We start from the raw sequence: 56875 nt of genomic DNA on the forward strand, positions 1-56875 counted from the left end.
CGACGTCCTGCGCTGTAGGGTTGGTCGGCAGTGGCGGATGGTTAGAAGTTCAATAACAATAAGAGTAAAAGCAATGAAACCTGCGATGACCCCGACCGTGCTGGTCTCCAGCGCGCTGTGTCTTGGTGCACCCCTGTCCCTGCTGGCTGACGAAGGCGGCTTTATCAAAGACGCCAGCGCCACCCTGCAAGCCCGCAACTACTTTTTCAGCCGCGACTATTCGGACATTCGCGGCCCGGAAAAATCCATGGCCCAGGAATGGGCGCAAGGCTTCATCCTCAATTTCAAATCCGGCTATACGCCGGGGCTGGTCGGCGTCGGGGTCGACGCCATCGGCACCCTCGGGCTGAAGCTGGACAGCGGCAAGGGCCGGGTCAACACCGGGTTGCTGCCGGTGCAGGAGGACGGCGAAGCGGCCGACAGTTACAGCCGCCTGGGCGCAGCGCTGAAACTGCGGCTGGCAAAAACCGAACTGCGGGTCGGCGAATTGCAACCCAACCTGCCGGTACTGAGCTTCAGTGATATCCGCCTGCTGCCGCCGTCCTACCAGGGCGCCAGCCTGACCTCCAACGACATCGATGGCCTGACCCTGCAAGGCGGGCGCCTGCGCTCCACCAGCCTGCGCAACGAATCCGGACACGGCGACCTGCAAGCCATGCTGGGCCATGTACCGCAACGCCAGGTCAGCAGCGACGGCTTCAACTACGCCGGTGCCGACTATGCCTTCAACAGCAAACGCACCACAGTCAGTGCCTGGTACGGCCAGCTGCAAGACATTTATCAGCAGCGCTTTCTCGGCCTCAAGCACAGTCAGCCCGTGGGCTCCTGGGTCCTGGGCGCCAACCTCGGTTACTACGACTCCCGCGAAGAGGGCCGGCAACTGCTGGGCCGGATCGACAACCGCGCGTTCTTTTCCCTGCTCTCGGCCAAGCGCGGCGTGCATACCGTTTACCTGGGGTATCAGGGGATGTACGGCGACAGCTCGTTCCCCCGGGTGTTTGCCAATATCTCGCCGCTGGGCAACGAGGTGCCGACCTACGAGTTCGCCTACGCCGACGAGCGCTCATGGCAAGCACGCTACGACTATGACTTCGCCGCCATGGGCTGGCCGGGCCTGACCAGCACCGTGCGCTACATTCGCGGTGACAACGTCGACACTGGCAAGGGCTACGAGGGCAAGGATTGGGAGCGGGACCTGGACATCGGCTATGTGATCCAGTCCGGCCTGCTGGGCGGGCTGGGGATCAAGCTGCGCAACGTGGCAGCACGTTCCAACTACCGAACCGATATCGATGAAAACCGCCTGCTGCTCAGTTACACCTGGAAACTGCTGTAGCCAGGCAGCCGACACTGGCGGCATTGCGCACGCCAGTGCCGGTGGCCCTGACCGGGGACGGCAGGCCTAGAAGGCGATACCGACCTTCACCCCGTACTCGTCACGCTTGAGCTTGGTGTTGTCGGCCACGTCCGAATCCTGGTCCAGCTTGTATTCGGTGCGGGTGTAATACACACCGGCCATCACCGGCAGCGAGCCTTTCTGGTTCATCAGCAGGCTGACTTCGGCGTAAGGGTTGGTGCGGTCCTTGAGGTCCACGGTGTCGCTGCCGACATCGTCGACCTTGAGCTTGACCTTGCCGTCGATGGTGCGCCGCGCACCCAGTTCGACGCGCATGGTCATGTCATCGAACTGATGGTTGTAACCGATGGCCGCCTTGGCGAACGGCGACTTGGTGGTGAGCTTGGTGTCGTAGTCGTCGATCTCTGGCTCGTAACGGGTCCAGCTGTAGCCGCCGCCCACCAGCACGTCGACGAAGTTGCGCGCATCCAGCGCGGCACGCCAGCCAAGGTCGAGGTCGGCCTGGCCTTCCTTGAGCTTGTTGTCGTCCTTCTTGCCGAATTTGGCGTCGACCCCGGCCTGGTAGATAAAACCCGATTCGGCGGTCATTTTGTTGCCGAAGTTATAGAACAGGCCACCCTCCGGCAGGTGATCCTTCTGGCTGTCGCTGCCGCCTTCGAGCTTGAAATCGTTGTAGCTGCCGAGGATCCCGAACGTCGAGATCGGGCCCGTATCAGGCGCGGCGATCGCGGCGGCAGGCAGGGCCAGGAAGGCCAGGATAGAGCCCTTGAGTGCGGTTCCGAATACGTTTGACATCGCTTTTCAAATCTCCCTGTTAGAAGGCAAATGATTCAGGAAACGCTTCGAGTCCGGGGAGATGCAAAAGGTTCGCACTATTTTGAGGCACAGGTATTTTCACCGAAAGCCGTCCCCCGCCAAAACCACTGCGACACCCCGCCCTGCGGGGATTACACTGCGCCCGATGTGATGGAAAAAACTTTGGAATCGACCATGGAAGTCTCAAGAACCCAACTGATCCTGCGCCGCGCCGCCGCCTTCATGCTCGACCAGGTGCTGGCGCTGGCGGCGTATTTGCTCCTGTCGCTGAGCCTGCACGGGGTGCTGGCATTGCAGCCGGTCAGACGCTTGCTTGACCTCGAGCAACAGACGGGGCTGGAGCCCTACCTCCATTCGATGTTGTTCATGCTGGTCTGGCCCTTGTACTTCGTGGCCTGGGAGTATTTCTTCAAGGGCCGGACGCCCGGCAAAAGCGCCCTGGGCCTGGTGGTGATCAACGCCGCCGGGGCGCCGCCGACCCTGATCCAGGTACTGATCAGAGGCGCCACCCGCTATCTGGAGGCCGCTTTCGCCTTTGTCCCGCTGATGGCCTGCGCGGAATCAAGCCGCTGCCAGCGAATAGGCGATATGCTCGCCCGCACCTACGTGATCCCGCACAAGGATCTGCAACAGATACGCAGTGAAATGCCAGAACATCCCCTGCCCCAGGCTTGATGCCTGAAGGCTGCCCGTTCCCCTCAAGGAGCCCCGATGCCCGCCAATGCCCCGCACCACGAAATAGCTCTGGAAAGATTTCTCGCCGCGCGCCCCGAACTGCGCGAAGCACTGGACAAGCTCAATCCGCTTGAAGCCCAGGTCAAGGGCGAGACGCCCGAGCAGTACCGCGACGAACGCCTGCATGAAGCCTTTGAAGCCGAAGCCGAGCGCCTGGGTTTGTTTGCCTGGGAACTGAGTTTGCAACTGACTGCCTCCAGCGCCGAAGATTTCCAGGCCCAGCGCCTGGAAGTGCACAAGGAGGTGGCCGAGATGGCCGGCATGGACTGGGCCGAATACTGCCAGTTGCATGGCCTGGATAGCCCGAACTGACAACCTGTTGATGATCTGGCGAGCGACGCTCAGCTCTTTTTAACGCCGCATGAGCCAAGCGCAGTCGATCGTGAACCGGTTCTGACACCTTCACCGCCCATGAGAGCCTACTGATGCTGCCATCGCCGCCCACACCGCGTACTCACCCAGGCTTGCTCAATACCCGCAAATGGCGCGGGCGGATCGGCCTCGGCCTGGTGGCCAGCCTGTCGGTGCTGGCGGGCATGACCGACGCCATCGGTTTTATGGCGACCGGCGACTTCGTGTCCTTCATGAGCGGCAACACCACACGCCTGGCCGTGGCCATCAGCGATGGCGACATGGGCCTGACCCTGCGCCTGACGTTGTGCATCGCCACCTTTATTGCCGCTAACGCCCTGGGCATCGTCGTCAGTCGCCTGGGCGGACGCCGCGCCCTGCCCCTGCTGCTGTGCATCGCCACCCTGCTCTGCGCGGCCGCGGCCTGGCCGTTCGCCAATCACCTGCCGGCCTTGCTGGCCGCCATCGTGGCCATGGGCATGCTCAACGCGGCAGTGGAAGAAGTGAACGGCCTGCCCGTGGGCCTGACCTATGTCACCGGAGCCCTGTCGCGCTTCGGCCGGGGCCTGGGACGCTGGATGCTCGGCGAGCGACGCAATGGCTGGCGGGTGCAACTGGTGCCCTGGACCGGGATGCTGGTCGGTGCGGTGATCGGCGCGTTGCTGGAGCACCAACTGGGCATCAAGGCGCTGCTGGTCAGTGGCGGCGTGTCGGCGTTGCTGGGGATCGCCTCGTTGAAGATCCCTCATCGCTGGCAACTGGGCTATATGCCGCGCTGAAACACGCGGCCTATAGCCCGAGGGCTTAGCTGAACACGCCGCCGTTGTCGGTATCGATGACGATCGACGACAGGCTGATGTGCCGTGGCCGGGTCAGAGCGAAAACCACCGCCTCGACCACATCCCGATTAGTGCCCTGCTGGCCCTTGGTCCGCTCAGGCACCTGGGCCCATTGCGGGTCCAGCGGCGAAATATCCTCAAGATACGGCGGGTGCACGCACAGCGAGCGCAGTGGCGTGCCGACCAGCATCTGCCGCAGGCCATCGGCCAGCGCCAGTTGCCCGTGCTTGGCGGCATAGAACGGCAACGACACGCTGTGCAGCGGCGCGTTGGGCAGGCCGCTGATGGAGCCGATGGTGACCACATCCGGGCGGCTGGACGCCTTGAGTGCCGGCAGCAGGCCCTGGGTCAGGAGGAAGGTTCCGGTCAGGGCGGCATTGATCACCCCGCTGACTTCGGCGGCGCTGTGGGGTTGCTCGCTGGCCTCCAGCCACATGGCGCCATTGTTGATCAGGATGTCGATCTGCGGCTGGCGCTGCTCGATGCTGGCCAGGGCCGCGCTGACGCTGGCGGTGTCGGCGAGGTCGAGCACCACTTGCTCGGTCGCCAGGCCGCCACGGGCCTCGATTATGGCCCCGACTTCAGCCAGGGCATGGGCGCTGCGTCCGCATAGCACCAGCTTGCACCCCAGGTCCGCCAGGCTGATCGCCAGGGCCGCCCCCAGGCCGCGACCGGCACCGGTGACCACGACCACTGCACCTTTGAGTTCCTGCATCTCACACTCCTTGTCATCGATTGGTTTTTTCAGCGGGCGAGTTTATCGAGCGCGGACCGGTTTGGGCGGCCGATGCGTTACCCGGTATGTCGAGGACTGCCCCGGCCCAGCGCCGCGCGAGAAAACGGGTTTAGCCCATACCTCGATAAAGCATTATCATTGCGCCAGATTTGCCGACCGAGTCCGTCATGAAGTTCGCCATAGCCCTGTTCTGCGCCGCCCACGAGCCCTCTTCGCGTCGCGCCCTGCTGTTCGCCCAAGCGGCGCTGGCCGGCGGGCACGAGATTGTCCGGCTGTTTTTTTATCAGGACGGCGTGTACAGCGCCTCGAACAACATCGTCACCCCCCAGGATGAACAGGACCTGCCCCGCCAATGGCGCGAGCTGGTGACCACCCATCAGCTGGATGCCGTGGTGTGCATTGCCGCAGCCCTGCGGCGCGGGGTGCTGAACGCTGAGGAAGCCCAGCGTTATCAGCGCTCGGCGGTCAACCTCGAAGCGCCGTGGGAGTTGTCCGGCCTTGGCCAGTTGCACGATGCGGCGCAAGCTGCCGATCGCCTGATCTGCTTTGGAGGGCCTTGAAATGCCCAAGTCCCTGCTGATTATCAGCCGCCAGGCGCCCTGGTCCGGCCCCGGCGCCCGCGAGGCGCTGGATATCGTCCTGGCCGGCGGCGCCTTTGATCTGCCCATCGGCCTGCTGTTCCTGGATGACGGCGTATGGCAACTGGCGCCCCGGCAACACGCCGCGACCCTGCAACAGAAGGACCTGAGCGCCAACCTGCAGGCCCTGTCGCTGTTTGGCGTGGACCAAGTGTTTGCCTGTGGTTTCAGCATCGCCGAGCGCGGCCTGGATCCGCAGGACCTGGGCCTGGATGAGGTCCAGTTGCTGGAAACCGCGCAACTGAGTGCGCTTATCGATCGTTACGACCAAGTGATTACCCTCTGATGTCGACCTTGCATGTGTTGTCCCACTCGCCCTTCACCGACACTCGCCTCGACAGCTGCCTGCGCCTGCTGGGTGCGCGGGACGCGCTGCTGCTGTGCGGCGACGCGGTGTACGCGCTACAACCTGGCAGCGCTCCCTTTGCCCACTTGCAGGGCCGTGCCGAGGCGTTGCAGGTGTTCGTCCTGGCTGAAGACCTGCAAGCCCGTGGCCTTGCCGCACCGGCCTGGGCCACGGCCATCGATTACCCGGCCTTTGTCGACCTGTCGATCCAGCACGCCAAGGTCAACAGCTGGCTATGAATGCGCTCACCGTAGGCACCCGCAGCATCGCCCTGGACAAGGACGGCTACCTGCTCGACCTGGCCGACTGGTCGCCGCAAGTGGCCAGCGCCCTGGCGGCGGTCGAAGGCATTGAGCTGAGCCCCGAGCACTGGGAGATCCTCCAGCTGCTGCGCGATTTCCATGGCCAATTCCAGCTGTCGCCGGCCACCCGCCCGCTGATTAAATACACCGCCCTGAAGCTGGGCCCGGACAAGGGCAACAGCCTGCACCTGAACCGCCTGTTCAACGGCACTCCCGCCAAACTTGCCGCCAAGCTGGCGGGCCTGCCGAAGCCGACCAATTGCTTATGAACCAATCCCCTGCGCTGATCACCGAAACCCCGGCCGAGCATCCATTTGCCCCGTTCGTACGGATCCTGGGCAAAGGCAAGCGCGGCGCCCGCAGCCTGACCGGTGAAGAAGCCCGGGAAGCCATGGGCATGCTGCTCGACGGCAAGGTCGAAGACACCCAGCTCGGTGCTTTCCTGATGCTGCTGCGGCACAAAGAGGAAAGCCCGGAAGAACTGGCCGGCTTCACCCTGGCCCTGCGTGAGCGCCTGAATGCCCCGGCGATCCGCCTCGATCTGGATTGGCCGACCTACGCCGGTAAAAAACGCCATCTGCCCTGGTACCTGCTGGCGGCCAAATGCCTGGCGCAGAATGGCGTGCGCATCCTGTTGCATGGCGGCGGCGCGCACACCGCCGGGCGCTTGTATACCGAACAACTGCTGGAGCCCCTGGGCATTCCCCTATGCCATGACTGGCAGGCGGTGAACCAGGCCCTGGACCACGGCAACCTGGCCTTTATCCCGCTGGGTGCCTGGGCACCGCAGCTACAGCGGATGATCGACCTGCGCAACATCCTCGGCCTGCGCTCGCCGATCCATTCCCTGGCACGCATCCTCAACCCGCTGGGCGCACGTTGCGGCCTGCAAAGCATCTTCCACCCCGGCTACCAGGGCGTGCACCGCGATGCCAGCGGCTTGCTGGGGGATAACGTGATCGTGATCAAGGGCGATGGCGGCGAAATCGAAGTCAACCCCGACAGCCCCTGCCACCTTTACGGCACCACCGGCGGCGTCAGCTGGGATGAAGAATGGCCGGCACTCTCGGCCCAGCGCCATGTAAAGCCCGCCAGCCTCGATCCGCAGCAGTTGCTCGCGGTGTGGCGTGGCGAGGTGGTCGACAGCTACCCGCAACTGGCCCTAATCGCCACCATGGCCCTGGCCCTGCGCGGCCTGGGTACACCGCGCGAGCAAGCCTTCGAGCAGGCGCAGCGGTTCTGGGATGCGCGAAACAAATCGATTTAATCGATCATATACCCGCAAGCTTTGCGCTTTTTGTACGAACTCATCGGAATAGACTGCACTCCAACGCAAAACAGCCGAGGAGAATTCGATGGGCCTGCTGATTGAAGGGCGCTGGCACGACCAGTGGTACGAGAGCAGCAAAGACGGCGCCTTCCAGCGCGAACAGGCGCAACGCCGCAACTGGGTCACGGCCGACGGCGCGCCTGGCCCCAGCGGTGAAGGCGGCTTTGCGGCCGAGGCCGGGCGCTATCACCTCTATGTATCCCTGGCCTGCCCCTGGGCCCACCGCACCCTGATCCTGCGCAAGCTCAAAGGCCTGGAAAGCCTGATCGACGTCTCCGTCGTCAGTTGGCTGATGCTGGAAAACGGTTGGACCTTCGACCAGAGCCACGGCTCCAGTGGCGACTCGCTGGATCACCTGACCTACATGCACCAGCGCTATACCGCTGAGGATCCCCACTACACCGGCCGGGTCACGGTGCCGGTGCTGTGGGACAAACAGCAGCAGCGCATTGTCAGCAACGAGTCGGCGGAGATCATCCGCATGTTCAACAGCGCCTTCGACGGCCTGACCGGCAACCGCCTCGACCTGTATCCAGAAGCCTTGCGCGCAGACATCGAACAACTGAACGCGCGGATTTACCCGGCGGTGAACAACGGCGTGTACCGCGCCGGCTTCGCCACCTCACAACAGGCCTATGAACAGGCTTTTGATGATGTATTTGCCGAACTCGACTGGCTGGAGCAGCGCCTGGGAGAGCGGCGTTACCTCGCAGGCGAGTACCTGACCGAGGCCGATGTGCGCTTGTTCACTACGCTGATTCGCTTCGACGCGGTGTATTACAGCCACTTCAAATGCAACCTGCGGCGTATTGCCGACTACCCGAACCTGTCGAACTGGCTCAGGGAAATGTACCAATGGCCGGGGATTGGCGAGACCGTGGACTTCACCCATATCAAGGGTCATTACTACGCCAGCCACCGCACCATCAACCCGACCGGCATCGTGCCCAAAGGGCCGGCGCAGGACTTCACCCGCAGCCATGATCGGCAGCGCCTGAGTGGGCTGGGAATCTTTCAGGGGAATTGATGCGGCAGTGCGTGCTCATCGCCCCCCACTCCAGGTCATGCCCCGGAGTGGGTGGGTGATGGGATCAGACTTGAGACTGGGCGCCTTCGAACCAGGCCAGCTTTTCGCGAAGCTGGACCACTTCGCCGACGATGACCAGGGTCGGTGCATGCACTTCGTGCTCTGCCACTAGCCGTGGCAGGTCGGCCAGGGTGCCGGTAAACACCCGCTGGTTGGACGTGGTGCCCTGCTGGATCAAGGCCGCCGGGGTATCGGCTGAGCGACCGTGCTTGATCAACTGCTCGCAGATGATCGGCAAACCCACCAGGCCCATGTAGAACACCAGAGTCTGGGCCGGGCCAACCAGGTCGCTCCAGGGCAGGTCCGAAGAACCATCCTTGAGGTGCCCGGTGACAAACCGCACCGACTGCGCGTAATCGCGGTGGGTCAGCGGAATCCCGGCGTACGCCGCGCAACCGCTGGCCGCCGTGATTCCCGGCACCACCTGGAACGGGATGCCATGGGCTGCCAGTTCCTCGATCTCCTCACCGCCACGCCCGAAAATAAACGGGTCGCCGCCCTTGAGCCGCAACACGCGCTTGCCTTGCTTGGCCAGGGTCACCAGTTGCTGGTTGATCTGTTCCTGGGGCACCGCGTGGTCGGCGCGACGTTTGCCGACATACACCCGCTCGGCGTCACGCCGGCACAATTCGAGAATCGCCGGCGCCACCAGGCGGTCGTACAGCACCACATCGGCTTGCTGCATCAGGCGCAAGGCGCGAAAGGTCAGCAGGTCCGGATCACCCGGGCCGGCACCGACCAGATACACCTCACCCGGCGCATGGGGTGCTTCACCTTCGATCTTGGCGATCAGCAGGCGCTCCGCTTCTGCCCCCTGCCCGGCCAACTGGCGATCGGCAATCGGCCCCTGGAAAACATCTTCCCAGAACGCCCGACGCTGCTGCACATCTGGAAACAGACCTTTGACCTGGCTGCGAAAGCGCGCCGCCAAACCGGCCAGCTGGCCGTAGGTCGAAGGAATCCAGGTTTCCAGCTTGGCCCGGATCAGCCGTGCCAGCACCGGCGCATCGCCACCGCTGGACACCGCAATCACCAGGGGCGAACGGTCGACGATCGCCGGGAAGATCACGCTGCACAGGGCCGGCGCGTCCACCACATTGACCGGCACGCAGCGCTTGTGCGCGTCGGCGGACACCTGGGCGTTGAGCGGTTCATCGTCGGTGGCGGCAATGATCAGCACACAGCCGTCCAGGTCCGCCTCGATGTAACCGCGCACTACGCATTCGCCGCCGCTGGCAGTCACCAGTTCACGCAACTGCACTTCTATTTCAGGTGCAACAACCCGCAACAGCGCACCGGCATCGGCCAGCAGACGGGATTTGCGCAAGGCAATCTCCCCCCCACCGACGACCAACACACGACTGCCGCGCAGGTTATGGAACAGCGGCAGAAACTCCATTTAGCCGATGACCTCAAGGCCGCCCATGTAGGGTTTCAGCACGTCTGGCACACGGATCGAACCGTCGGCCTGCTGGTAGTTTTCCAGCACCGCCACCAGGGTCCGGCCCACGGCCAGGCCCGAGCCATTGAGGGTGTGCACCAGTTCCGGCTTGCCGGTTTCCGGGTTGCGGAAACGCGCCTGCATGCGACGCGCCTGGAAATCGCCGCAGTTGGAGCACGACGAGATTTCGCGGTACTTGTCCTGGCTGGGGATCCACACTTCCAGGTCATAGGTCTTGACCGCGCTGAAGCCCATGTCGCCGGTGCACAGGGCCAGGGTGCGGTAAGGCAGACCCAGCAATTGCAGGACTTTTTCGGCGTTGGCGGTCAGGCCTTCCAGCGCTTCCATCGAGGTCGAGGGCTCGACCACTTGCACCATCTCGACCTTGTCGAACTGGTGCTGACGGATCATGCCGCGGGTATCGCGACCCGAGGCCCCGGCTTCGCTGCGGAAGCATGGCGTGTGGGCCACAAACTTGATCGGCAGCAGCTTCGGATCGAGGATCTCGCCAGCCACGATGTTGGTCAGCGACACTTCGGCGGTCGGGATCAGGTACAGGTCGGCTTCGCCTTCGCGGCTGATCTTGAACAGGTCTTCCTCGAACTTCGGCAACTGGCCAGTGCCCTGCAGGGCCGGCGCTTGTACCAGATAAGGCGTGTAGGCCTCTTCGTAGCCGTGTTCGTTGATGTGCAGGTTGATCATGAACTGCGCCAGGGCGCGATGCAGGCGGGCGATCGGCCCACGCAGCAGGGCAAAACGCGCGCCGGACAGCTTGGCGGCGGTTTCGAAATCCAGCCAGCCGAACTTCTCGCCCAGGGCGACGTGGTCCTTGACCTCGAAATCGAAGACAGTCGGCGTGCCCCAACGGCGCACTTCGACGTTGCCCTCTTCATCGGCGCCCACCGGCACCGACTCGTGAGGCAGGTTGGGAATATTGAGCAGGATCGCGTCCAGCTCGGTCTGAATCCCGTCCAGCTCGACCTTGCCGCTGGCCAACTCGCCGGCCATGCGCTCGACGTCCGCCATCAACGGCGCGATGTCTTCACCGCGCTGCTTGGCCTGGCCGATGGATTTGGAGCGTGCATTGCGTTCAGCCTGCAATTGTTCGGTGCGGGTCTGGACGGTCTTGCGCTGTTCTTCCAGCGCTTCGATGCGCGCTACATCCAAGGTAAAGCCACGGGATGCCAGGCGGTCCGCTACGTCCTGAAGGTTGCTACGTAACAGTTTGGAATCGAGCATGTCGGTCTCTCGTTTATCAAAGTTTGGTCAAGGACAGGCCAGCCCAGGTCGCGAGCAGCCCGCCGAATACGCTGATGGCCAGATAACCGAAGGCTATCGGTGCTTGCCCGCTTTCCAGCAAGCGCAGCGTATCCAGGGAAAAGGATGAAAAGGTCGTCAGACCGCCTACAAAGCCGACGATCAGGCCGGCACGGATTTCGATCGGCACTTCCGGGCGCACCAGAAACAGCCCGTACAGCACGCCGATGATCAGGCAACCCAGCAGATTGACCGCCAAGGTGGCCGTATAAAAATGCCGGGGCCAGTTGGCGCTGACCCAGGTGCTGGCCGCGAAACGCAGTAATGTACCAGCGATACCGGCGACGGACACCGCAAGAATCGTTCGAATCACTATTTTCTCCGCTGTTTCGGGCTGACGCGGTCAAGGGCTGCCAGGTGATTGAGCTTCTCGCCGATCTTCAGCTCCAGGCCACGGGGCACCGGCTGGTAGAACGGTTGCGGTTCGAGCTCGTCGGGAAAATAGTCTTCGCCGGCGGCGTAGGCATCCGGCTCATCGTGGGCGTAACGGTATTCGTCGCCGTACCCCAGTTGTTTCATCAACTTGGTCGGCGCATTGCGCAAATGCAGCGGTACTTCCAGCGAACCATGCTCGGCTGCGCTGCGCATGGCGGCCTTGAAGCCCATGTACACCGCGTTGCTTTTCGGTGCGCAGGCCAGATAGGTAATGGCCTGGGCCACCGCCAACTCGCCTTCGGGGCTGCCCAGGCGCTCCTGCACGTCCCAGGCGGCCAGGCACAGGCTGAGGGCGCGCGGATCGGCGTTACCGATGTCTTCGCTGGCCATGCGCACCACGCGCCGAGCCAGGTACAGCGGGTCGCAACCGCCGTCGAGCATGCGCGCGAACCAGTACAGGGCACCGTCGGGGTTGGAGCCACGCACCGACTTGTGCAGGGCGGAAATCTGGTCGTAAAACGCCTCACCGCCCTTGTCGAAACGCCGACGGGTGTCGCCCAGCAGGCTTTGCAGCAGGTCGACGCCGATCTCGCTGTTGTCTTCCGCCAGGTCCGAGGCGTTCTCCAACAGGTTGAGCAGGCGCCGGCCATCGCCGTCGGCCGCCGAAAGCAGCATCTGGAAACCTTCGTCGCTCAGGCTCAGCTGACGCTTGCCCAGGCCACGCTCTTCGCTCAGGGCGCGCTGCACCAGCTTGTTCAGGGCGGCCTCGTCCAGGCTTTTGAGCACATAGACCCGAGCCCGGGAAAGCAAGGCGTTGTTCAATTCAAAAGAAGGGTTTTCGGTGGTGGCACCGATGAAAATCAGCGTGCCATCTTCGACATAAGGCAGGAAGGCGTCTTGTTGCGACTTGTTGAAACGGTGCACTTCGTCAACAAAGAGGATGGTCCGGCGACCGTATTGACCAGCCTGTTGCTTGGCGATTTCCACCGCCTGGCGGATCTCCTTGACCCCGGCCAGCACTGCCGAGACCGTTTCGAAGTGCGCATCCGAGACTTCCGCCAGCAGCCGCGCCAGGGTGGTCTTACCCACCCCTGGCGGGCCCCAGAAAATCATCGAATGCAGGGCGCCCTGCTCCAGGGCTTCGCGCAGAGGCTTGCCCCGGGCCAACAGGTGTTCCTGACCGACGTACTCATCCAGGTTGGCCGCGCGCAAGCGGGCGGCCAGGGGCTGAGCGATCGGGGCACTACGAAACAGGTCCATGGCGTACCTTTGCAACCTCTTGTATGACTAGCCGCTTATTCCTGGATCACGTCGGCACCCTTGGGGATGTCGAACTTGAACTTGGAAGCCGGGATCGGCTCGTTGGCCTTGACGCCGGTGAACAGGATATTGGTGCGCTGGCCGACGCTGTCGATCAGTTGCATGTCGTTGACCATGCCGTTGCGGAATGACAGGCGCAGGCTGTCGAACAGGGTGTCCTTGGTTTTCGGTTTGAGGGTGAAGTCGATCACCCCGCCGGCTTCCTTGGCGCTGATATCGAAGCTTTCGCTGATCTTCGACACATCACCGGACAGCAGCAGGGCCGGGGTCTGGGTCAGGCGCTGATCGAGCTTCTTGATGGTCACCTGCTCCAGGTCCGGGTCCCACAGCGAAACCTTCTTGCCGTCGGACACCATCAGTTGTTCCTGTGGCGCGTCGGTGTGCCAGTAAAACAGCCCCGGGCGTTGCAGCGACATTTCGCCAGCCGTTTCCTGCAACTGGGTGCCGCCGCCATCCAGGGTCAGCTGGGAGAAGCGTGCAGTCAGCGTCTGGGATTTTTCCAACAGCTGGGTCAGACGTGCTACATCCTTGTCGTCAGCGTGAGCCGAGAGCGTGGTCAAAGCCAAAACCGGCAGCAACATCATGCGGATAAGACGCATGGGAGTCCTCTTAAAATTGCGTGGGATTATCGGCGGCGTGCCATCACGCCGCGTCGATTCAATTCGATGCTCAGTCGCGCATCGGGCCCGGCGCCAATACTTCGCGCGAGCCATTGGTGTTCATCGCGGTGACCACACCGGCCATTTCCATGGACTCGATCATCCGCGCGGCGCGGTTGTAGCCGATCTTGAGCTTGCGCTGCACCGCCGAGATCGAAGCCCGGCGGCTTTCTAGGACGAACTGCACCGCCTCGTCGTACAGCGCGTCGGTTTCAGCATCATCGCTGTCACCGCCACTGCCACCGTCAAAGCCGCTGCCCGCCTCTTCGACACCGTTGAGGATGTCGTCGTTGTATTCAGGCGCGCCACGCAGTTTCCAGGCTTCCACCACGCGGTGCACTTCATCATCGGAGACGAATGCGCCGTGGACCCGGATCGGCAGGCTGGTCCCCGGCGGCATGTAGAGCATGTCGCCGTGACCCAGCAGTTGTTCGGCACCGCCCTGGTCGATGATGGTCCGCGAGTCGATCTTGCTCGACACCTGGAACGCCATGCGGGTCGGAATGTTGGCCTTGATCAGACCGGTGATCACGTCCACCGAAGGCCGCTGAGTGGCGAGGATCAGGTGGATACCGGCAGCACGGGCCTTCTGTGCGATGCGCGCGATCAGCTCTTCGACCTTCTTGCCGACAATCATCATCATGTCGGCGAATTCGTCGACCACCACCACGATGGTCGGCAGCTTGACCAGCAGCGGCGCCTCGTCGTGGATGCTCTCGCGGTTATACAGCGGGTCGGTCAGCGGTGTACCGGCATCCTGGGCTTCCTTGACCTTGGCATTGAAGCCCGAAAGGTTGCGTACGCCCATCTTCGCCATCAATTTGTAGCGCCGCTCCATCTCGGCCACGCTCCAGCGCAGGGCGTTGGCGGCGTCCTTCATGTCGGTCACCACCGGGCACAGCAGGTGCGGAATGCCTTCGTAGATCGACAGCTCGAGCATTTTCGGGTCGATCATGATCAGCTTGGCGTCTTCCGGGCCGGACTTGAACAGGATCGACAGGATCATCGCGTTCACCCCCACCGACTTACCGGAACCGGTGGTACCGGCCACCAGCAGGTGAGGCATTTTCGCCAGGTCGGTGATGACCGGACGGCCGCCGATGTCATGGCCCAGGGCCAATGTCACCGGGGATTTGAAGTTGTCGTATTCCGGGGTCGACAGCACTTCGGAGAAACGCACGATCTGCCGATCCTCGTTGGGAATCTCGATGCCCACGGTGGTTTTGCCGGGGATCACTTCGACCACCCGCACACTGGTCACCGCCAGGGAACGCGCCAGGTCCTTGGCCAGGTTGGCGATGCGGCTGACCTTGACCCCGGCCGCCGGCTGGATTTCGTAACGGGTAATGACCGGGCCCGGGTGAATCGAATCCACCGACACCTCGACCCCGAACTCCTTGAGTTTGATTTCCAGCAGGTGGCCGACCGCCGCCAGGGATTCGGGGGAATAGTTGAGCTGTTTCTTTTCTGCCGGGTCGAGGATGGAAATAGGTGGCAGCGTGCCTTCAACGGCGCTGTCGACGAACAGCGGCACTTGCTTCTCTTTCTGCACGCGCTTGCTCGGTTCCGCTGCTTTCGGCGGAGCGGGGGCGATGACCGGCGGCACCTGTTTCTCGCGCTCGGACATGTGCTTGCTCAGGGCCTGCTCGCGCTCGATCAGGCGCTCCTTGACCTTGGCCTGCTCGCGCTTGTCGGTCACGGTTGGGGCCACGACTTCGTCGACCCGGGCATCCACTTCGCGCAACTGGGCCACCAGTTGCTTGCGCTCGGTACGGGCCGCCCACCAGCGATTGGCTGCGCCCTGGAACAGTTCGAACAGGTCGAGGGTGATCTTGCCCGTGACGTCCATGACCTTGAACCACGACAGATCGGTGAACACAGTGAGGCCAAACAGAAACAGCGCGATAAACATCAGGGTGCTGCCCTGGATGTTCAGTGCGTTTTTGGCCAGGTCGCCCAGGCTTTCGCCCAGTGCCCCACCCGCCCCGGCCGGCAAGCCGGTGGCAGCGTGGAAATGGATATGGGCCAAGGCGGCGCCGGACAACACCAGGAACACCAGGCCGATCAGGCGCCAGGAAAACAGCCAGCCGCTCCACTGCCAGGGTTCATGCCGTTGACGGAAGATCTGATAAGTCTTGATCGCCAATAACAGCGGGAAGATATAGGCGAAATAACCCAACACCATAAACAGGATATCAGCGCTGTATGAACCGGCAGGGCCACCGAAGTTCTGCACATCTTCGATCTTGCTGTTATGGCTCCAGCCCGGATCGTCCTTGCCATAGGTCAACAATGCCATCATCAAAAACAGGCATAAGGCACCAATGGCGATCAATGCACCTTCCTTGAGCCGGTAGTGCAATTGCTGACGCCAGAGCGGGACTACTGTTTTAGGTGTTGCGGTGGATTTCTTCAAAACGCGTCTTTTCCTGCGCCTACGGCGCGTCCAACTGATGATTGACTACAAAATACTGCTCGAACGAGCAGGTAAATAAAGTTGATTGGCCTGACTGGGGCTACTTTTAACACTCTGCCCCGGGATCCTGAAACAGGGCAATTCTGAATATCTTGATACATACCGGCATTGTACGGGTTTGCTCGCTTCATGCCACGCTGGTACATCCTCGGTTTAGCATAACCAACGGCACTTTACGCACTATTCAATTTGAGCATGCATTGCCTTTTGTGACAAAGGCTTATGAGGTGTTTTTATGAACCAAGTGAAGCATTCACGCCTGATTATTCTGGGCTCCGGCCCTGCCGGTTACAGTGCTGCCGTGTATGCCGCCCGGGCCAACCTCAAGCCGACTGTCATTACCGGCCTGCAGGCCGGAGGACAATTGACCACCACCACCGAAGTCGACAACTGGCCCGGTGACGTCGAAGGCCTGACCGGCCCGGTGCTGATGGAGCGCATGCAAAAACATGCCGAGCGCTTCGATACCGAGATCGTCTACGACCACATCCACACGGCCAAGTTGCAGCAGCGACCGTTTATCCTGATCGGCGACAGCGGCACCTACAGCTGCGACGCACTGATCATTGCCACCGGTGCATCGGCCCAATACCTGGGGCTGCCGTCGGAAGAAGCCTTCGCCGGCAAGGGGGTATCGGCCTGCGCCACCTGCGACGGGTTCTTCTACCGCAACCAAGTGGTCGCTGTGGTCGGGGGCGGCAATACCGCCGTGGAAGAAGCACTGTATCTGTCGAACATCGCCAAGGAAGTGCACCTGGTGCATCGGCGCGACAAGCTGCGCTCGGAGAAAATCCTGCAGGACAAATTGTTCGAGAAAGCCGCCAACGGCAATATCCGCCTGCACTGGAATCAGAACCTGGATGAAGTGCTGGGGGATGCTAGCGGCGTGACCGGTGCCCGGCTGCGGGACAGCCTGAGCGGCGCCACCCACGAGCTGGAGCTGGCTGGAGTCTTTATCGCCATTGGCCACAAGCCCAACACAGACCTCTTCCAGGGCCAACTGGAGATGCGTGACGGCTACCTGCTGGTCAGGGGCGGCAGTGAGGGCAATGCCACCGCTACCGGCATCGAGGGGGTGTTCGCGGCCGGCGACGTGGCCGACCATGTCTACCGCCAGGCCATTACCTCAGCCGGGGCCGGCTGCATGGCGGCGCTGGACGCCGAGAAATTTCTCGACGACAACTAAGCGCTCGTCCTACGCTTGGGGCGGGCCTTCGCGGCCCGCCACCGCCCTCCCCTTCCGCAAGTTTGAATACCATGCTGACCTGGCTCCAACGCAACACCCTTGATTTCCCTCCTCTGGAAAAGGCCATGCGCGACCCCAACGGCCTGCTGGCAGCTGGCGGCGACTTGTCCGCTGATCGGTTGATCCAGGCCTATCGCCATGGCTGTTTTCCTTGGTTTTCCGAAGGCCAGCCCATTCTCTGGTGGTCGCCGGACCCGCGCACCGTGCTGTTTCCGCAGGAACTGCATGTGTCCCGCAGCCTCAACAAACTGCTGCGCCAGCAACGCTACCGCGTCACCTTCGATCAGGACTTCGCCGCGGTCATCAGCGCCTGCGCCGCGCCGCGCGACTATGCCGATGGCACCTGGATCACCGACGCCATGCAGCAGGCCTACCTGCAGTTGCATGCACGGGGCTACGCCCATTCGGTGGAAGTCTGGGACCAGGACGAACTGGTCGGCGGGTTGTACGGCTTGGCGATGGGCCAGCTTTTTTTTGGCGAGTCGATGTTCAGCCGAGCCGACAATGCATCGAAATTCGGCTTTGCCACCCTGGTCAAACACCTCCATGAATGGGGATTTGTGCTGATCGACTGCCAGATGCACACCAGCCACCTGCAAAGCCTGGGCGCCCGAGCCATCACCCGCAGTGACTTTGCCGGCTATCTGCGCCAGCACCTGGATCAACCCAGCCGCGCCACGTGGGTTTGCTGAGCGATTTTTGCACCTGTGGCTTACACTTAATTCAAAGCTTATTCCGAGGGTTGACTCATGACCGAGTTGGCGCGTTTGAAGTTCTATGCCACTCAACCCCACTCTTGCAGCTACCTGCCCGATGAACAGGCCACCACCCTGTTTCTCGATCCTAGCCAGCCAATGGATGTGCATGTCTACGCAGACCTGTCGGAAATGGGCTTTCGCCGCAGTGGCGACCACCTGTATCGCCCGCATTGCCAGAACTGCAACGCCTGCGTTCCCGCGCGCATCCCCGTCGCGCAGTTTTTGCCCAATCGCCAGCAAAAACGCATTCTCAAGCGCAACAGCGAACTGAGCGTGAAAGCGGTCAAACCTGCATTCAGCGAAGAATATTTCGAGCTGTACCGCCGCTACATCGAACAGCGCCATGCCGATGGCGATATGTTCCCGCCCAGCCGCGACCAGTTCTCCACGTTCCTGGTGCGCGACCTGCCGTTCTCCCGCTTCTACGAATTCCGCCTCGAAGGTCGCCTGCTGGCCGTGGCGGTGACCGATTTGCTGCCTAATGGCTTGTCGGCGGTCTACACCTTTTACGAACCGGACGAAGAGCGTCGCAGCCTGGGACGCTACGCGATCCTCTGGCAGATCGGCGAAGCCCTGCGCCTGGGGCTGGAGGCTGTCTACCTCGGCTACTGGATCAAAAACTGCAAAAAGATGAACTATAAGACCCAATATCGCCCTATTGAGCTGCTGATTAACCAGAGATGGGCGACCCTGAGCTAGAAGGTCTTGGCTTAAACCCCATTTTTCGGGCACAATGCACGCCGCTTTTGCCTGGCGCAGTTGCACCGGGCCATTCATTGGATACCGAGGGCTTTACTGCATGTCGAAAGAAGACAGCTTCGAAATGGAAGGCACTGTCGTCGACACCCTGCCCAACACCATGTTTCGTGTGGAGTTGGAAAATGGGCACGTCGTAACCGCGCATATCTCCGGCAAGATGCGCAAGAACTACATTCGTATTCTTACCGGTGACAAAGTGCGCGTCGAGCTGACGCCCTATGACTTGAGCAAAGGGCGCATCACTTACCGCGCTCGCTAAGCAAGTCAATACAAGACGCCCGGTTATGCCGGGCGTTTTTGTTCGCGTCGAGAAAACCTGGCAGGCGCCGGAGCGGCTTACCCCGCGCAGATCGATGCGCCGCGCGCAAACAAACCCCAGATAGCACAAAGGCACCTTACGATGCCTTTGGCTGTTTTGCATCGATTGCGATCACGCCATTTCTGCGGTGGTCTCGAAGTCGAAGGTCAGCTCGCCGTCCTTGATGTCGATGTGAACCACACCGCCATGATCGGCCAACTCGCCAAACAGGATCTCCTCCGCCAGCGGACGCTTGATCTTGTCCTGGATCAAACGCGCCATTGGCCGCGCGCCCATGGTCACATCGTAACCACCCGCCGCCAGCCAGCTGCGAGCAGCATCGGTCACTTCCAGCTGCACGCGCTTGTCTTCCAACTGCGCCTGAAGCTCGGTAAGGAACTTGTCCACCACACTTTTGATGACCTCATGACTGAGGCGACCAAATTGGATAATGGTGTCCAGGCGGTTGCGGAACTCCGGCGTGAAGCTCTTCTTGATCACTTCCATGGCATCGGAAGAGTGATCCTGGTGGGTGAACCCGATCGAAGCCCGCGCGGCCGTTTCAGCACCGGCGTTGGTGGTCATGATCACGATCACGTTACGGAAGTCAGCCTTGCGCCCGTTGTTATCGGTCAGGGTGCCGTGGTCCATCACCTGCAACAGCAGGTTGAAGACTTCCGGATGCGCCTTCTCGATCTCATCGAGCAGCAATACGCAATGCGGCTGCTTGGTAATCGCTTCGGTCAGCAAGCCGCCCTGGTCGAAACCGACATAGCCGGGAGGTGCACCGATCAAACGCGATACGGTGTGGCGCTCCATGTACTCGGACATGTCGAAACGAACCAGCTCGATCCCCAGCGCCTTGGCCAACTGCCGCGCCGCCTCGGTCTTGCCCACCCCGGTAGGACCGGCGAACAGGAAGGACCCCACAGGCTTGTCCGGAGACTTGAGGCCCGCACGGGACAGCTTGATGGCGGTAGACAGCGAGTCGATCGCCGCATCCTGACCGAAGACCGTCAGTTTCAGGTCGCGCTCAAGATTACGTAACAGCTCCTTGTCGGAACTGGTGACGTGCTTCGGAGGAATACGCGCAATTTTCGCGACGATATCTTCCACCTGCGGCACTTCAATACGTTTGACGCGCTTTTCGACCGGTTGCAGGCGCTGATAGGCACCCGCCTCGTCGATCACATCAATGGCTTTGTCCGGCATGTGCCGATCATTGATGTAGCGTGACGCCAACTCTGCGGCAGCGCGCAGCGCTTCATCGCTGTACTCGATGCCGTGGTGCTGCTCGAAGCGCCCTTTAAGGCCACGCAGGATACCAATGGTGTCTTCAACCGAAGGTTCGGACACATCGACTTTCTGGAAGCGCCGCGCCAAGGCACGGTCCTTCTCGAAGATCCCACGGAACTCCTGGAAGGTGGTCGAGCCAATGCAACGAATATCACCCGAGGACAGCAGCGGTTTCAGCAAGTTGGAGGCATCCATCACGCCGCCAGACGCTGCACCCGCACCAATAATGGTGTGGATTTCGTCGATAAACAGGATCGCTTGTGGGCGTTTTTTCAACTCGCCAAGCAACGCCTTGAAGCGCTTCTCGAAGTCGCCACGGTATTTGGTCCCGGCCAGCAAAGCGCCCAGGTCCAGGGAATAAACCACGCTATTGGCCAACAGATCAGGCACCTGATTGTCGACGATACGCTTGGCCAGGCCCTCGGCGATGGCAGTCTTGCCGACACCCGCCTCACCCACCAGCAACGGGTTGTTCTTGCGACGACGCGCAAGGATCTGAGCCACCCGTTCAACCTCAAGCTCACGCCCCACCAACGGATCTATTCGACCCTGGCGTGCGAGTTCATTGAGATTACTGGCATAGGCATCCAGAGGATTGCCCGAAGAAGAAGACTCACCACCCTCTTCGTCCTGCATATCTTGCTCACCTTCAGAGTGATCGCCATGCCCCGGCACCTTGGAGATGCCATGGGCGATGTAGTTGACGACGTCGATGCGGGCAACGCTCTGCTGTTTCAGCAGGAACACGGCCTGACTCTCTTGCTCACTGAAGATTGCGACCAGCACATTGGCGCCGGTCACTTCCCGCTTGCCCGAGCTCTGTACGTGGAAGACAGCACGCTGCAATACCCGCTGAAAGCCCAGGGTTGGCTGGGTTTCACGATCCTCGTCATGCACGGGGATCAATGGCGTGGTGGAGTCGATGAACTCCTGCAGATCATGCTTGAGTTTGTCGAGGTTAGCTCCGCAGGCACGTAAAACAGTGGCGGCGGCCTCATTATCTAAAAGAGCCAACAAAAGGTGCTCAACCGTCATGAACTCATGACGCTTCGAGCGGGCCTCCTTGAAGGCGAGATTGAGGGTGACTTCGAGCTCGCGGTTTAACATAGCTTCACCTCATACCCAAGTGGTCGGCGTTAACCGTCCTTCTCGATTTCACAGAGTAGCGGATGCTGGCTTTCCCTGGCGTACTGGTTGACCTGCATGGCCTTGGTCTCGGCGATGTCGCGGGTAAACACTCCACATACTGCCCGTCCTTCTGTGTGAACGGCCAGCATTACCTTGGTCGCCAGCTCGCGATTCAGGTTAAAAAACACCTCGAGCACTTCGACGACGAAATCCATCGGTGTGTAGTCATCATTGAACAAAACCACCTTGTACATCGGCGGCGCCTGCAATGCAGGCTTAGCTTCCTGTACAGCCAAGCCAGCGGAATCGTCGTCGTGTAGATCCGGGCGATCCTGATTGAATGTTAGTCGAATCTGGCTGAATGCATGCATGGAAAGAAAGGTTCGTTAGTTGTGCAAATACAGTGGTGGGGGCACCTCGGGACGATTTCAACTCCGACCGCCGGGTCACCTTGACTATCGGCAAAACGGTGTTACAACCAATAGAGCCCACATTGGGTAAAAAAGGTCCGCGCAGTCAACCTTATTTATCAGGTCCCAGTGCGGATGAACGGATGATACTCCAGTGATGGAGTCTGTTGCAGAGGGATATGAGTATGGCAAGCGGCAAGGTCAAGTGGTTCAACAATGCCAAGGGCTACGGTTTTATCAACGAGGAAGGCAAGAGCGACGACCTTTTTGCCCATTACTCGGCCATCGACATGGATGGCTATAAAACCCTGAAAGCCGGGCAGCCCGTGAGCTTCGAGATCATTCAAGGCCCCAAGGGCTTGCATGCCGTGAAGATTACCGAGCTCAAGCTTCCAGGCGAAACCAGCCATGAAACACAGCAGGAAACAGCCTTGAGCTGAGACTCGCCAGCATCCGGACATAAAAAAACCGGCCGACTCAAGGGATTGAGTCGGCCGGTTTTGTTTTACCCGTCAATCACTCACATATGCGAGATCAGCGCATCACCGAACGCGGAAGACGACAGCAGCTTGGCACCGTCCATCAGACGCTCGAAGTCATAGGTCACGGTCTTGGCCGAGATGGCGCCGTTGGTGCCCTTGATGATCAGGTCGGCCGCTTCGGTCCAGCCCAGGTGGCGCAGCATCATTTCTGCGGAAAGAATCAGCGAACCCGGGTTCACCTGGTCTTTACCCGCATACTTCGGTGCAGTGCCGTGGGTAGCCTCGAACATGGCGATGGTGTCGGACAGGTTGGCGCCTGGCGCGATACCGATCCCCCCCACTTCCGCCGCCAGGGCGTCGGACAGGTAGTCACCGTTGAGGTTGAGGGTTGCGATCACATCGTATTCGGCCGGGCGCAGCAGGATCTGCTGGAGCATGGCGTCGGCGATGGCGTCCTTGACGATAACGTTCTTGCCGGTTTTAGGGTTCTTGAACTGCATCCACGGGCCGCCGTCGAGCAGGGTCGCGCCAAACTCTTCGGCCGCCACTTCGTAGGCCCATTCCTTGAAGGCACCTTCGGTGAACTTCATGATGTTGCCTTTGTGCACGATGGTCAGCGAGTCGCGGTCATTGTCGACCACGTACTGCAGCGCCTTGCGCGCCAGGCGCTTGGTGCCCTGCAGGGAAACCGGCTTGACGCCGATGCCGCAGTTTTCGTCGAAACGGATCTTGGTGACGCCCATTTCTTCTTTAAGGAATTTGATGACCTTGGTCGCTTCCGGCGAACCGGCTTTCCACTCGATGCCGGCGTAAATGTCTTCCGAGTTCTCACGGAAGATGGTCATGTCGACGTCGCCTGGTTTTTTCACCGGGCTTGGCACACCTTCGAACCAGCGCACCGGGCGCAGGCAGACATAAAGGTCGAGCTGCTGGCGCAGGGCCACGTTCAGGGAACGGATACCACCACCAACCGGCGTGGTCAGCGGGCCCTTGATGGACACCACGTAATCCTTGACTGCGTCCAGGGTTTCCTGAGGGAGCCAGGTGTCCTGGTCGTACACTTGAGTAGCCTTCTCGCCGGCATAAACCTCCATCCAGGAAATTTTGCGCTCGCCGCCGTAAGCCTTCTTAACAGCAGCATCTACAACCTTGATCATGACCGGGCTGATATCAACGCCAATACCATCACCTTCAATAAAAGGGATGATCGGGTTGTTAGGAACATTGAGAGAATGGTCTGCATTGACGGTGATTTTGTCGCCGACTGCTGGAACCTGAATCTTCTTGTATCCCATGCTGAACTCCGTTGTGTGGATTGAACATCTGGCTGCGTTCGAGCGTACCCCAGTTGAATCTGCACGGAAACCTCAGCTTCCCGTCATCTGCCGGGAAGTTGCACAGTTCGCCGCGTACAAGCCTGAAATCAAAGGGAAAAGCGCCAAACTTGAGCACATCGGTCGACTCTACGCCCCCACCACGCCTGCGACCTTTAGACCAATGGACGAGTAGCGCCCTCTATGAACCATCGGCGTTTTGCCAGCTACCTATGTATAATGCCGCCGCTGACCACAGAGTCACGACGGCTGACCTCTCTAAGACGAGGCTTTCCGCCCGAAAAGCCGAGCTGTTACCGCAGCTCACCCGCTTGACGCTCGACTGATGCACCCAACATCACCGCGAAGAAATCTCGACATTCGGCTCATGGACGACTTTGAACGAACGCGCTTACCCGGCGCACCTCGAGTTTCTGCGCACGCTTTAGCAAAGAAGAGAGTTAATCCGAATATGCCCACCCGTTCGAAGATCATCTATACCTTCACCGACGAAGCCCCTGCACTCGCCACCTACTCACTGCTGCCTATCGTAGAAGCCTTCACCGCTTCGGCTGATATTGCCGTGGAAACCCGCGACATCTCGCTGGCTGGTCGCATCCTCGCAAGCTTCCCCGAGCAACTGGGCGCCAAAGCCGTGCCGGACCACCTCGCCGAACTGGGCGACCTGGCCGTTACGCCGGAAGCCAACATCATCAAGCTGCCGAACATCAGTGCCTCGGCTCCACAACTGCAAGCCGCGATCAAAGAGCTGCAGGACCAGGGTTATGCCCTGCCGGACTACCCGGAGACCGTCACCAGCGACGCCGACAAAGAAACCAAGGCCCGTTACGACAAGGTCAAGGGCAGCGCGGTAAACCCGGTACTGCGTGAAGGCAACTCCGACCGTCGCGCCCCACTGTCGGTCAAGAACTACGCGCGCAAGCACCCGCACAAAATGGGCGCCTGGGCCAAAGACTCCAAGTCCCACGTGGCTCACATGAGCAATGGCGACTTCTACGGCAGCGAAAAAGCCGCCCTGATCGAAGCCGCCGACAGCGTTAAAATCGAGCTGATCGCTCAAGACGGCACCCACACCGTCCTGAAAGAAAAAACCGCCGTGCAAGCCGGCGAGATCCTCGATTGCGCCGTCATGAGCAAAAAAGCCCTGCGCGCCTTTGTCGCCGCCGAAATCGAAGACGCCAAGAAACAAGGCGTGCTGCTGTCGGTGCACCTCAAAGCCACCATGATGAAAGTCTCCGACCCGATCATGTTTGGTCAGATCGTTGCCGAGTTCTACCAGGACGCCCTGGCCAAGCACGCTGACGTACTGAAAGAAATCGGCTTCAACCTGAACAACGGTATCGGCGACCTGTACGCCCGTATCAAGGCCCTGCCAGCCGAGCAGCAGGCGCAGATCGAAGCTGACATCCAGGCCGTATACGCCGCACGCCCTTCCCTGGCGATGGTCAACTCCGACAAAGGCATCACCAACCTGCACGTGCCGAGCGACGTGATCGTCGACGCCTCGATGCCGGCCATGATCCGTGACTCCGGCAAAATGTGGGGCACCGACGGCCAACTGCACGACACCAAGGCACTGATCCCGGATCGCTGCTACGCCACCATCTACCAGGCGGTGATCGAAGACTGCAAGCAACACGGCGCCTTCGACCCAACCACCATGGGCAGCGTGCCGAACGTCGGCCTAATGGCGAAAAAAGCCGAAGAGTACGGCTCACACGACAAGACATTCCAGATCAAGGCTGACGGCGTGGTTCGCGTCACCGACGGCAAGGGCAACCTGCTGCTGGAACAGAAAGTCGAAGCTGGCGACATCTTCCGCATGTGCCAGACCAAAGACGCGCCGATCCAGGACTGGGTCAAGCTGGCCGTCAACCGTGCTCGCGCCAGCGCCACTCCGGCCATCTTCTGGCTGGACCCAATGCGCGCCCACGACGGCGTGATGATCGAGAAAGTTCAGGCTTACCTGAAGGATCACGACACCACCGGCCTCGACATCCGCGTGATGTCGCCGGTAGAAGCCATGAGCTTCACCCTGGCCCGCACCCGCGAAGGCAAGGACACCATCTCGGTCACCGGCAACGTGCTGCGCGACTACCTGACCGACCTGTTCCCGATCATGGAACTGGGCACCAGCGCCAAGATGCTGTCGATCGTGCCACTGATGAACGGCGGCGGCCTGTTCGAAACCGGCGCCGGCGGTTCGGCTCCGAAGCACGTGCAACAGCTGCTGGAAGAAAACTTCCTGCGCTGGGACTCCCTGGGTGAATTCCTGGCCTTGGCCGCTTCCCTGGAGCATCTGGGCAACACCTACAACAACCCCAAGGCGCTGGTACTGGCCAAGACCCTGGACCAGGCCACCGGCCAGTTCCTGGACAACAACAAGTCGCCTTCGCGCAAAGTCGGCAACATCGACAACCGCGGCAGCCACTTCTACCTGGCGCTGTACTGGGCTCAAGCCCTGGCGGCCCAGACCGAAGACGCCGCACTGCAAGCGCAGTTCAGCACCCTGGCCAAGACCCTGACCGAGAACGAGGCAACCATCGTTGCCGAGCTCAATGCGGTCCAGGGCAAGCCCGTGGACATCGGCGGCTACTACAGCGCCAAGCCTGAGCTGGTGAGCAAGGCCATGCGCCCAAGCGCCACCCTCAACGCGGCCATCGCTGCGCTGGTGTAAGCAAGACCGAACCCACAAACCCCGGCCCCGCGCCGGGGTTTGTGCTTCTGGCACCTTTTCAGGAGCATCTTTCATGGAATGGCAACCCCACATCACCGTCGCCACCATTGTCGAAGACAACGGCCGCTTCCTGTTCGTCGAGGAATATCAGGACGAACAAGCCGTACTCAACCAGCCCGCCGGGCACCTGGATCCCAACGAGAGCCTGTCGCAGGCCGCCGTGCGCGAAACCCTGGAAGAAACCGGCTGGGACGTGGAGCTGACCGGCGTCGTCGGCCTCTACCTCTATACCGCCCCCAGCAACGGCGTGACCTACCAGCGCGTGTGCTTCGCCGCCAAGCCGCTCAAACATCACCCGGACTATCAGCTGGATGACGGCATAATCGGCCCGCGCTGGTTGACCCGTGACGAACTGCTCGAACAACGCGCACACTGGCGCAGCGAGCTGATCATCCGTTGTGTCGATGATTACCTGGGCGGCCAACTGCACAGCCTTGAGCTGATTCGCCCGGCGCTTTAACCGCAGTTTTAGCCTTGCAGGCCTCAGCCTGTTAGAATCGCGTCCTTTTTCAAGACACCCATTGAATTCCTATGCGTGATCCAGCCCCTTCTGACACCCAAAAGAAGCGCGTCATCGTCGGCATGTCCGGCGGCGTGGATTCTTCCGTTTCCGCCCTCCTGCTGATCGAGCAGGGCTACCAGGTGGAAGGCCTGTTCATGAAGAACTGGGAGGAAGACGACGGAACGGAATACTGCACCGCCATGGACGACCTCGCGGACGCCCAGGCCGTGTGCGACAAGATTGGCATCAAGCTGCACACCGCCAACTTCGCCGCCGAGTACTGGGACAACGTGTTCGAACACTTCCTGGCCGAATATAAAGCCGGACGCACGCCGAACCCGGACATCCTCTGCAACCGGGAAATCAAGTTCAAGGCGTTCCTCGACTACGCCATGATGCTCGGCGCCGACCTGATCGCCACCGGTCACTATGTGCGCCGTCGCGACCTCGACGGCCGTACCGAATTGCTCAAGGGCCTGGACCCGAACAAGGACCAGAGCTACTTCCTGCACGCCGTCGGTGGCGAACAGATCGCCAAGACCCTGTTCCCCGTAGGCGAGCTGGAAAAGCCCGAAGTCCGAGCCATTGCCGAAAAACACGACCTGGCCACGGCCAAGAAAAAGGATTCCACCGGCATTTGCTTTATCGGCGAGCGCCGCTTCAGCGACTTCCTCAAGCAGTACCTGCCCGCCCAGCCCGGTGAAATCAAAACCACCGAAGGTGAAATCATCGGCCGTCACCACGGCCTGATGTACCACACCATCGGCCAGCGCCAGGGTCTGGGCATTGGCGGCCTGAAAGACGCCAGCGACGAGCCGTGGTACGTGCTGCTCAAGGACCTGGAGCACAACGAGCTGATCGTCGGCCAGGGCAATGACCACCCATGGCTGTTCTCCCGCGCCCTGCTCGCCTCCGAGATCTACTGGGTCAACCCGGTCGACCTCAGCGAACCACGGCGCCTGACAGCCAAAGTCCGCTATCGCCAGGGCGACCAGCCCTGCACCCTGGAAAAAACCGCCAACGGCTATCGCGCAACCTTCGACGACCCGCAGCGCGCGGTGACCCCAGGCCAATCTGTGGTGTTCTATGACGGCGAAATTTGCCTGGGTGGTGGCGTGATCGAAGTAGCAGAGCCTTGGAGCAGCAAGGCATGAGCCCGACTCAGGAGCAATTGACGGCGCTGGGCGGCGTGTTTCTGGCAGCGGTCCTGGTCGACAAGATCGCCAAGACTGGCCAGGTCACCGAAGCCGGCCTGAGCTGCATGCTCGGCAGCTTGCTGATCCGTGACCCCAAGGACACCCTGGAAGTCTACGGCGGTGACGACATCAACCTGCGCGAAGGCTATCGCGCACTGATCGGCGCCCTGGAGCGCGACCCCAGCACTCTGCAGCGCGAGCCCCTGCGTTACGCGCTGTCGATGCTCGGCCTTGAGCGGCAACTGGCCAAGCGCGAAGACCTGCTGGAGACCATCGGCAAGCGCCTGCCGCAGATCCAATCCCAGGTAGAGCACTTCGGCCCGGCCCATGAAAACGTGATCGCCGCCTGCGGCGCGCTGTATCAGGACACCCTGAGTACCCTGCGCCAGCGGATCCAGGTGCACGGCGACATGCGCAACCTGCAGCAGCCGAGCAACGCCTCGAAAATCCGCGCCCTGCTGCTGGCCGGGATCCGCTCGGCACGCCTATGGCGCCAATTGGGCGGCCATCGCTGGCAGCTGGTCATCAGCCGTCGCAAATTGCTCAAAGAGCTTTATCCGTTGATGCGCAGCAGCTGAGCTGCGCCCGCAAGCGCTGTTTGCACGTCGTTACGCGTAAGACGCTGGTCAGTTGGCAACGGACCAGCGGTTTTTTTCATGTATGATACGCGCCCCATTTCGTTGCCCGACTGTCCGAGAACACCCCATGCAGCTTTCTTCGCTCACTGCGGTTTCCCCTGTTGACGGCCGCTACGCCGGCAAAACCCAGGCCCTGCGCCCTATTTTCAGCGAGTACGGCCTGATCCGTGCCCGCGTCCTGGTTGAAGTGCGCTGGCTCCAGCGCCTGGCCGCTCACCCCGCAATCGGCGAAGTGCCGGCGTTCTCTGCCGAAGCCAACGCCGTATTGAATGCCCTGGCCGAAAACTTCGCCCTGGAGCACGCCGAGCGCGTCAAGGAAATCGAGCGCACCACCAACCACGACGTCAAAGCCATTGAGTACCTGCTCAAGGAACAGGCCGCCAAGCTGCCTGAACTGGCCAATGTCAGCGAATTCATCCACTTTGCCTGCACCAGCGAGGACATCAACAACCTGTCCCACGCCCTGATGCTGCGCGAAGGCCGTGATGAAGTGATGCTGCCACTGATGCGCCAGACTGCCGACGCCATCCGCGAGCTGGCCATCCGCTTCGCCGACGTGCCGATGCTGTCGCGCACCCACGGCCAACCGGCTTCGCCGACCACCCTGGGCAAAGAACTGGCGAACGTGGTGTACCGCCTTGAGCGCCAAATCGCCCAGGTCGCTGCCGTTCCGCTGCTGGGCAAGATCAACGGCGCCGTAGGCAACTACAACGCACACTTGTCGGCCTACCCGGAAATCGACTGGGAAGAGAACGCCCGCGCCTTTATCGAAGACGAGCTGGGCCTGGGCTTCAACCCCTACACCACCCAGATTGAGCCGCACGACTATATTGCCGAGCTGTTCGATGCCATTGCCCGCTTCAACACCATCCTGATCGACTTCGATCGCGATATCTGGGGCTACATCTCCCTGGGCTACTTCAAGCAGCGCACCATCGCTGGCGAAATCGGCTCGTCGACCATGCCGCACAAGGTCAACCCGATCGACTTCGAAAACTCCGAAGGCAACCTGGGCATCGCCAACGCGCTGTTCCAGCACCTGGCGAGCAAGCTGCCGATTTCCCGCTGGCAGCGTGACCTGACCGACTCCACCGTACTGCGCAACCTCGGCGTCGGCTTTGCCCACAGCGTGATCGCTTATGAAGCCAGCCTCAAAGGCATCAGCAAGCTGGAGCTCAACGCACAGAAAATCGCTGCCGACCTGGACGCCTGCTGGGAAGTCCTGGCCGAGCCGATCCAGACCGTGATGCGTCGCTACAACATCGAAAACCCCTACGAAAAACTGAAAGAGTTGACGCGCGGCAAGGGCATCAGCCCTGAAGCGCTGCAAACTTTCATCGATGCCCTCGACATGCCTGCTGCCGCCAAGGCCGAGCTGAAAAAGCTGACCCCGGCGAACTACATCGGTAACGCTGTAGAGCAAGCCAAGCGCATCTGATCGACCGCTATACCCGTTTGAGACGCCCGGCAGCGCCGGGCGTTTTTATTCCCGTCTGAAAAGTGCTTTTTTTCAATAGGTTACACATGAATCCTGACATTCCTCTTCAACTGCTGGGCGGCATTACCGCACGTGAATTCCTGCGCGACTACTGGCAGAAAAAACCACTGCTGATCCGTCAGGCTATTCCTGATTTCGAAAGCCCTATCGACGCCGACGAGCTGGCCGGCCTGGCCCTGGAAGAGGAAGTTGAATCGCGCCTGGTGCTCGAGCATGGCGAGCATCCCTGGGAATTGCGCCGCGGCCCGTTCGCCGAAGACGCGTTCAGCAAACTGCCGGAGCGCGACTGGACCCTGCTGGTACAGGCTGTTGACCAGTTCGTTCCGGAAGTGGCCGAGCTACTGGAGAACTTCCGGTTTCTCCCAAGCTGGCGCATCGATGACGTGATGATGAGCTTCGCCGCACCCGGTGGCAGCGTGGGTCCGCACTTCGACAACTACGACGTGTTCCTGCTGCAAGGCCATGGCCAGCGCAACTGGAAAATCGGCCAGATGTGCGACTCCGAGAGCCCACTGCTGAAACACGCCGACCTGCGTATCCTGGCCGACTTCGAAGAGACCGCCGAATGGGTCCTGGAACCCGGCGACATGCTCTACCTGCCGCCGCGCCTGGCGCACTGGGGCGTTGCGGTGGACGACTGCCTGACCTACTCGGTAGGCTTTCGCGCGCCAAGTGCTGCCGAAGTCCTGACCCACTTCACCGACTTCCTCAGCCAGTTCCTGCCTGATGAAGAGCGCTACACCGACGCCGACGCGACCCCGGTCAGCGACCCGCACCAGATCCAGCACGATGCACTCGATCGCCTCAAAGGCTTGCTCGCCGAGCACATGAGCGACGAACGCCTGCTGCTGACCTGGTTCGGCCAGTTCATGACCGAGCCGCGCTACCCGGAATTGGTAGTGGGCCCGGAACTCGAAGAAGAAGACCTGCTGGGCAGCCTGGAGCAAGGCGCCGTCCTGATCCGTAACCCGAGTGCGCGCCTGGCCTGGTCGGAAGTGGATGAAGACCTGCTGCTGTTCGCCAGCGGCCAAAGCCGACTGCTTCCGGGTAAACTGCGCGAGCTGCTGAAAATGGTTTGCGCCGCGGATGCGCTGCACGTCGACAACCTTGGCCCGTGGCTGGCCGATGACGATGGCCGCAACCTGCTGTGCGAACTGGTCAAGCAAGGGAGCCTGGGGTTTGCCGATGAATAAGATTCGCGTACGTGTCGCTGACTGGCAAAAGGATAACGCCGAGATCCGGCGCATTCGTGAAGCCGTGTTTATTGCTGAACAGTCCGTACCACCTGAACTGGAGTGGGACGCGGATGACGACAGTGCGGTGCATTTCCTGGCCTTTGAAGGTGACTTTCCGATCGGCACGGCGCGCCTGCTGCCGGACGGCCATATTGGCCGGGTATCAGTCCTCAAGGACTGGCGCGGCCTGAAAGTCGGCGACGCGCTGATGCAAGCGGTGATCGGCGAAGCCGAAAAACGTGGCCTGAAGCAGCAGATGCTGAGCGCCCAGGTCCAGGCCACGCGGTTTTATGAGCGCCTGGGGTTCAGCATTGTCAGCGAGGAGTTCCTCGAGGCGGGCATCCCCCACGTCGACATGGTGCGCGGCGCCTGACCCAAAGGCCTCAATAGCGACAACAAGACGCCCCGACATCCGGATATTCAGCACGCTAAGCTGGACCCAGGACGCCGGGGCGTTTTGCCATCTGCGATTCAACTTGCCCCACCCCGGGCCGACAAACTGTCAAACTCAAGGCTTTACGCACCACCCATCTGCGGAGATAACGGATATGTCCCTACGCACCCTGCTCACGACGCTGCTGCTGACCTTCAGTTTCTCGGTCATGGCTGCCACCGAGATCGTGCCCCTGAACCACCGCACCAGCGCAGATTTGCTGCCAGTGGCGCAGAACTTCCTGGGCAAGGACGGCAAGGTCAGTGCCTATGGCAACCAACTGATCGTCAATGCCGAACCCGGCAAGATCGAAGAACTTCGCGCCTTTATCGCCCAGCTCGATACCGCCGCCAAGCGCCTGCTCATCACCGTCGACACCAACGAAAACAATATTCAGGACAACCAGGGCTATTCGGTGAATGGCGCCCCGCAGGCGCGCATCATTAACCGCAGCACCGAGAGCCGCGACGGCGGCATCCAGCAGATCCAGGCCAGCGAAGGCATACCGGCATTGATCCAGGTCGGGCAAAGCGTGCCGCTGACCACCACCCAGCCCGATGCCTATGGCCGTCCGCAGAACCAGACCCAGTACCGCAACGTCACCCAGGGTTTCTACGTCACCGCCAGTGTGACCGGCGACACCGTGCACCTGAGCATCAGCACCAACCGTGACCGCATGAGCCAGGAACGTCCCGATGTAGTGAACGTGCAAAGCACCGACACAACCGTCAGCGGGCGCCTCGGCGAGTGGATCACCCTGGCCGGCGTCAATCGCCAGACACAAGCCGACAAACAGGGCCTGGGCCGCAGCTACTCGACTCAAGGTCGGGATGACATGACCTTGCGAGTCAAGGTCGACTCCTTGGACTAAAGCACCAAAAACTGACTGATTAGTCGTATTAGACCAAAGATGTAGTGCCATAAAAAAAGCACTACAAAACATTTGACGAGCCAAAAAACCGAAGGCATGATGGCCTCGCTCCCGCTAATCAGGGGCCCTGGCAAGGGCCTTCGGATCGCCGCTCTAACCTACCCACCTGAGCCGATTCGTGTCTGTACCGCCCACAAGGCGTGTTTGACGAGATTGCGACTGGAACGAAGTTGTCCCGAGGGACGGAAGCGTAATTAGGTAGAACGGCAACACACTGCTGGAACGCATAAAGGCCCACGATGCCCGGACGCGCCCGACAGCTGGCCCTCACCTGCTCACTTTCCCCTCGAGCCCATCGTTCACCCGTCGCAATCCCCGCCAAACCCGACTTGACCACCTAAGCTTCTGGTCAGCGAGCAGCCATCTACGCATCCTTCAACCCTGCGTAACTGGCGGAGCGAGAATTTTCCACCCCAGACCTATGCGACGAGGTTTATCTCCATGGCACTGACACGCGAACAGCAAATTGCAGCCCTTGAAAAAGACTGGGCTGAAAACCCGCGCTGGAAAGGCGTGACACGCGCTTACTCCGCTGCTGACGTCGTCCGTCTGCGCGGTTCGGTTCAACCTGAGCACACCCTGGCACGCATGGGCGCCGAGAAGCTCTGGAACCTGGTGACCCAAGGTGCCAAGCCGTCCTTCCGCCCTGAGAAAGATTTCGTCAACTGCATGGGCGCCCTGACCGGCGGCCAGGCTGTACAACAAGTCAAAGCCGGCATCCAGGCCATCTACCTGTCGGGCTGGCAAGTCGCTGCAGACAACAACTCTGCAGAATCGATGTACCCCGACCAGTCGCTGTACCCGGTGGATTCGGTTCCAACCGTGGTCAAGCGCATCAACAACTCGTTCCGTCGCGCCGACCAGATCCAGTGGAAAGCCGGCAAGAACCCGGGCGACGAAGGCTACATCGACTACTTCGCTCCAATCGTGGCTGACGCCGAAGCCGGTTTCGGCGGCGTACTGAACGCTTACGAACTGATGAAGAGCATGATCGAGGCAGGCGCCGCCGGCGTTCACTTCGAAGACCAGCTGGCATCGGTAAAAAAATGCGGCCACATGGGTGGCAAGGTACTGGTTCCCACCCAGGAAGCCGTGCAGAAACTGACCGCAGCTCGTCTGGCTGCTGACGTTGCCGGAACTCCGACCATCATCCTGGCACGTACCGACGCTAACGCTGCTGACCTGCTGACTTCCGACTGCGACCCGTACGACCAGCCATTCGTGACTGGCGAACGTACCCAGGAAGGCTTCTATAAAGTACGCGCCGGCCTCGACCAGGCTATCGCTCGCGGCCTGGCTTACGCTCCGTATGCCGACCTGATCTGGTGCGAAACCGCCAAGCCAGACCTGGACGAGGCCCGTCGCTTCGCCGAAGCGATCAAAAAGGAATACCCGGACCAACTGCTGTCGTACAACTGCTCGCCTTCCTTCAACTGGAAGAAAAACCTGGACGACGCGACCATCGCCAAGTTCCAGCGCGAACTGTCCGCCATGGGCTACAAGCACCAGTTCATCACCCTGGCCGGCATTCACAACATGTGGCACAGCATGTTCAACCTGGCGCACGACTACGCCCGCAACGACATGACTGCCTACGTGAAACTGCAAGAGCAGGAATTTGCCGACGCCGCCAAGGGCTACACCTTCGTGGCTCACCAGCAGGAGGTGGGCACCGGCTACTTCGACGACATGACCACCGTGATCCAGGGCGGCACCTCGTCGGTTACCGCACTGACCGGTTCGACCGAAGAAGAGCAGTTCCACTGATAGCGCTTCAAGCCTGAATCGGCCATTGCAGACCCGCTACACACCTAACTGCAATGCCGCACCTCTGACGCCCCGACTGGTTCGGGGCGTTTTTTTGCCCCGGCTTTCGCTGGCGACCAAGCCGAGACTCGCCAGCATCAGGCGCTCGCCGCCCCCATCCACCGCACGATCAGCTCAATCCGGCAAAACATTGATCCAGAGCGGTGTCCAGGCAAGTAAAAAAAGGTAAAAGGTCGGCGTTCGCTACTTGTAGTAACGCGCATATAAAAAACAACTTTCCCGCCAGCCACCCGTACAACAGTTTAAAAACCACCCCAAACAATATTGATTATCATTTAGCCCATATAATATTCGTTACAGCTACCGCAAAACATAATTAACCAAATGCCCGCTAATGCCCGCATCGCCTGGCTTACGGGGCTTGCGAGGTGACCTATGTCCTTATTCCAATAAACAATTTCGCTATAGAGATTTTACTTGCCCGTTGTTTAGCCATAAAATCACCGCGATTGATTGCGCTGCGACATATCGTCACTGCTTTATTTCTTTATCAAGCTCAGAGACCTTTGCTCTCTGTTAAGGATTACCAGCATGCCCGAAGCGACAGGACTCATGGCCCACAACTGGGGCTTTGCCATTTTCCTTCTGGGTGTCGTCGGCCTTTGTGCCTTCATGCTCGGCGTCTCCAGCCTCCTCGGGTCAAAAGCCTGGGGCCGCAGCAAAAACGAACCGTTCGAGTCCGGCATGCTACCTACCGGTGGCGCCCGCTTGCGGCTCTCAGCCAAATTCTATCTGGTCGCGATGCTGTTCGTGATCTTCGATATCGAAGCCCTTTTTCTCTTTGCCTGGTCTGTGTCCGTCCGCGAAAGCGGCTGGACCGGATTCGTCGAAGCTCTCGTTTTCATAGCAATTCTGTTGGCAGGTCTTGTCTACCTATTTCGAGTGGGCGCCCTTGATTGGGCTCCGGAAGCTCGTCGTAAGCGGCAGGCGAAGCTAAAACAATGAGGCTTTGGCGATGCAATACAATCTCACCAGGATCGACCCCGATGCTCCTAACGAGCAGTATCCGATCGGCGAACGGGAAACCGTTTCCGATCCGTTAGAAGATCAAGTCCACAAAAACATCTACATGGGCAAGCTGGAAGACGTGCTGAACGGCGCGGTCAACTGGGGACGTAAGAACTCCCTGTGGCCGTACAACTTCGGCCTTTCCTGCTGCTATGTGGAAATGACCACCGCCTTCACGGCGCCCCACGACATCGCGCGCTTTGGCGCCGAGGTTATCCGGGCATCGCCGCGTCAGGCGGATTTCATGGTTATTGCCGGAACCTGCTTCATCAAGATGGCGCCGATCATTCAGCGTCTCTACGAGCAAATGCTCGAGCCGAAGTGGGTTATCTCCATGGGTTCGTGCGCCAACTCCGGTGGCATGTACGACATCTACTCCGTGGTTCAGGGGGTGGATAAATTCCTGCCCGTGGACGTCTACGTGCCTGGCTGCCCGCCTCGCCCCGAAGCTTTCCTGCAAGGCCTGATGCTGCTGCAGGAATCGATCGGCAAGGAGCGTCGCCCACTTTCCTGGGTCGTCGGCGATCAAGGCGTATACCGCGCCGAGATGCCTTCGCAAAAGGAACAGCGCCGCGAACAGCGTATTCAGGTCACCAACCTGCGCAGCCCAGACGAAGTCTGATCCAGCTCTGTTCTTACAAAGAAACGAGAAACTGGCTTCATTCTTTACGTTGACCCAAAGCGATAAAAAACCATGACTACAGGCAGTGCTCTGTACATCCCGCCTTATAAGGCAGACGACCAGGATGTGGTCGTCGAACTCAATAACCGTTTTGGCCCTGAGGCGTTCACCGCCCAGGCCACCCGCACCGGCATGCCGGTGCTGTGGGTTACCCGCGCCAAACTTGTCGAAGTCCTGACCTTCCTGCGCAACCTGCCCAAGCCGTACGTCATGCTCTATGACCTGCACGGCGTGGACGAGCGTCTGCGCACCAAGCGCCAGGGCTTGCCGGGCGCCGACTTCAGCGTCTTCTATCACCTGCTGTCGATCGAACGTAACAGCGACGTGATGATCAAGGTCGCCCTGTCCGAAAGCGACCTCAGCCTGCCGACCGTGACCGGTATCTGGCCCAACGCCAACTGGTACGAGCGCGAAGTCTGGGACATGTTCGGCATCGACTTCCCGGGCCACCCTCACCTGTCGCGCATCATGATGCCGCCGACCTGGGAAGGTCACCCGCTGCGCAAGGACTTCCCGGCGCGCGCCACCGAATTCGACCCGTTCAGCCTGACCCTGGCCAAGCAGCAACTGGAAGAAGAGGCCGCACGCTTCAAGCCGGAAGACTGGGGCATGAAACGCTCCGGGGCCAACGAGGACTACATGTTCCTCAACCTGGGTCCGAACCACCCTTCGGCTCACGGTGCGTTCCGCATCATCCTGCAGCTGGACGGTGAAGAGATCGTCGACTGCGTACCGGACATCGGCTACCACCACCGTGGTGCCGAGAAGATGGCCGAGCGTCAGTCCTGGCACAGCTTCATTCCCTACACCGACCGTATCGACTACCTCGGCGGGGTGATGAACAACCTGCCGTACGTGCTCTCGGTCGAGAAACTGGCCGGCATCAAGGTGCCGGAGAAGGTCGACGTCATCCGCATCATGATGGCCGAGTTCTTCCGTATTACCAGCCACCTGCTGTTCCTGGGGACCTATATCCAGGACGTCGGCGCCATGACCCCGGTGTTCTTCACCTTCACCGACCGCCAGAAGGCGTACACGGTGATCGAAGCCATTACCGGTTTCCGCCTGCACCCGGCCTGGTACCGCATCGGTGGCGTCGCCCACGACCTGCCGCGCGGCTGGGACAAGCTGGTCAAGGACTTTGTCGAATGGCTGCCCAAGCGCCTCGACGAGTACACCAAGGCCGCCTTGCAGAACAGCATCCTCAAGGGTCGTACCATCGGCGTTGCCGCCTACAACACCAAAGAGGCCCTGGAATGGGGCGTCACCGGTGCCGGGCTGCGTTCCACCGGGTGCGACTTCGACCTGCGTAAAGCGCGTCCATACTCCGGCTACGAGAACTTCGAGTTCGAAGTGCCGCTGGCCGCCAACGGCGATGCCTATGACCGCTGCATGGTCCGCGTCGAAGAAATGCGCCAGAGCATCAAGATCATCGACCAGTGCATGCGCAACATGCCGGAAGGCCCGTACAAGGCGGATCACCCGCTGACCACGCCGCCGCCCAAAGAGCGCACGCTGCAGCACATCGAGACCTTGATCACGCACTTCCTGCAAGTTTCGTGGGGCCCGGTGATGCCGGCCAACGAATCCTTCCAGATGATCGAAGCGACCAAGGGCATCAACAGTTATTACCTGACGAGCGATGGCGGCACCATGAGCTACCGCACCCGGATTCGTACCCCAAGCTTCCCGCACCTGCAGCAGATCCCTTCGGTGATCAAAGGCAGCATGGTCGCGGACTTGATCGCGTACCTGGGTAGTATCGACTTCGTTATGGCCGACGTGGACCGCTAAGCATGAACAGCACGCTTATCCAGACAGACCGTTTCGCCCTGAGCGAAACCGAGCGCTCGGCCATCGAGCACGAGCTGCATCACTACGAAGACCCGCGCGCGGCGTCTATCGAAGCCCTGAAGATCGTCCAGAAGGAACGTGGCTGGGTGCCCGATGGCGCCCTGTACGCCATCGGCGAGATCCTCGGCATCCCGGCCAGCGACGTTGAAGGCGTGGCGACGTTCTACAGCCAGATCTTCCGCCAGCCGGTCGGCCGTCACATCATCCGCGTCTGCGACAGCATGGTCTGCTACATCGGCGGCCATGAGTCAGTGGTCAGCGAGATCCAGAGCAAGCTCGGTATCGGCCTCGGCCAGACCACCGCCGACGGCCGCTTCACGCTGCTGCCGGTGTGCTGCCTGGGCAACTGCGACAAGGCGCCGGCGTTGATGATCGACGACGACACTTTCGGTGACGTACAGCCTGCTGGCGTCGCCAAACTGTTGGAGGGCTACGTATGACCCTGACATCCTTCGGCCCTGCCAACCGCATCCAGCGCAGCGCAGAAACCCACCCCCTGACCTGGCGTCTGCGTGACGACGGCGAGCCGGTCTGGCTCGACGAATACCAGGCCAAGAACGGTTATGCCGCGGCGCGCAAAGCATTTGCCGACATGTCCCAGGACGATATCGTCCAGACCGTGAAAGACGCAGGCCTCAAGGGCCGCGGCGGTGCAGGCTTCCCCACGGGCGTGAAGTGGGGGCTGATGCCCAAGGACGAATCCATCAACATCCGCTACCTGCTGTGCAACGCGGATGAAATGGAACCCAACACCTGGAAAGACCGCATGCTGATGGAGCAACAGCCCCATCTGCTGATCGAAGGCATGCTGATCAGTGCCCGCGCACTGAAAACCTACCGTGGCTACATCTTCCTGCGTGGCGAATACACCACCGCCGCCAAGCACCTCAACCGTGCCGTGGAAGAAGCCAAGGCCGCAGGCCTGCTGGGCAAGAACATCCTGGGCAGCGGCTTCGATTTCGAGCTGTTCGTCCACACCGGTGCCGGGCGTTACATCTGCGGTGAAGAAACCGCACTGATCAACTCCCTCGAAGGCCGCCGCGCCAACCCGCGCTCCAAGCCGCCCTTCCCTGCCGCCGTAGGCGTGTGGGGCAAGCCGACGTGCGTGAACAACGTCGAGACCCTGTGCAACGTGCCGGCGATCATCGGCGACGGCGTGGACTGGTACAAATCCCTGGCCCGCGAAGGCAGTGAAGACCACGGCACCAAGCTGATGGGCTTCTCCGGCAAAGTGAAGAACCCCGGCCTGTGGGAGCTGCCATTCGGCGTGACCGCGCGCGAGTTGTTCGAAGACTACGCCGGCGGCATGCGCGACGGCTTCAAGCTCAAGTGCTGGCAGCCAGGCGGCGCCGGTACCGGCTTCCTGCTGCCTGAACACCTGGACGCACAAATGTACGCCGGCGGCATCGCCAAAGTCGGCACCCGTATGGGTACCGGCCTGGCCATGGCGGTGGACGACAGCGTCAACATGGTGTCCCTGCTGCGCAACATGGAGCAGTTCTTCGCCCGCGAATCCTGTGGCTTCTGCACCCCTTGCCGCGATGGCCTGCCATGGAGCGTCAAGCTGCTGATGGCCCTCGAGAAAGGTGAAGGGCAAGCCGGCGATATCGAGACCCTACTGGGTCTGGTCGGCTTCCTCGGCCCAGGCAAGACCTTCTGTGCTCACGCACCGGGTGCCGTGGAGCCGTTGGGCAGTGCCATCAAATACTTCCGTCCAGAGTTCGAAGCCGGCATCGCGCCTAGCAGCGCCGCCGTCCCGCCTCTGGCCCGACCGATCGTAGTCGGCGCGTAACGCTTAAAAAGGCGAAGGGTCCGTACTCTTCGCCTTCTCATGTGCTGACGCCTTGAAGGCTGTGTTGATGCACATGAATAACAAGATTCCATTAGCCACGCCCGCTGACAACGGGCCAACGAAGAACTTTGAACCATGGCCACTATCCACGTAGACGGCAAAGCGCTCGAAGTCGATGGGGCGGACAACCTGTTACAGGCGTGTCTGTCACTAGGCCTCGACATCCCTTATTTCTGCTGGCACCCCGCTCTTGGTAGCGTCGGTGCCTGTCGCCAGTGTGCGGTCAAGCAGTACACCGACGAGAACGACACCCGTGGTCGTATCGTCATGTCCTGCATGACGCCAGCCACCGACAACACCTGGATCTCCATCGAAGATGAAGAATCCAAGGCGTTCCGCGCCAGCGTTGTCGAATGGCTGATGACCAACCACCCGCACGACTGCCCTGTGTGCGAAGAGGGCGGTCACTGCCACCTGCAAGACATGACCGTAATGACGGGCCACAACGAACGTCGTTACCGCTTCACCAAGCGCACCCACCAGAACCAGCAACTGGGCCCGTTCATTTCCCACGAAATGAACCGCTGCATCGCCTGCTACCGCTGCGTGCGCTTCTACAAAGACTACGCCGGCGGCACCGACCTGGGCGTATTCGGCGCCCACGACAACGTGTACTTCGGTCGCGTTGAAGACGGCGTGCTGGAAAGCGAGTTCTCCGGCAACCTCACCGAGGTCTGCCCGACCGGTGTGTTCACCGACAAGACTCACTCCGAGCGCTACAACCGCAAGTGGGACATGCAGTTCTCGCCGAGCATCTGCCATGGCTGCTCCAGCGGTTGCAACATCTCCCCGGGCGAGCGTTACGGCGAACTGCGGCGCATCGAGAACCGTTTCAACGGTTCGGTGAACCAGTACTTCCTCTGCGACCGTGGCCGTTTCGGCTATGGCTACGTCAACCGCGAAGACCGCCCACGCCAGCCATTGCTGGCCGGTGGCGCCAAGCTGACCCTCGACGAAGCCCTGGATAAAGCCGCCGACCTGCTGCGCGGCCGCAACATCGTCGGTATCGGTTCGCCACGCGCCAGCCTCGAAAGCAACTACGCGCTGCGTGAACTGGTAGGCGCCGAGCACTTCTACTCCGGTATCGAAGCTTCCGAGCTGGAGCGCATCCGCCTGGTCCTGCAAGTGCTGAACGACAGCCCGCTGCCAGTGCCGAACATGCGCGACATCGAAGACCATGACGCGATCTTCGTCCTCGGCGAAGACCTGACCCAGACCGCTGCCCGCATGGCCCTGGCCCTGCGCCAGTCGGTCAAGGGCAAGGCCGAAGACATGGCCGACGCCATGCGCGTCCAGCCTTGGCTCGACGCCGCGGTGAAAAACATCGGCCAGCACGCGCTGAACCCGCTGTTTATCGCCAGCCTGGCTGAAACCAAGCTCGACGATATCGCCGAAGAGTGCGTGCACGCTGCACCGGACGACCTGGCCCGCATCGGTTTCGCCGTGGCCCACGCCCTGGACGCCAGCGCCCCTGCCGTCGACGGCCTGGACAGCGAAGCCCTGGAACTGGCCAAGCGCATTGCCGACGCCCTGCTCGCGGCCAAGCGCCCGTTGATCATCGCCGGCACCTCCCTGGGTTCCAAGGCACTGATCGAAGCCGCCGCCAACATCGCCAAGGCCCTGAAGCTGCGCGAGAAAAACGGCTCCATCAGCCTGATCGTGCCGGAAGCCAACAGCCTCGGCCTGGCCATGCTCGGCGGCGAGTCGGTGGACGCCGCCCTGCAAGCGGTGATCGACGGCAATGCCGACGCCATCGTGGTCCTGGAAAACGACCTGTACACCCGCACCGATTCGGCCAAGGTCGATGCCGCCCTGAATGCCGCGAAAGTGGTGATCGTCGCCGATCACCAGAAGACCGCCACCAGCGACCGCGCGCACCTGGTCCTGCCAGCGGCCAGCTTCGCCGAAGGCGACGGCACCCTGATCAGCCAGGAAGGCCGCGCCCAGCGTTTCTTCCAGGTGTTCGATCCGAAGTACATGGACGCCAGCATCCTGGTTCACGAAGGCTGGCGCTGGCTGCATGCCCTGCGCGCCACCCTGCTGAACCAGCCGATTGACTGGACCCAGCTCGACCACGTGACGGCTGCCGTCGCTTCCAGCGCACCGCAACTGGCCCGTATCGTCGACGCCGCGCCGTCCGCCGCGTTCCGCATCAAGGGCATGAAACTGGCCCGCGAACCGCTGCGCTACTCCGGTCGTACCGCCATGCGCGCCGATATCAGCGTGCACGAGCCACGTACTCCGCAAGACCCGGACACCGCGTTCGCCTTCTCCATGGAAGGTTACTCGGGTTCGGCTGAGCCTCGTCAGCAGGTGCCTTTCGCCTGGTCGCCGGGCTGGAACTCGCCACAGGCCTGGAACAAATTCCAGGACGAAGTCGGTGGTCACATTCGCGCGGGCGACCCGGGCACCCGCCTGATCGAAACCCAGGGCGACAAGCTGAACTGGTTCGCCAGCGCGCCACGGGCCTTTTCGCCGGCCCAGGGCACCTGGCAAGTGGTGCCGTTCTATCACCTGTTCGGCAGCGAAGAGAACTCTTCGAAAGCCGCCCCGGTGCAGGAGCGCATTCCCGCTGCCTACGTGGCCCTGGCCAAGTCCGAAGCGGACCGCCTGGGTGTCAACGACGGCGCCCTGCTCAGCCTGAACGTGGCGGGCCAGACCCTGCGCCTGCCGCTGCGCATCAACGAAGAACTGGGCGCTGGCCTGGTTGCCCTGCCGGCAGGTCTGGCGGGTATTCCACCGGCGATTTTCGGCAAAACCGTTGATGGTCTGCAGGAGGCAGCGCAATGACCTGGTTCACCCCTGAAGTGATCGACACCATCATCGCGGTGGTCAAGGCCATCGTGGTGCTGTTGGCCGTGGTGGTTGCCGGCGCCCTGCTCAGCTTCGTCGAACGTCGCCTGCTGGGCTGGTGGCAGGACCGTTACGGTCCGAACCGCGTCGGCCCATTCGGCATGTTTCAGATCGCTGCCGACATGCTGAAAATGTTCTTCAAGGAAGACTGGACTCCGCCGTTTGCCGACAAGGTGATTTTCACCCTGGCACCGGTTGTGGCCATGAGTGCCTTGCTGATCGCCTTCGCGATCATCCCGATCACCCCGACCTGGGGCGTCGCGGACCTGAACATCGGCCTGCTGTTCTTCTTCGCCATGGCCGGTCTTTCGGTCTACGCGGTGCTATTCGCCGGCTGGTCGAGCAACAACAAGTTCGCCCTGCTGGGTTCCCTGCGGGCTTCGGCCCAGACCGTGTCCTATGAAGTGTTCATGGGCCTGGCGCTGATGGGCATCGTGGTCCAGGTCGGCTCGTTCAACATGCGAGACATCGTCGAGTACCAGGCGCAGAACCTGTGGTTCATCATTCCGCAGTTCTTCGGCTTCTGTACCTTCTTCATCGCTGGCGTGGCCGTGACTCACCGTCACCCCTTCGACCAGCCGGAAGCGGAGCAGGAACTGGCCGACGGTTACCACATTGAATACGCCGGCATGAAATGGGGCATGTTCTTCGTTGGCGAGTACATCGGCATCATCCTGATCTCGGCACTGCTGGTGACCCTGTTCTTCGGTGGCTGGCACGGTCCGTTCGGTATCCTGCCGCAACTGGCCTTCGTCTGGTTCGCCTTGAAGACCGCGTTCTTCATCATGCTGTTCATCCTGCTGCGCGCCTCTATCCCGCGTCCGCGTTATGACCAGGTGATGGACTTCAGCTGGAAATTCTGCCTGCCGCTGACCCTGATCAATTTGCTGGTGACCGCTGCGGTTGTGTTGTTGAACACGCCAGCGGGCGCGGTTCAGTGAGGATTTGACCCATGTTCAAATATATTGGCGACATCGTTAAGGGTACTGGTACCCAGTTGCGCAGCCTGGTGATGGTTTTCGGCCATGGCTTCCGCAAACGCGACACCCTGCAGTACCCGGAAGAAGCCGTGTACCTGCCACCGCGCTACCGCGGCCGCATCGTCCTGACCCGTGATCCCGACGGCGAAGAGCGCTGCGTAGCCTGCAACCTGTGCGCCGTGGCGTGCCCGGTGGGTTGCATCTCGCTGCAGAAAGCTGAAACCGAAGACGGTCGCTGGTACCCGGACTTCTTCCGCATCAACTTCTCGCGCTGCATTTTCTGCGGCCTCTGCGAGGAAGCCTGCCCGACCACCGCGATCCAGCTCACGCCGGATTTCGAAATGGCCGAGTTCAAACGTCAGGACCTGGTTTACGAGAAAGAAGATCTGCTGATCTCCGGCCCCGGAAAAAACCCTGATTACAACTTCTATCGTGTTGCAGGTATGGCCATTGCCGGTAAGCCAAAAGGCTCCGCGCAAAACGAAGCCGAGCCGATCAACGTGAAGAGCTTGCTGCCTTAAGGAAGAAAGATGGAATTCGCTTTCTATTTCGCGTCAGGTGTTGCCGTTGTGTCCACATTGCGTGTGATCACCAACACTAACCCTGTGCACGCCCTGCTCTACCTGATCATTTCGCTGATCGCCGTGGCCATGACGTTCTTCAGTCTCGGTGCGCCGTTTGCCGGCGTACTGGAAGTGATCGCCTATGCCGGCGCCATCATGGTGCTGTTCGTGTTCGTGGTGATGATGTTGAACCTGGGCCCGGCCTCGGTTCAGCAAGAGCGCATCTGGCTCAAGCCCGGCATCTGGATCGGACCGGTGATTCTCAGCGCCCTGCTGCTGGCTGAACTGCTGTATGTGCTGTTCAGCCATCAGAGCGGCGCCAGCATCGGTCACACCGCCGTGGACGCCAAGGCCGTAGGCATCAGCCTGTTCGGTCCTTACCTGCTGGTGGTCGAACTCGCCTCGATGCTGCTGCTTGCTGCAGCGGTCACGGCATTCCACCTGGGCCGCAACGAGGCGAAGGAGTAACTCATGCCTACTATCTCTATGGGTTCTATCCCGCTGGAACATGGCCTGGCAGTCGCCGGGATCCTGTTCTGCCTGGGCCTGGTCGGCCTGATGGTGCGCCGTAACATTCTCTTCGTGTTGATGAGCCTGGAAATCATGATGAACGCCGCTGCCCTGGCGTTCATCGTGGCCGGTGCCCGTTGGGCGCAGCCGGATGGACAGATCATGTTCATCCTGGTGATCAGCCTTGCAGCCGCCGAGGCCAGTATTGGCCTGGCAATCCTGCTGCAGCTGTACCGCCGCTTCCATACGCTCGATATCGACGCTGCCAGTGAGATGCGCGGATGAACCTTATCTTTCTGACTTTCGTATTCCCCCTGATCGGTTTCCTGCTGCTGTCGTTCTCCCGTGGACGCTTCTCGGAAAACCTCGCCGCCCTGATCGGCGTCGGCTCCATTGGCCTCTCGGCCATCGTGGCGGCCTATGTGATCTGGCAATTCAACGTCGCTCCGCCCGAGGCTGGCCACTACACCCTGGTGCTGTGGCAGTGGATGGCGGTGGAAAACTTCACCCCTAACTTCGCCCTGTACATCGACGGCCTGTCGATCACCATGCTGGGCGTTGTGGTCGGTGTTGGCTTTCTGATCCACCTGTTCGCGTCCTGGTACATGCGCGGCGAAGCCGGTTACTCGCGCTTCTTCGCCTACACCAACCTGTTTATCGCCAGCATGCTGTTCCTGGTCCTGGGCGATAACCTGTTGTTCCTGTACTTCGGCTGGGAAGGCGTGGGCCTGTGCTCCTACCTGTTGATCGGTTTCTACTACAGCAACCGCAACAACGGTAACGCGGCACTCAAGGCCTTTATCGTCACCCGTATCGGCGACGTGTTCATGGCCATCGGCCTGTTCATCCTGTTCCAACAGGTGGGCACGCTGAACATCCAGGAACTGCTGGTGCTGGCACCGCAGAAATTCCAGGCCGGCGACTTCTGGATCACCCTGGCGACCCTGATGCTGCTGGGCGGCGCTGTCGGTAAATCCGCGCAGCTGCCATTGCAGACCTGGCTGGCGGACGCGATGGCCGGCCCGACCCCGGTATCGGCACTGATCCACGCCGCGACCATGGTCACCGCAGGTGTCTACCTGATCGCCCGTACCCACGGCCTGTTCACCCTGGCGCCGGAGATCCTGCACCTGGTGGGCCTGGTCGGCGGCGTGACCCTGGTCCTGGCCGGCTTTGCCGCGCTGGTACAGACGGACATCAAGCGGATCCTCGCCTACTCGACCATGAGCCAGATCGGCTACATGTTCCTGGCCCTGGGCGTCGGCGCCTGGGACGGCGCGATCTTCCACTTGATGACCCACGCCTTCTTCAAGGCCCTGCTGTTCCTTGCTTCCGGTGCGGTGATCGTTGCCTGCCACCACGAGCAGAACATCTTCAAGATGGGCGGCCTGTGGAAGAAACTGCCGTTGGCCTACGCCAGCTTCATCGTCGGCGGCGCGGCCCTGGCGGCCCTGCCTCTGGTGACCGCGGGCTTCTACTCCAAGGACGAGATCCTCTGGGAAGCCTTCGCCAGCGGCAACCATGGCCTGCTGTACGCCGGTCTGGTCGGTGCGTTCATGACTTCGCTGTATACCTTCCGCCTGATCTTCATCGCGTTCCACGGTGAAGCGAAGACCGAAGCCCACGCCGGTCACGGCATCGCTCACTGGCTGCCACTGTCGGTGCTGATCGTATTGTCCACCGCCATTGGCGCGATGATCGTTCCGCCGCTGCACGGCGTGCTGCCACAGAGCGTTGGCCATGCCGGCGGCGAAGCCAAGCACAGCCTGGAAATCGCTTCGGGCGCCATCGCCCTGGCCGGTATCCTGCTGGCAGCCCTGTTGTTCCTTGGCAAGCGTCGCTTTGTGACCGCCATCGCCAACAGCGGCATCGGGCGTCTGCTCTCGGCCTGGTGGTTCGCCGCCTGGGGCTTCGACTGGATCTACGACAAACTGTTCGTCAAGCCGTATCTGGCCATCAGCCACGTACTGCGCAAAGACCCGCTCGACCAGACCATCGGTTTGATCCCGCGTATGGCCAAAGGCGGACACAACGCCCTGAGCCGTACCGAAACCGGTCAACTGCGTTGGTATGCCGCCTCGATGGCTGCTGGTGCCGTGCTGGTTATCGGCGCCATCGTGCTGGTAGCGGTCTGACATGAACCTTGCGAACTTGCGAAAGGAATTGAGCCCGTCATGATTCTGCCTTGGCTAATCCTGATCCCCTTCATCGGCGGCCTGCTGTGCTGGATGGGTGAGCGCTTCGGCGCCACCCTCCCCCGCTGGATTGCGCTGTTGACCATGACCCTGGAACTCGCTCTCGGCCTCTGGCTGTGGGCCCATGGTGACTATTCATTTGCACCGGCGCCGGGCGCCGATCCGACCTGGGCGCTTGAGTTCAAGCACATCTGGATCCAGCGCTTCGGCATCAGCGTGCACCTGGCGCTGGACGGCCTGTCGCTGCTGATGATCCTGCTGACCGGCCTGCTGGGTATCCTCTCGGTACTCTGCTCCTGGAAAGAGATTCAGCGTCACGTGGGTTTCTTCCACCTGAACCTGATGTGGATCCTGGGCGGCGTGGTCGGCGTGTTCCTCGCCCTCGACCTGTTCATGTTCTTCTTCTTCTGGGAAATGATGCTGGTGCCGATGTACTTCCTCATCGCGCTCTGGGGTCACAGTTCTTCGGACGGCAAAAAGACCCGTATTTATGCGGCGACCAAGTTCTTCATCTTCACCCAGGCCTCCGGCCTGATCATGTTGGTGGCGATCCTCGGTCTGGTCCTGGTCAACTTCAACAACACCGGCGTGATTACCTTCAACTACGCCGACCTGTTGAAAACCAAGATGTCGTTGACCACCGAGTACATCCTGATGCTCGGTTTCTTCATCGCTTTCGCGGTGAAGCTGCCGGTGGTGCCGTTCCACTCCTGGCTGCCTGATGCTCACGCCCAGGCGCCAACCGCCGGTTCCGTGGACCTGGCGGGCATCCTGCTGAAGACCGCTGCCTATGGTCTGCTGCGCTTTGCCCTGCCGCTGTTCCCGAACGCCTCGGCCGAGTTCGCTCCCATCGCCATGACCCTGGGTCTGATCGGGATTTTCTACGGTGCATTCCTGGCCTTCGCCCAGACCGACATCAAGCGTTTGATCGCCTTCTCCAGCGTTTCGCACATGGGCTTCGTGCTGATCGGGATCTACTCCGGCAGCCAGCTCGCCCTGCAAGGCGCAGTGATCCAGATGCTGGCCCACGGTGTTTCGGCAGCCGCGCTGTTTATCCTCAGCGGCCAGTTGTACGAGCGCACTCACACCCGCGACATGCGTGAAATGGGTGGCCTGTGGTCGAAGATCGCCTACCTGCCGGCCGTCAGCCTGTTCTTTGCCGCCGCTTCCCTGGGCTTGCCGGGCACTGGCAACTTCGTCGGCGAGTTCCTGATCCTGATCGGCACCTTTGTCGCCGCGCCATGGATCACGGCGATTGCCACCTCGGGCCTGGTGTTCGGTTCGGTCTACTCGCTGATCATGATCCACCGCGCCTACTTCGGCCCGTCCAAGTCGGACGCGGTCCTGCATGGCATGGATGCTCGCGAACTGATCATGGTGCTCGGCCTTGCGGTGTTGCTGATCTACATCGGCGTCTACCCGCAACCGTTCCTCGATACCTCTGCCGCCACGATGCATGGCGTGCAGCAATGGCTCGGTACCGCCTTCACTCAACTCGCTTCGGCACGGTAAGAGCGCTATGGAATTCACGATTCAACACTTTATCGCGCTAGCGCCGTTGTTGATCACCAGCGCCACGATCATCGTGGTGATGCTGGCGATCGCATGGCGCCGCAACCACTCGCAGACCTTCCTGATCTCCGTGGCCGGTCTGAACCTGGCCTTGCTGTCGATCCTCCCAGCCTTGAAAGTCGCGCCACTGGCCGTGACCCCACTGCTGCAGATCGACTCGTTCGCCTGCCTGTACATGGCGTTGATCCTGGTCACCACCCTGGCCTGTGTCACCCTCGCTCACGCCTACCTCGGCGATGGCGGTACCGGTTACCCGGGCAACCGTGAAGAGCTGTACCTGCTGATCCTGATGGCCGCCGCCGGTGGCCTGGTCCTGGTCAGCGCGCAGCACCTGGCTGGCTTGTTCATTGGCCTGGAACTGCTGTCGGTACCGGTCTACGGCCTGGTGGCCTATGCCTTCTTCAACAAGCGTTCCCTGGAAGCCGGCATCAAGTACATGGTGCTGTCGGCCGCCGGTTCCGCGTTCCTGCTGTTCGGCATGGCCATGCTCTACGCCGATGCCGGCAGCCTGAGCTTCGTCGGGATCGGCCAGGCCATCGCGGCCACCGGCCTGCCAAGTTCCCTGGCTCAGTTGGGCCTGGGCATGATGCTGATCGGCCTGGCGTTCAAACTGTCGCTGGTGCCGTTCCACCTCTGGACCCCGGACGTCTACGAAGGTGCTCCGGCACCGGTGGCGGCGTTCCTGGCCACCGCTTCCAAGGTGGCGGTGTTCGCAGTGATGGTGCGTCTGTTCCAGATCTCGCCAGCGGCCAGCAGCGGCGTGCTGAGCACCGTGCTCAGCGTGATCGCCGTGGCGTCGATCCTGTTCGGTAACCTGCTGGCACTGACCCAGAGCAACCTCAAGCGTCTGCTGGGTTACTCGTCCATCGCCCACTTCGGTTACCTGCTGATCGCCCTGGTGGCGAGCAAGGGCCTGGCCCTGGAAGCCATCGGCGTGTACCTGGTCACCTACGTCATCACCAGCCTCGGTGCATTCGGCGTGATCACCCTGATGTCCTCGCCTTACAAAGGCCGCGACGCAGACGCCCTGTACGAATACCGCGGCCTGTTCTGGCGCCGTCCGTACCTGACCGCCGTACTGACCGTGATGATGCTGTCCCTGGCCGGTATCCCGCTCACCGCAGGCTTTATCGGCAAGTTCTACATCATTGCCACCGGTGTCGAGTCGCACCAGTGGTGGCTGGTGGGTTCCCTGGTACTGGGCAGCGCCATCGGCGTCTTCTACTACCTGCGCGTGATGGTCACCCTGTACCTGATCGAGCCGAACCTGCGTCGCCACGATGCGCAATTGCACTGGGAGCAAAAGGCAGGCGGCGTGATGCTGCTGGCCATCGCCCTCCTGGCGTTCTTCCTCGGCGTCTACCCGCAACCGCTGCTGACCCTGGTCCAGCAGGCAGGCCTCGCGGGCTGATCGCTCAAGGGCGAACTGCAGTACAACAGAACGGCGCCTTCGGGCGCCATTCTGCATTGAGACCCTGCCCTTCTTACCCGGCATTTACAGAAAAGCCCTTCAACCTTTGCCAACCTGCCTGACAGCCCATATCAGGCCCAGGCAGTAAGGTTGAGCCACAGGCTAATAAACCGAGTGGGGGTGGTTGATGAAACGGCAAAGATTCTCCGAGCGGCTGGAAGGCCTCGACGCCCCGGCTGATGAACATCAAGGCGGCAAAGGCCAGCCCGGCAGTGCCAAGCCATGGGGCACGACAGGCAAACGCCACACAGAAAAACGGCACCCGAAGGTGCCGCCCCTGTCGCAATCGGTAGCTGTTACTTGCGCGCCGCCTCCCACGACTTGATCAGCTCGTTGTAGCTCACGGTCTCGCCCTTGGGCTTTTCGTTTGCCAGTTTCGGTTTTGGCGCGCCGGGTTGATCGAACCAGTATTGCGCGTCGCGCTCAGGGTTCATTTTCGGCCCGCACACCGGCTGAACTTTCGAGCGCTCAAGCCGGGTCATGATCGCGTCCTGGTCCTTGGCCAGGCCATCGAGGGCTTGTTGCGGGGTTTTCTCGCCGCTGGCGGCTTCCGAAATATGGCTCCACCACAACTGCGCCAGGCGAGGGTAGTCCGGCACGTTGGTCCCGGTCGGGGTCCATTGCACCCGGGCCGGGCTGCGATAGAACTCCACCAGGCCACCGAGCTTCGGCGCCAGGTCGGTCATGGCTTGGGAGTTGATGTCCGATTCGCGGATCGGCGTCAGGCCGACGATGGTTTTCTTCAGCGACACGGTTTTCGAGGTCACGAACTGTGCATAGAGCCAGGCCGCGAGTTTCTGTTTCTCGGGGGTGGACTTCATGAAGGTCCAGGAGCCCACGTCCTGATAACCCAGCTTCATGCCCTCTTCCCAGTAGGGCCCGCGCGGTGAAGGTGCCATGCGCCATTTCGGCGTGCCGTCGGCGTTCATCACCGCCAGACCCGGCTTGGTCATGTCGGCGGTGAAAGCGGTGTACCAGAAGATCTGCTGGGCGATATTGCCCTGGGACGGCACCGGCCCGGATTCGGAGAACGTCATGCCGGCCGCTTCCGGTGGTGCGTAGGCCTTGAGCCAGTCGACGTACTTCTGCGTGGCGAACACCGCCGCCGGGCCGTTGGTGTCGCCGCCACGGGTCACGCTGGAGCCCACCGGGTGGCAGTCCTCGACGCGAATCCCCCACTCGTCCACCGGCAAGCCGTTGGGCAGGCCCTTGTCGCCGCCACCGGCCATGGAGAACCAGGCATCGGTGAAGCGCCAGCCCAGGGATGGGTCCTTCTTGCCGTAGTCCATGTGGCCGTAAACCCGCTTGCCGTCGATCTCCTTAACGTCCTCGGTGAAGAACTTAGCGATGTCTTCATAAGCCGACCAGTTGACCGGCACCCCCAGCTCGTAGCCGTATTTCTCCTTGAACTTGGCTTTCAGGTCGGCGCGCTCGAACCAGTCGGCGCGGAACCAGTAGAGGTTGGCGAACTGCTGGTCCGGCAGTTGGTAGATTTTGCCGTCTGGCGCGGTGGTAAAGGAGATGCCGATAAAGTCCTTGATATCCAGGGTCGGCGAGGTGAAGTTCTTGCCTTCATTGGCCATCAGGTCGGTGATGGATTCGGTCTTGCCATAGCGAAAGTGCGTGCCGATCAGGTCCGAATCGTTAACCCAGCCATCGTAGATATTTTTGTCGGACTGCATCTGGGTCTGGAGTTTTTCCACCACATCGCCTTCTTGCAGCAAATCGTGGGTCAACTTGATCCCGGTGATTTCGCTGAAGGCCTTGGCCAGCACCTTGGACTCGTACTCGTGGGTGGTCAGGGTTTCCGAGACCACGTTGATTTTCATGCCACGAAACGGCTCGGCGGCCTTGATGAACCACTTCAGCTCTTCCAGCTGCTGGGCTTCGCTCAAGGTGGATGGCTTGAATTCGCTGCCTATCCATTTCTTCGCCGCGTCTTCATAGGCGTCGGCCCAGGCCGTAGCGCTCAACCCGCTGAGAGCCAGCATGGCTGCCAATGAAACGCTATGTCGCAGCTTATTGTTTTTGTCGAACATAGAGACCTCCTGGTTAAATTTCGGAGCGGGGTCGCCGAACACCACACAGCTAACCCCAACGCATCACAGCCAACAGCCACACCAGGGACAGCGCGGACGCCACCCAAATGCTCCAGTCGGTCAGGCCAATCACCATCAGGTGCAGGTAGGCACTGCCGAGAAGACCGATAAACAGCCGATCGCCACGGGTGGTGGCAATCGGTAACAAGCCCCGTCGCGGGATGCTGGGCGAGCGCAACTCCCAGGTGGTCATGCCGGTCAGGATCAAGGCGACCGCGACAAAGAACGCCGCCGTGGGCGTGGTCCAGGCCATCCATTCCATCATCAGTTCCTCAGACCCGGCCCAGGGCAAAGCCCTTGGCCACGTGGTTGCGAACAAACCAGATCACCAGCATGCCCGGCAGGATGGTCAGTACCCCGGCCGCCGCCAGCACCCCCCAGTCGATGCCTGAAGCCGACACCGTGCGGGTCATGACCGCAGCGATCGGCTTGGCATTCACCGAAGTCAGGGTGCGCGCCAGCAACAGCTCGACCCAGGAAAACATAAAGCAGAAAAACGCCGTGACGCCGATCCCCGAGCCAATCAGCGGGATGAAGATCTTGATGAAGAACTTGGGAAAACCGTAGCCATCGATGTAGGCGGTTTCGTCGATTTCCTTGGGCACCCCTGACATAAATCCCTCGAGGATCCACACCGCCAACGGCACGTTGAACAGGCAGTGGGCCAGCGCCACCGCAATATGGGTGTCGAACAAGCCGATGGAGGAATACAGCTGGAAAAACGGCAGCAGGAACACCGCCGGCGGCGCCATGCGGTTGGTCAGCAGCCAGAAGAACAGATGCTTGTCGCCAAGGAACCGATAGCGGGAAAACGCATACGCCGCCGGCAGCGCCACGCTGAGGGAGATCACCGTATTCAGGCTCACGTAGTACAGCGAATTGAGGTAACCGCTGTACCAGCTGGGATCGGTAAAGATCACCTTATAGTTGGCCAGAGTGAAATCCTGGGGAAACAACGTCAGGCCGCCGAGGATTTCGCTGTTGCTCTTGAAGGACATGTTCAGCAGCCAGTAGATCGGCACCAGCAGGAACAGGATGTAGACCAGCAGAGGAATGACCTTCTTCATGGGAGTACCAGGCCTCAACGGTTGGCGTCGGAGTGGGTCATGGCGGTGTAGAACAGCCAGGACACCAACAGGATGATGAGGAAGTACACCAGCGAGAACGCTGCCGCCGGGCCAAGGTCGAATTGGCCCACAGCCATTTGGGTCAGGGTCTGACTGAGGAAGGTGGTGGCATTCCCCGGACCGCCGCCGGTGAGCACGAACGGCTCGGTGTAGATCATGAAGCTGTCCATAAAGCGCAGCATCACCGCGATCAACAGCACACTCTTGAGCTTGGGCAGTTGGATATGTCGGAATACCGCCCAGCTCGAGGCCCGATCGATCCGTGCCGCCTGGTAGTACACATCCGGGATCGCCCGTAGTCCCGAATAACACAGCAGCGCCACCAGGGAGGTCCAGTGCCAGACGTCCATCACCAGCACCGTGACCCAGGCGTCCATGGTGTTGGCCGCGTAGTTGTAGCTGATGCCCATGGCATTGAGGCTCGAACCCAGCAGGCCGATATCGGCGCGGCCAAAGATCTGCCAGATGGTGCCCACCACGTTCCACGGGATCAGCAGCGGGATCGCCAGGATAATCAGCACCAGCGACGACCAGCGGCCCTTGGTCGGCATGGTCAGGGCGATGCCGATACCGAGGGGGATTTCGATCAGCAGCACACACGCCGAATAGATGAACTGGCGCAGCAGCGAGTCATGCAGCCGCGGGTCGAGCAGCACCTGGCGGTACCAATCGGCACCGACAAAATAACGGCTCGACTGATCGAAGATGTCCTGCACCGAATAGTTGACCACGGTCATCATCGGGATCACTGCACTGAAGGCCACCAGCAGGAACACCGGCAGCACCAGCCACCAGGCCTTGTTGTTCTGCACCTTGTTCATGGCAGCACCTCCAACAGGTAATCGTCGGCATAGACCATCAGCCACTGCGCCGGAAAACTGATGTACGCAGTGCCCTGAGGCACGGGCTTGTCTTCGGCCAGGCGCACCTTGAGCGGCTGGCCATCGAGCTTGAGGGTCATGATCTTGTAGGTGCCGAGGTCTTCGACATGTACGACAGCGGCCTGCAACGCGTCATCAAACGGCTCGTCCCACACATGGACGAATTCCGGGCGGATGCCGATCTTGAGGGTGGTCCATTGCGACTCGGCGATGCGTTGCTGCTGGGCCTCGGACAGCGCCAGGTGAGTGCTGGCGAAACCGACGCCCCCAGGTTGCGGCTGGACCTGGATCAGGTTCATCCCGGGGCTGCCAATGAAGTAACCGACAAACGTATGGCTGGGTCGCTCGAACAACTCCCGGGGCGTGCCGAATTGCACGATCTGCCCGCCGTACATCACGGCGATCTTGTCGGCGAAGGTCGAGGCTTCAAGTTGGTCGTGGGTCACGTAGACCATGGTGATGTTGAATTGCTCGTGGATCTGCTTGAGCTTGCGCCGCAGTTTCCACTTCAAGTGCGGGTCGATCACCGTCAGCGGCTCATCGAACAGGATCGCCGATACGTCATCGCGCACCAGGCCACGGCCCATGGAGACCTTCTGCTTCTCGTCGGCAGTGAGGTTGCGCGCCTTTTTATCCAGCAGGGCCTGCAGATCCAGGACTTCGGCGATCTCCTGGACCTTGCTGTGGATCCTGGCCTCGGCCACGCCCTGGTTACGCAGGGGGAAGGCCAGGTTGTCGAACACCGTCATGGTGTCGTAGACCACCGGAAACTGGAAAACCTGGGCGATGTTGCGTTTTTCCGGGGTCAGCTGATTGACCACCTTGGCATCGAACAGCACCTGGCCCTCGGACGGGCTGAGCAACCCGGAAATGATATTGAGCAAGGTCGACTTGCCGCAGCCGGACGGCCCCAGCAAGGCATAGGCCCCGCCCTGCTCCCAGACATGGTTCATCTCGCGGATCGCGTAGTCTTCAGGCCCGGCCGGGGTCCGGCTGTAGCTGTGGGCAAGGTTGTGCAAGCGGATCTCGGCCATCAGGCAACCCTCGCGACACGACGACTGGGAGCCTGGACCAGACGGCCCTGGGCATCGAACACAAACAGCTTGTGGGTCGGGATGTAAATACGGATCGGCGCATCGACGTCGTACTCGTGCACCCCGGGCAAATGCAGCACCAGCAGGAAGTGCTCGTTGCGCACATGGAGGAAGGTCTCGGAGCCGCTGATTTCCGCCACCTCGACGGTCACCGCCAACTCCAGGTCATCGTCATTGCTCGGCACCAGGGAGATATGGCTGGGGCGCACGCCGAAACGGAACTCGCCCTCGCCCACCGGGCGCAAATCGACGTTCAGCGGGAAATGCACAAAGTTGGCGAAACTCACTTCATTGCCGGTGATGCGCCCAGGCATCAGGTTGATCGGCGGCTCGGAGAACAACTCGGCGGCCAGCACCGTCTGCGGCTGATGGTAAACCTCGGCGGTCTGGCCGCTCTGCACCACTCGGCCCTCGTGGAGGATGGTGGTGGTGCCGCCCAGGGCCAGGGCTTCGTTGGGCTCGGTGGTGGCGTAGATGGCAATGGTATGGCGCGCCTTGAACAACTCGCGCATTTCCTGGCGCAATTCTTCGCGCAGCTTGTAGTCGAGGTTGACCAGGGGTTCGTCGAACAGGATCAGGTCGGCATCCTTGACCAGCGCCCTGGCCATGGCCGTGCGCTGCTGCTGGCCGCCCGACAACTCCAGGGGGTAGCGCTGCAGGAACTTCTCGATGCGCAGCATCTGCGCGGTCTCCAGCACCTTGCTGCGAATCTGCTCGGCCGAGACCCCGGCCTGGCGCAGCGGCGAAGCGATGTTCTCGAACACGGTCATGGTCGGGTAGTTGATGAACTGCTGATAGACCATCGACACATTGCGCAGGCGCACCGGGCGCTGGGTCACGTCGACCCCGTTCATCAGGATGCGGCCACTGTCAGGCTTGTCCAGGCCGGCCATCAGCCGCATCAGGCTGGTCTTGCCGGACAGTGTGCGGCCGAGCAGTACATTGAAGGATCCGGGTTGGAAGCTGAGGCTGGCGTCATCGATCCAGGTCTGGCCTTCGACGACACGGCTGACGTGCTCCAGTGTGAGTGACATGGCTCGGCCTTTTTATTATTGGAGTCAAGCGACCGGGACAGCAGAGCGAGTTTCGTGCCAATCACCTGGGGTTGCAGCAAGCCATTGATAAGGCTGGGCTTTGCACAAATAAGGGCCGACCGCATTTTCACTGCTGAACAGAAATGAACAGCTCAGGCTGAACACTTGAACAGCTACGCGGTTGACAATGAACAATTGTGAACAACACTGGATAGACGCTTTCTGCAACCCAAGGCTTGTGCTGCGGCCACCGCCTGCGGCGCCAGC

At 61.0% G+C, this 56875-nt stretch carries 54 protein-coding genes; 37 read left to right on the forward strand and 17 right to left on the reverse strand.

Annotation, left to right across the window (positions count from 1 at the left end; all coding sequences use genetic code 11):
• Positions 1-73: 73 nt before the first annotated feature.
• A complete protein-coding gene (locus MF4836_RS31065; protein WP_078473566.1) occupies positions 74-1336 on the forward strand; it encodes an OprD family porin in 1263 nt (420 codons plus the stop codon).
• A gap of 66 nt (positions 1337-1402) precedes the next feature.
• On the opposite strand, the gene MF4836_RS31070 is transcribed toward MF4836_RS31065, so the two are convergent.
• The gene (locus MF4836_RS31070) at positions 1403-2152 is read right to left on the reverse strand and encodes an outer membrane beta-barrel protein (RefSeq protein WP_078473567.1); all 750 of its coding nucleotides are present in this window, start codon (positions 2150-2152) and stop codon (positions 1403-1405) included.
• 195 nt (positions 2153-2347) lie between these two features.
• On the opposite strand from MF4836_RS31070, the gene MF4836_RS31075 reads away from it, so the two are divergent.
• From MF4836_RS31075 to MF4836_RS31085, 3 genes are all read left to right on the forward strand, one after another.
• Positions 2348-2848, forward strand: a complete 501-nt coding sequence (locus tag MF4836_RS31075) for an RDD family protein (RefSeq protein ID WP_078473630.1) — start codon at positions 2348-2350, stop codon at positions 2846-2848.
• Between the two features lie 36 nt (positions 2849-2884).
• Entirely contained in the window at positions 2885-3220 is a 336-nt protein-coding gene (locus MF4836_RS31080; protein WP_078473568.1) for a DUF6388 family protein, read from the forward strand.
• A gap of 113 nt (positions 3221-3333) precedes the next feature.
• Positions 3334-4038 (forward strand): YoaK family protein, encoded by a 705-nt coding sequence (locus MF4836_RS31085; RefSeq protein WP_078473569.1) that lies wholly within the window; start codon positions 3334-3336, stop codon positions 4036-4038.
• Between the two features lie 25 nt (positions 4039-4063).
• On the opposite strand, the gene MF4836_RS31090 is transcribed toward MF4836_RS31085, so the two are convergent.
• Positions 4064-4813: an SDR family oxidoreductase gene (locus MF4836_RS31090; RefSeq protein WP_078473570.1), complete on the reverse strand. Its 750-nt coding sequence runs from the start codon at positions 4811-4813 to the stop codon at positions 4064-4066.
• A 188-nt stretch (positions 4814-5001) separates the two neighbouring features.
• On the opposite strand from MF4836_RS31090, the gene tusD reads away from it, so the two are divergent.
• The 6 genes from tusD to MF4836_RS31120 all read left to right on the forward strand — a co-directional run bounded on the left by tusD (position 5002) and on the right by MF4836_RS31120 (position 8477).
• Positions 5002-5394 (forward strand): sulfurtransferase complex subunit TusD, encoded by a 393-nt coding sequence (gene tusD / locus MF4836_RS31095; protein ID WP_020296716.1) that lies wholly within the window; start codon positions 5002-5004, stop codon positions 5392-5394.
• Between the two features lies 1 nt (position 5395).
• Positions 5396-5758: a sulfurtransferase complex subunit TusC gene (gene tusC, locus MF4836_RS31100; RefSeq protein ID WP_078473571.1), complete on the forward strand. Its 363-nt coding sequence runs from the start codon at positions 5396-5398 to the stop codon at positions 5756-5758.
• Entirely contained in the window at positions 5758-6057 is a 300-nt protein-coding gene (gene tusB / locus MF4836_RS31105; RefSeq protein ID WP_078473572.1) for a sulfurtransferase complex subunit TusB, read from the forward strand. Before tusC ends, tusB begins: the two co-directional genes overlap by 1 nt.
• Positions 6054-6389 carry a TusE/DsrC/DsvC family sulfur relay protein gene (locus tag MF4836_RS31110; RefSeq protein WP_078473573.1) on the forward strand — a complete coding sequence of 112 codons (336 nt, stop codon included), beginning with the start codon at positions 6054-6056 and terminating at the stop codon, positions 6387-6389. Before tusB ends, MF4836_RS31110 begins: the two co-directional genes overlap by 4 nt.
• Positions 6386-7387, forward strand: coding sequence for a glycosyl transferase family protein (locus MF4836_RS31115; protein WP_078473574.1), 1002 nt, complete (start codon positions 6386-6388; stop codon positions 7385-7387). Before MF4836_RS31110 ends, MF4836_RS31115 begins: the two co-directional genes overlap by 4 nt.
• An 88-nt stretch (positions 7388-7475) precedes the next feature.
• Positions 7476-8477: a glutathione S-transferase family protein gene (locus MF4836_RS31120; RefSeq protein ID WP_078473575.1), complete on the forward strand. Its 1002-nt coding sequence runs from the start codon at positions 7476-7478 to the stop codon at positions 8475-8477.
• 64 nt (positions 8478-8541) lie between these two features.
• Here MF4836_RS31120 and cysG read toward each other — a convergent pair whose 3' ends face one another.
• The 6 genes from cysG to ftsK all read right to left on the reverse strand — a co-directional run bounded on the left by cysG (position 8542) and on the right by ftsK (position 16065).
• Positions 8542-9936 carry a siroheme synthase CysG gene (gene cysG / locus MF4836_RS31125; protein ID WP_078473576.1) on the reverse strand — a complete coding sequence of 465 codons (1395 nt, stop codon included), beginning with the start codon at positions 9934-9936 and terminating at the stop codon, positions 8542-8544.
• A complete protein-coding gene (gene serS / locus MF4836_RS31130) occupies positions 9937-11217 on the reverse strand; it encodes a serine--tRNA ligase (protein WP_078473577.1) in 1281 nt (426 codons plus the stop codon). It abuts the gene before it with no gap.
• A 16-nt stretch (positions 11218-11233) separates the two neighbouring features.
• Complete coding sequence (crcB, locus tag MF4836_RS31135; protein ID WP_078473578.1) at positions 11234-11608, reverse strand: fluoride efflux transporter CrcB; 375 nt, start codon at positions 11606-11608, stop codon at positions 11234-11236.
• Complete coding sequence (locus tag MF4836_RS31140) at positions 11608-12930, reverse strand: replication-associated recombination protein A (RefSeq protein ID WP_078473579.1); 1323 nt, start codon at positions 12928-12930, stop codon at positions 11608-11610. The genes crcB and MF4836_RS31140 overlap by 1 nt, the downstream gene beginning before the upstream one ends.
• 35 nt (positions 12931-12965) lie before the next feature.
• Entirely contained in the window at positions 12966-13589 is a 624-nt protein-coding gene (gene lolA, locus MF4836_RS31145) for an outer membrane lipoprotein chaperone LolA (RefSeq protein WP_020296726.1), read from the reverse strand.
• Positions 13590-13659: 70 nt separating this feature from the next.
• The gene (gene ftsK, locus MF4836_RS31150) at positions 13660-16065 is read right to left on the reverse strand and encodes a DNA translocase FtsK (RefSeq protein ID WP_078473580.1); all 2406 of its coding nucleotides are present in this window, start codon (positions 16063-16065) and stop codon (positions 13660-13662) included.
• A gap of 295 nt (positions 16066-16360) precedes the next feature.
• Between ftsK and trxB the strand changes: the two genes are divergently transcribed.
• From trxB to infA, 4 genes are all read left to right on the forward strand, one after another.
• Positions 16361-17311 carry a thioredoxin-disulfide reductase gene (trxB, locus tag MF4836_RS31155; RefSeq protein ID WP_078473581.1) on the forward strand — a complete coding sequence of 317 codons (951 nt, stop codon included), beginning with the start codon at positions 16361-16363 and terminating at the stop codon, positions 17309-17311.
• Between the two features lie 71 nt (positions 17312-17382).
• Positions 17383-18063 carry a leucyl/phenylalanyl-tRNA--protein transferase gene (gene aat / locus MF4836_RS31160; RefSeq protein WP_078473582.1) on the forward strand — a complete coding sequence of 227 codons (681 nt, stop codon included), beginning with the start codon at positions 17383-17385 and terminating at the stop codon, positions 18061-18063.
• A 57-nt stretch (positions 18064-18120) separates the two neighbouring features.
• Positions 18121-18828 carry an arginyltransferase gene (locus MF4836_RS31165; RefSeq protein WP_078473583.1) on the forward strand — a complete coding sequence of 236 codons (708 nt, stop codon included), beginning with the start codon at positions 18121-18123 and terminating at the stop codon, positions 18826-18828.
• 100 nt (positions 18829-18928) lie between these two features.
• Entirely contained in the window at positions 18929-19147 is a 219-nt protein-coding gene (infA, locus tag MF4836_RS31170; RefSeq protein WP_002553999.1) for a translation initiation factor IF-1, read from the forward strand.
• 171 nt (positions 19148-19318) lie between these two features.
• On the opposite strand, the gene clpA is transcribed toward infA, so the two are convergent.
• Together clpA and clpS are read right to left on the reverse strand one after the other, a co-directional pair.
• A complete protein-coding gene (gene clpA / locus MF4836_RS31175) occupies positions 19319-21589 on the reverse strand; it encodes an ATP-dependent Clp protease ATP-binding subunit ClpA (RefSeq protein WP_020296731.1) in 2271 nt (756 codons plus the stop codon).
• A gap of 29 nt (positions 21590-21618) precedes the next feature.
• Positions 21619-21981 (reverse strand): ATP-dependent Clp protease adapter ClpS, encoded by a 363-nt coding sequence (gene clpS, locus MF4836_RS31180; RefSeq protein WP_020296732.1) that lies wholly within the window; start codon positions 21979-21981, stop codon positions 21619-21621.
• A 224-nt stretch (positions 21982-22205) separates the two neighbouring features.
• Between clpS and cspD the strand changes: the two genes are divergently transcribed.
• Complete coding sequence (gene cspD, locus MF4836_RS31185; protein WP_078473631.1) at positions 22206-22460, forward strand: cold shock domain-containing protein CspD; 255 nt, start codon at positions 22206-22208, stop codon at positions 22458-22460.
• An 80-nt stretch (positions 22461-22540) separates the two neighbouring features.
• On the opposite strand, the gene icd is transcribed toward cspD, so the two are convergent.
• On the reverse strand, positions 22541-23797 hold the full coding sequence (icd, locus tag MF4836_RS31190; RefSeq protein ID WP_020296734.1) for an NADP-dependent isocitrate dehydrogenase: 1257 nt from the start codon (positions 23795-23797) through the stop codon (positions 22541-22543).
• A 490-nt stretch (positions 23798-24287) separates the two neighbouring features.
• Here icd and MF4836_RS31200 point away from each other — a divergent pair, with 490 nt between their 5' ends.
• From MF4836_RS31200 to nuoN, 22 genes are all read left to right on the forward strand, one after another.
• Positions 24288-26513, forward strand: a complete 2226-nt coding sequence (locus MF4836_RS31200; protein WP_078473585.1) for an NADP-dependent isocitrate dehydrogenase — start codon at positions 24288-24290, stop codon at positions 26511-26513.
• 73 nt (positions 26514-26586) lie between these two features.
• Positions 26587-27033 (forward strand): NUDIX hydrolase, encoded by a 447-nt coding sequence (locus tag MF4836_RS31205; RefSeq protein ID WP_020296737.1) that lies wholly within the window; start codon positions 26587-26589, stop codon positions 27031-27033.
• A gap of 71 nt (positions 27034-27104) precedes the next feature.
• The gene (gene mnmA / locus MF4836_RS31210; protein ID WP_020296738.1) at positions 27105-28229 is read left to right on the forward strand and encodes a tRNA 2-thiouridine(34) synthase MnmA; all 1125 of its coding nucleotides are present in this window, start codon (positions 27105-27107) and stop codon (positions 28227-28229) included.
• Entirely contained in the window at positions 28226-28849 is a 624-nt protein-coding gene (gene hflD / locus MF4836_RS31215) for a high frequency lysogenization protein HflD (protein WP_020296739.1), read from the forward strand. The genes mnmA and hflD overlap by 4 nt, the downstream gene beginning before the upstream one ends.
• A 127-nt stretch (positions 28850-28976) precedes the next feature.
• Complete coding sequence (purB, locus tag MF4836_RS31220) at positions 28977-30347, forward strand: adenylosuccinate lyase (RefSeq protein WP_078473586.1); 1371 nt, start codon at positions 28977-28979, stop codon at positions 30345-30347.
• 86 nt (positions 30348-30433) lie between these two features.
• On the forward strand, positions 30434-31600 hold the full coding sequence (locus MF4836_RS31225; protein ID WP_078473587.1) for a ribosomal protein uL16 3-hydroxylase: 1167 nt from the start codon (positions 30434-30436) through the stop codon (positions 31598-31600).
• Complete coding sequence (locus MF4836_RS31230) at positions 31593-32015, forward strand: GNAT family N-acetyltransferase (RefSeq protein ID WP_078473588.1); 423 nt, start codon at positions 31593-31595, stop codon at positions 32013-32015. Before MF4836_RS31225 ends, MF4836_RS31230 begins: the two co-directional genes overlap by 8 nt.
• A 175-nt stretch (positions 32016-32190) precedes the next feature.
• Positions 32191-32946, forward strand: coding sequence for a secretin N-terminal domain-containing protein (locus MF4836_RS31235; RefSeq protein WP_078473589.1), 756 nt, complete (start codon positions 32191-32193; stop codon positions 32944-32946).
• Positions 32947-33447: 501 nt separating this feature from the next.
• Entirely contained in the window at positions 33448-34773 is a 1326-nt protein-coding gene (gene aceA, locus MF4836_RS31240; protein WP_020296744.1) for an isocitrate lyase, read from the forward strand.
• 591 nt (positions 34774-35364) lie between these two features.
• Entirely contained in the window at positions 35365-35778 is a 414-nt protein-coding gene (locus tag MF4836_RS31245; protein ID WP_003223812.1) for an NADH-quinone oxidoreductase subunit A, read from the forward strand.
• A 10-nt stretch (positions 35779-35788) separates the two neighbouring features.
• On the forward strand, positions 35789-36463 hold the full coding sequence (locus MF4836_RS31250; protein WP_020296745.1) for a NuoB/complex I 20 kDa subunit family protein: 675 nt from the start codon (positions 35789-35791) through the stop codon (positions 36461-36463).
• A gap of 72 nt (positions 36464-36535) precedes the next feature.
• Complete coding sequence (gene nuoC, locus MF4836_RS31255; protein WP_020296746.1) at positions 36536-38317, forward strand: NADH-quinone oxidoreductase subunit C/D; 1782 nt, start codon at positions 36536-36538, stop codon at positions 38315-38317.
• Between the two features lie 2 nt (positions 38318-38319).
• Positions 38320-38817: an NADH-quinone oxidoreductase subunit NuoE gene (gene nuoE / locus MF4836_RS31260; RefSeq protein WP_007970445.1), complete on the forward strand. Its 498-nt coding sequence runs from the start codon at positions 38320-38322 to the stop codon at positions 38815-38817.
• Positions 38814-40169: an NADH-quinone oxidoreductase subunit NuoF gene (gene nuoF / locus MF4836_RS31265; protein ID WP_078473590.1), complete on the forward strand. Its 1356-nt coding sequence runs from the start codon at positions 38814-38816 to the stop codon at positions 40167-40169. The genes nuoE and nuoF overlap by 4 nt, the downstream gene beginning before the upstream one ends.
• A gap of 135 nt (positions 40170-40304) precedes the next feature.
• On the forward strand, positions 40305-43019 hold the full coding sequence (gene nuoG / locus MF4836_RS31270) for an NADH-quinone oxidoreductase subunit NuoG (protein ID WP_078473591.1): 2715 nt from the start codon (positions 40305-40307) through the stop codon (positions 43017-43019).
• Positions 43016-44023 carry an NADH-quinone oxidoreductase subunit NuoH gene (gene nuoH / locus MF4836_RS31275; RefSeq protein WP_020296749.1) on the forward strand — a complete coding sequence of 336 codons (1008 nt, stop codon included), beginning with the start codon at positions 43016-43018 and terminating at the stop codon, positions 44021-44023. Before nuoG ends, nuoH begins: the two co-directional genes overlap by 4 nt.
• 11 nt (positions 44024-44034) lie before the next feature.
• A complete protein-coding gene (gene nuoI, locus MF4836_RS31280) occupies positions 44035-44583 on the forward strand; it encodes an NADH-quinone oxidoreductase subunit NuoI (RefSeq protein WP_007920177.1) in 549 nt (182 codons plus the stop codon).
• 9 nt (positions 44584-44592) lie between these two features.
• Positions 44593-45093, forward strand: a complete 501-nt coding sequence (gene nuoJ, locus MF4836_RS31285; RefSeq protein ID WP_020296750.1) for an NADH-quinone oxidoreductase subunit J — start codon at positions 44593-44595, stop codon at positions 45091-45093.
• Between the two features lie 18 nt (positions 45094-45111).
• Entirely contained in the window at positions 45112-45420 is a 309-nt protein-coding gene (nuoK, locus tag MF4836_RS31290; protein WP_020296751.1) for an NADH-quinone oxidoreductase subunit NuoK, read from the forward strand.
• Positions 45417-47270, forward strand: coding sequence for an NADH-quinone oxidoreductase subunit L (gene nuoL, locus MF4836_RS31295; protein WP_078473592.1), 1854 nt, complete (start codon positions 45417-45419; stop codon positions 47268-47270). Before nuoK ends, nuoL begins: the two co-directional genes overlap by 4 nt.
• A 39-nt stretch (positions 47271-47309) precedes the next feature.
• The gene (gene nuoM / locus MF4836_RS31300; protein ID WP_078473593.1) at positions 47310-48842 is read left to right on the forward strand and encodes an NADH-quinone oxidoreductase subunit M; all 1533 of its coding nucleotides are present in this window, start codon (positions 47310-47312) and stop codon (positions 48840-48842) included.
• 7 nt (positions 48843-48849) lie between these two features.
• Complete coding sequence (gene nuoN / locus MF4836_RS31305; protein ID WP_078473594.1) at positions 48850-50313, forward strand: NADH-quinone oxidoreductase subunit NuoN; 1464 nt, start codon at positions 48850-48852, stop codon at positions 50311-50313.
• A gap of 356 nt (positions 50314-50669) precedes the next feature.
• On the opposite strand, the gene MF4836_RS31310 is transcribed toward nuoN, so the two are convergent.
• From MF4836_RS31310 to MF4836_RS31335, 6 genes are read right to left on the reverse strand one after another with little or no spacing between them, the layout of a single operon-like run.
• Positions 50670-52412, reverse strand: a complete 1743-nt coding sequence (locus MF4836_RS31310; RefSeq protein ID WP_020296755.1) for an ABC transporter substrate-binding protein — start codon at positions 52410-52412, stop codon at positions 50670-50672.
• Between the two features lie 49 nt (positions 52413-52461).
• Positions 52462-52734, reverse strand: a complete 273-nt coding sequence (locus tag MF4836_RS31315; protein ID WP_078473595.1) for a DUF2160 domain-containing protein — start codon at positions 52732-52734, stop codon at positions 52462-52464.
• A gap of 10 nt (positions 52735-52744) precedes the next feature.
• Positions 52745-53539, reverse strand: coding sequence for a carbohydrate ABC transporter permease (locus MF4836_RS31320; RefSeq protein WP_020296757.1), 795 nt, complete (start codon positions 53537-53539; stop codon positions 52745-52747).
• A 14-nt stretch (positions 53540-53553) separates the two neighbouring features.
• Positions 53554-54420, reverse strand: coding sequence for a carbohydrate ABC transporter permease (locus MF4836_RS31325; RefSeq protein ID WP_020296758.1), 867 nt, complete (start codon positions 54418-54420; stop codon positions 53554-53556).
• Positions 54417-55514 carry an ABC transporter ATP-binding protein gene (locus MF4836_RS31330; protein ID WP_078473596.1) on the reverse strand — a complete coding sequence of 366 codons (1098 nt, stop codon included), beginning with the start codon at positions 55512-55514 and terminating at the stop codon, positions 54417-54419. The genes MF4836_RS31325 and MF4836_RS31330 overlap by 4 nt, the downstream gene beginning before the upstream one ends.
• Positions 55514-56608: an ABC transporter ATP-binding protein gene (locus MF4836_RS31335; RefSeq protein ID WP_078473597.1), complete on the reverse strand. Its 1095-nt coding sequence runs from the start codon at positions 56606-56608 to the stop codon at positions 55514-55516. Before MF4836_RS31335 ends, MF4836_RS31330 begins: the two co-directional genes overlap by 1 nt.
• Positions 56609-56875 lie beyond the last annotated feature (267 nt).

This window comes from Pseudomonas sp. MF4836 (assembly GCF_002018875.1).
In the GTDB taxonomy this organism is placed as follows: domain Bacteria; phylum Pseudomonadota; class Gammaproteobacteria; order Pseudomonadales; family Pseudomonadaceae; genus Aquipseudomonas.

Excerpts from the sequence above, each read along its gene's own strand:
- MF4836_RS31065 (WP_078473566.1), top strand. The coding sequence starts at position 74 with ATGAAACCTGCGATGACCCCGACCGTGCTGGTCTCCAGCGCGCTGTGT.
- MF4836_RS31070 (WP_078473567.1), bottom strand. The coding sequence starts at position 2,152 with ATGTCAAACGTATTCGGAACCGCACTCAAGGGCTCTATCCTGGCCTTC.
- MF4836_RS31075 (WP_078473630.1), top strand. The coding sequence starts at position 2,348 with ATGGAAGTCTCAAGAACCCAACTGATCCTGCGCCGCGCCGCCGCCTTC.
- MF4836_RS31080 (WP_078473568.1), top strand. The coding sequence starts at position 2,885 with ATGCCCGCCAATGCCCCGCACCACGAAATAGCTCTGGAAAGATTTCTC.
- MF4836_RS31085 (WP_078473569.1), top strand. The coding sequence starts at position 3,334 with ATGCTGCCATCGCCGCCCACACCGCGTACTCACCCAGGCTTGCTCAAT.
- MF4836_RS31090 (WP_078473570.1), bottom strand. The coding sequence starts at position 4,813 with ATGCAGGAACTCAAAGGTGCAGTGGTCGTGGTCACCGGTGCCGGTCGC.
- tusD (WP_020296716.1), top strand. The coding sequence starts at position 5,002 with ATGAAGTTCGCCATAGCCCTGTTCTGCGCCGCCCACGAGCCCTCTTCG.
- tusC (WP_078473571.1), top strand. The coding sequence starts at position 5,396 with ATGCCCAAGTCCCTGCTGATTATCAGCCGCCAGGCGCCCTGGTCCGGC.
- tusB (WP_078473572.1), top strand. The coding sequence starts at position 5,758 with ATGTCGACCTTGCATGTGTTGTCCCACTCGCCCTTCACCGACACTCGC.
- MF4836_RS31110 (WP_078473573.1), top strand. The coding sequence starts at position 6,054 with ATGAATGCGCTCACCGTAGGCACCCGCAGCATCGCCCTGGACAAGGAC.
- MF4836_RS31115 (WP_078473574.1), top strand. The coding sequence starts at position 6,386 with ATGAACCAATCCCCTGCGCTGATCACCGAAACCCCGGCCGAGCATCCA.
- MF4836_RS31120 (WP_078473575.1), top strand. The coding sequence starts at position 7,476 with ATGGGCCTGCTGATTGAAGGGCGCTGGCACGACCAGTGGTACGAGAGC.
- cysG (WP_078473576.1), bottom strand. The coding sequence starts at position 9,936 with ATGGAGTTTCTGCCGCTGTTCCATAACCTGCGCGGCAGTCGTGTGTTG.
- serS (WP_078473577.1), bottom strand. The coding sequence starts at position 11,217 with ATGCTCGATTCCAAACTGTTACGTAGCAACCTTCAGGACGTAGCGGAC.
- MF4836_RS31140 (WP_078473579.1), bottom strand. The coding sequence starts at position 12,930 with ATGGACCTGTTTCGTAGTGCCCCGATCGCTCAGCCCCTGGCCGCCCGC.
- lolA (WP_020296726.1), bottom strand. The coding sequence starts at position 13,589 with ATGCGTCTTATCCGCATGATGTTGCTGCCGGTTTTGGCTTTGACCACG.
- trxB (WP_078473581.1), top strand. The coding sequence starts at position 16,361 with ATGAACCAAGTGAAGCATTCACGCCTGATTATTCTGGGCTCCGGCCCT.
- aat (WP_078473582.1), top strand. The coding sequence starts at position 17,383 with ATGCTGACCTGGCTCCAACGCAACACCCTTGATTTCCCTCCTCTGGAA.
- MF4836_RS31165 (WP_078473583.1), top strand. The coding sequence starts at position 18,121 with ATGACCGAGTTGGCGCGTTTGAAGTTCTATGCCACTCAACCCCACTCT.
- infA (WP_002553999.1), top strand. The coding sequence starts at position 18,929 with ATGTCGAAAGAAGACAGCTTCGAAATGGAAGGCACTGTCGTCGACACC.
- clpA (WP_020296731.1), bottom strand. The coding sequence starts at position 21,589 with ATGTTAAACCGCGAGCTCGAAGTCACCCTCAATCTCGCCTTCAAGGAG.
- clpS (WP_020296732.1), bottom strand. The coding sequence starts at position 21,981 with ATGCATGCATTCAGCCAGATTCGACTAACATTCAATCAGGATCGCCCG.
- cspD (WP_078473631.1), top strand. The coding sequence starts at position 22,206 with ATGGCAAGCGGCAAGGTCAAGTGGTTCAACAATGCCAAGGGCTACGGT.
- icd (WP_020296734.1), bottom strand. The coding sequence starts at position 23,797 with ATGGGATACAAGAAGATTCAGGTTCCAGCAGTCGGCGACAAAATCACC.
- MF4836_RS31200 (WP_078473585.1), top strand. The coding sequence starts at position 24,288 with ATGCCCACCCGTTCGAAGATCATCTATACCTTCACCGACGAAGCCCCT.
- MF4836_RS31205 (WP_020296737.1), top strand. The coding sequence starts at position 26,587 with ATGGAATGGCAACCCCACATCACCGTCGCCACCATTGTCGAAGACAAC.
- mnmA (WP_020296738.1), top strand. The coding sequence starts at position 27,105 with ATGCGTGATCCAGCCCCTTCTGACACCCAAAAGAAGCGCGTCATCGTC.
- hflD (WP_020296739.1), top strand. The coding sequence starts at position 28,226 with ATGAGCCCGACTCAGGAGCAATTGACGGCGCTGGGCGGCGTGTTTCTG.
- purB (WP_078473586.1), top strand. The coding sequence starts at position 28,977 with ATGCAGCTTTCTTCGCTCACTGCGGTTTCCCCTGTTGACGGCCGCTAC.
- MF4836_RS31225 (WP_078473587.1), top strand. The coding sequence starts at position 30,434 with ATGAATCCTGACATTCCTCTTCAACTGCTGGGCGGCATTACCGCACGT.
- MF4836_RS31230 (WP_078473588.1), top strand. The coding sequence starts at position 31,593 with ATGAATAAGATTCGCGTACGTGTCGCTGACTGGCAAAAGGATAACGCC.
- MF4836_RS31235 (WP_078473589.1), top strand. The coding sequence starts at position 32,191 with ATGTCCCTACGCACCCTGCTCACGACGCTGCTGCTGACCTTCAGTTTC.
- aceA (WP_020296744.1), top strand. The coding sequence starts at position 33,448 with ATGGCACTGACACGCGAACAGCAAATTGCAGCCCTTGAAAAAGACTGG.
- MF4836_RS31245 (WP_003223812.1), top strand. The coding sequence starts at position 35,365 with ATGCCCGAAGCGACAGGACTCATGGCCCACAACTGGGGCTTTGCCATT.
- MF4836_RS31250 (WP_020296745.1), top strand. The coding sequence starts at position 35,789 with ATGCAATACAATCTCACCAGGATCGACCCCGATGCTCCTAACGAGCAG.
- nuoC (WP_020296746.1), top strand. The coding sequence starts at position 36,536 with ATGACTACAGGCAGTGCTCTGTACATCCCGCCTTATAAGGCAGACGAC.
- nuoE (WP_007970445.1), top strand. The coding sequence starts at position 38,320 with ATGAACAGCACGCTTATCCAGACAGACCGTTTCGCCCTGAGCGAAACC.
- nuoF (WP_078473590.1), top strand. The coding sequence starts at position 38,814 with ATGACCCTGACATCCTTCGGCCCTGCCAACCGCATCCAGCGCAGCGCA.
- nuoG (WP_078473591.1), top strand. The coding sequence starts at position 40,305 with ATGGCCACTATCCACGTAGACGGCAAAGCGCTCGAAGTCGATGGGGCG.
- nuoH (WP_020296749.1), top strand. The coding sequence starts at position 43,016 with ATGACCTGGTTCACCCCTGAAGTGATCGACACCATCATCGCGGTGGTC.
- nuoI (WP_007920177.1), top strand. The coding sequence starts at position 44,035 with ATGTTCAAATATATTGGCGACATCGTTAAGGGTACTGGTACCCAGTTG.
- nuoJ (WP_020296750.1), top strand. The coding sequence starts at position 44,593 with ATGGAATTCGCTTTCTATTTCGCGTCAGGTGTTGCCGTTGTGTCCACA.
- nuoK (WP_020296751.1), top strand. The coding sequence starts at position 45,112 with ATGGGTTCTATCCCGCTGGAACATGGCCTGGCAGTCGCCGGGATCCTG.
- nuoL (WP_078473592.1), top strand. The coding sequence starts at position 45,417 with ATGAACCTTATCTTTCTGACTTTCGTATTCCCCCTGATCGGTTTCCTG.
- nuoM (WP_078473593.1), top strand. The coding sequence starts at position 47,310 with ATGATTCTGCCTTGGCTAATCCTGATCCCCTTCATCGGCGGCCTGCTG.
- nuoN (WP_078473594.1), top strand. The coding sequence starts at position 48,850 with ATGGAATTCACGATTCAACACTTTATCGCGCTAGCGCCGTTGTTGATC.
- MF4836_RS31310 (WP_020296755.1), bottom strand. The coding sequence starts at position 52,412 with ATGTTCGACAAAAACAATAAGCTGCGACATAGCGTTTCATTGGCAGCC.
- MF4836_RS31315 (WP_078473595.1), bottom strand. The coding sequence starts at position 52,734 with ATGGAATGGATGGCCTGGACCACGCCCACGGCGGCGTTCTTTGTCGCG.
- MF4836_RS31320 (WP_020296757.1), bottom strand. The coding sequence starts at position 53,539 with ATGAAGAAGGTCATTCCTCTGCTGGTCTACATCCTGTTCCTGCTGGTG.
- MF4836_RS31325 (WP_020296758.1), bottom strand. The coding sequence starts at position 54,420 with ATGAACAAGGTGCAGAACAACAAGGCCTGGTGGCTGGTGCTGCCGGTG.
- MF4836_RS31330 (WP_078473596.1), bottom strand. The coding sequence starts at position 55,514 with ATGGCCGAGATCCGCTTGCACAACCTTGCCCACAGCTACAGCCGGACC.
- MF4836_RS31335 (WP_078473597.1), bottom strand. The coding sequence starts at position 56,608 with ATGTCACTCACACTGGAGCACGTCAGCCGTGTCGTCGAAGGCCAGACC.